The following is a 56,944-nucleotide window of genomic DNA, read 5'->3' on the forward strand; positions in this document are numbered from 1 at the left end:
CTGAACCGGGCAGCTCATGCACCTCGGACCGCCCCTGCCCCGCCCCAGCTCGCTGCCGGGAATCTCGATGACCTCGATGCCCTCCTTGCGCAGATGCGTGTTGGTGGTGAAGTTCCGCTCGTACGCCACGACCACGCCCGGCTCGACCGCGAGGACGTTGCAGCCGTCGTCCCACTGCTCGCGCTCCGCGGAGTGCACGTCCTGCGTCGCGGTCAGCACCCGGATCCCGCTCAGCCCCAGCGCCCCGGCGATGGCCTGGTGCATCTGCTCCGGAGGGTGGTCGCTGACCTTGAGCTCCCGTCCTCCGTCGCCCGGTTCGATGGTGTACGAGCGGAGCATCCCGAGACCCGCGTACTGGGTGAAGGTGTCTCCGTCGACCATCGTCATCACGGTGTCCAGATGCATGAAGGCCCGCCGCTTGGGCATGTCGAGAGCCACGATCGTGCGGGCCGAACCGGCCGCGAAGAGTCCGCGCGCCAGCATCTCCACCGCCTGCGGGGTGGTCCGCTCGCTCATCCCGATGAGGACCGCGCCGTTGCCGATGACGAGGACATCGCCGCCCTCGATCGTGGACGGGTAGTCGACCTGCCCCTGCGACCAGTGGTGGAAGGGGCCGGACCCGGTGAAGAGGGGGTGATGGCGGTAGATCGCCTCGAAGTGGACGGTCTCGCGCTGGCGCGCCGGCCAGCGCATCGCGTTGATCGAGACACCGTCGTAGATCCAGGCGGAGGTGTCCCGGGTGAAGAGGTGGTTCGGCAGCGGGTCGATGAGGAAGTCGTCCAGATCCATCACGTGGAAGCGGACCGAGACCGGCTCCTGGTACCGCTCCAGGAACTCCCGCTTCGTCATCCCCCCGACCAGCACCTCCGCCAGGTCTCCGACGGACAGCTCGTCGAAGACCGTCCGCAGGTGGTGGGTGGCGAGAGGGCCGTACTCCTTCTCGTCGAAAACCCGGTCCAGGATGAGTGTGCGGGCCTCGGGCACCTCCAGTGACTCGCGGAGCAGATCGTCGAAGAGATGCACCTCCACTCCCCGCTCACGGAGCACGTTGGCGAACCCGTCGTGCTCCTGGCGGGCCCTGCGGACCCACAGCACGTCGTCGAAGAGGAGTGCGTCCTTGTTGCTGGGGGTCAGCCGCTTCAGTTCCAGACCCGGGCGGTGGAGGATGACGCGGCGCAGCGGCCCCGCCTCGGAGTCGACATGGAATCCCATGCCCCCCATCCTGTCCCCCGCCCGCGCCGCTCACCCCCAAAAGGGATGAGCGGCGCGTGTCCGGCCGTGCCGCCGGGCGGCGGCTTCAGAGCCTCGGGTCCACCGGCTCCGACTCCAGCGCCAGCACCGCGAAGACCGCCTCGTGGACCCGCCAGAGCGGCTCGCCGTCGGCGAGCCGGTCCAGCGCCTCCAGGCCGAGGGCGTACTCACGCAGCGCGAGGGAGCGCTTGTGGCCGAGGGAGCGCTGCCTGAGCCTGGCCAGGTTGTCGGGGCGCGTGTACTCGGGGCCGTAGATGATCCGCAGGTACTCACGGCCGCGGACCTTGATGCCGGGCTGGACGAGCCGCCCCTTCCCGTCAGTTACGAGCGCGTGGAGCGGCTTGACGACCATGCCCTCGCCGCCGCGCCCGGTCATCTCCAGCCACCAGTCGGTTCCCGAGCCGACGGATTCCCTGTCACCGGTGTCGACCACCAGGCGGCGGGTGGTCTGCAGCAGACCGCTCTGGTCGTGCTCGACCAGCCGGTCCAGCCAGGCCAGCTGCTCGTCGTGCGGCACTGCGGCGAGCGAGCGCCCTTCGGCCGCGAGCAGCTGGAACGGTGCGATCCGTACACCGTCGAGGCCGTCCGTCGTCCAGCAGTACCGCCGGTACGCCTCGGTGAAGGCGACCGCGTCGTCGGCCCTCGCACGCTGTCCGGTCAGCAGCGCGCCGACCCCCACGCCCCGCGCCGCGGCTGCTTCCAGTGCGCCGACGACGCCGGGGAAGACGGCGCGCGAGGCTGCGCCGACAGCCGCGTACTGCTTGCGCAGCAGACCGGTCGCCTTGAGCGACCACGGCATCAGTTCGGCGTCGAGCAGCAGCCAGTCGGTGGCCAGCTCGTCCCACAGCCCTGCGTCGGTGACGGCGGTACGCAGCCGTTCCAGGATCTCCTCGGTGACGGTGGGGTCGTCGAAGAAGGGACGGCCGGTCCGGGTGTGCAGCGACCCGGTCGGCCCGGACACCCCGAAGCGCTCCTGTGCCGCTGAGGCGTCGCGGCAGACGAGGACGACGGCGCGTGAGCCCATGTGCTTCTCCTCGCACACGACCTTCGTGACGCCGTCCGACCGGTACTGCGTGAACGCCTCGGCGGGGTGTTCCAGATAGCCGTCGAGGTGTGAGGTGCCCGTGGGGGACATGGTGGGCGGAAGGTACGCGAGCAGCCGCGGGTCGACCGCGAAGCGGCTCATGACCTCCAGCGCCGCCGCGGCGTTCTCCTCGCGGACCGCGACGCGGCCGGTGTGCCGGGTCTCCACGACCCGGCGGCCGCTGACGTCGGCGAGATCGAGCGGACGGCCGTCGTGTCCGCCGGGTGCCTCGGTGGTGAGCGGCCGGACCGGCTCGTACCAGACCTGTTCGGCGGGGACGTCGACCAGTTCGCGCTCGGGCCAGCGCAGCGCCGTCATCCGCCCGCCGAAGACCGCGCCGGTGTCGAGGCAGAGGGTGTTGTTGATCCAGCTGGTACTCGGCACGGGCGTGTGCCCGTAGACGACGGCGGCGCGGCCGCGGTAGTCCTCGGCCCAGGGGTAGCGCACGGGCAGTCCGAACTCGTCGGTCTCGCCCGTCGTGTCCCCGTACAGCGCGTGCGAGCGGACCCGGCCGGAAGTGCGGCCGTGGTACTTCTCGGGCAGCCCGGCGTGGCAGACGACGAGGCCGCCGCCGTCCAGCACGTAGTGGCTGACGAGCCCGTCGATGAACTCCGCGACCCGCTCACGGAACTCCGGGTCCCTCGCGTCCTCCTTCTCCAGCTGCTCGATGGTCTCGGCGAGGCCGTGGCTGGGCTGGACCTTGCGTCCCTTGAGGTAACGGCCGAGCTTGTTCTCGTGGTTCCCGGGCACACAGAGCGCGTTGCCCTCCGCGACCATCGACATGACGCGGCGCAGCACCCCCGGGCTGTCCGGGCCGCGGTCCACGAGGTCACCCACGAACACGGCGGTGCGGCCCTCGGGATGCGTACCGTCGGCGTAGCCGAGCCGGGTGAGCAGCGTCTCCAGCTCGGAGCTGCAGCCGTGGACGTCACCGATGATGTCGAACGGGCCGGTGAGGTGGGTGAGGTCGTTGTACCGCTTCTCCAGGGTGACTTCGGCCGCCTCCACCTCGGCCGCGCTGCGCAGGACATGCACCTTCCTGAAGCCCTCGCGCTCCAGGCCGCGGAGGGAGCGGCGCAGTTCACGGCGGTGCCGCTGGATGACGTGGCGGGGCATACCGGCCCGGTCGGGGCGGCCCGCGTTGCGATCGGCGCACACCTCCTCGGGCAGGTCGAGCACGATGGCGATGGGCAGCACGTCGTGCTCGCGCGCCAGCCGGACCAGCTGCTTGCGGCTCTCCGGCTGCACATTGGTCGCGTCCACGACGGTCAGACGTCCGGCGGCCAGCCGCTTGCCGGCGATGTAGTGGAGGACGTCGAAGGCGTCGCCGCTGGCGCTCTGGTCGTTCTCGTCGTCGGCCACCAGGCCGCGGCAGAAGTCCGACGAGATGATCTCGGTGGGCTTGAAGTGCCGGTGCGCGAAGGTGGACTTGCCGGACCCGGTGGCCCCGACGAGGACCACGAGGGAGAGGTCGGTCACCGGCAGAGTGCGCGGGCCTGCGGGCGTAGGGGTACCTGTTCCGGTGCTGCTGCTCATGCCGCTTTCGCCTCCTTCGGGGCCGTGCTGGACTTCGGACCGGCGGTGGCTCCCGGGCCGGTGTCGCCGGACTTCGGGGCCATGGTGAACGCGGCCAGCTGGGTCGGCGGACCGACCTCGGGGTCATCGGGCCCCACGGGCGCGAACTCCACCGTGTATCCGTGCCGTTCGGCCACCTCCGCGGCCCAGCCCCTGAACTCCTCGCGAGTCCACTCGAAACGGTGGTCGCCGTGGCGCACCTGTCCGGCGGGAAGCGTCTCCCAGCGGACGTTGTACTCGACGTTCGGTGTGGTCACCAGGACGGTCTGCGGCCTGGCCGCGCCGAAGACCGCGTACTCCAGGGCGGACAGCCGCTCGGGGTCGACATGCTCGATGACCTCGCTCAGCACGGCGGCGTCGTACCGCTTGAGGCGTTTGTCGGTGTACGCGAGAGAACCCTGGATCAGTTTCACCCGGGCGGCACGGTGCTCGCCCAGCTCCTCCAGGCGGAGCCTGCGGGCAGCGATGTTCAGCGCGCGCATCGACACGTCCATGCCGACGATCTCGGTGAAGCGGGTGTCCTTCAGCAGCTCCTGCACCAGCTGCCCCTGGCCGCAGCCGAGGTCGAGCACCCGGCCCGCCCCGGCCCTGCGGAGCGCGTCCAGGATCGCCGCCCGGCGCTGCGCCGCGAGCGGCACCGGCTGCTCCTCGGTGTCCGTGGTCTCGTCGACGGCATTGTCGATGGACTCGACCTCGGTGTCGTCGGCCTCCGCGAGCCGCACCAGCTCCAGGGCCTCCATCGCCTGCCGGGTCAGTCCCCAGCGCCGCGACAGATAGCGGCTGGTGATCAGTTTCTGCTCGGGGTGCTCGGCCAGCCAGCCCTCTCCCGCACGCAGCAGTTTGTCGACCTCGTCCGGTGCCACCCAGTAGTGCTTGGCGTCGTCGAGTACAGGCAGCAGCACATAGAGCTGCCGCAGCGCGTCGGCGAGCCGCAGCTCACCTTCGAGCACGAGTCGCACGTACCGCGATTCGCCCCACTCCGGGAACTTCTCGTCCAGGGCGACGGGTTCGGCCTTCACTTTCTCCCAGCCGAGCGGCGCGAAGAGCTTGTGCACCAGGGCCGGGCCGCCACTGGCGGGCAGCGCGGGCACCTCGATCCGCAGCGGCATCGGGGCCGCCGCCCGCTCGGGGAGAGCGGCGCACACTCCTCGCAGCGCGCTCTTGAAGACAGTGGTCATGGCGACGGACAGCAGCGAGGACGCGGCGTACGGCCGGTCGTTGACGTACTGGGCGAGCGCCGCGTCGGGTGCGCCGCCACGCCCCCTGCCCTTGCCGCGCCGTACCAGCGCCACCGGATCCACCTCCAGCAGCAGCGCAGCCGTGCAGCGCTCGGCGGTGGCCTCCGGGTAGAGGACATGTGCCGTGCCGTGCGAAGTGGAGAACGTCTGCGCCTTGTCGGGATGCTTGTGCAGCAGGAAACCGAGGTCGGTGGCAGGACGCTCCGGGGTGCCGGTGGTGCTGATCGTCAGGAACACGGGTCCGAGTATCGCCCGCTTCTGCGGCCCCGACCAGAGGTTTTCCCCTACTTCGGGCCGCGGTCCCGGAGGTGCACCAGATCCGCGATCCGGTCCGGGCCGACCCGGCAGCAGCCACCGATCAGTCCGGCCCCCGCCTGCTGCCAGCCGCGGACACGTGCGGCGTCGAAGGTGGAAGCGCCGTGCCAGCCGCGTCGCTCCGCGTCCCACTGTTCGCCGCTGTTCGGATAGACCACCACCGGCTTGCCCGTGACCGACGAGGCGAGCTCCACGGCGCCGTCCACGTCCCCGGGGTCGCAGCAGTTCACGCCCACGGCGATGACCTGGTCCTGGTCCGCCGCGAGTGAGAAGGCCTCGGCGAGCGGCTGCCCGGCCCGGGTCCGGTCCCCCGCGACGCTGTACGAGAGCCAGACCGGCGTCCCGCATCCGCCGGTCGCGCGCAGCAGCGCCTGCGCCTCGTCGGTGTCCGGCACCGTCTCCAGCGCGAGCACGTCGGGGCCGGCCGCGGTGAGTACCTCGATCCGTGGCCGGTGGAAGCGCTCCAGCTCCTGGACGGAGAGCCCGTACCGCCCGCGGTACTCACTGCCGTCGGCGAGCATCGCGCCGTAGGGGCCGACGGATGCGGCGACCCAGACCTCGCGGTCCACGGCCTCCGCGGCGTCACGCGCCAGCCGCACGCTGCGGGCCATCAGCTCCGCGGCCTCGGCCCGGCCCGCCCCGCGCCGCGCGAAGCCCTCGAACGTGGCCTGGTAGCCGGAGGTGATGAGTACCTGGGCGCCCGCCCGTACGTACGCCGCATGCGCGGCCCGGATCTGCCGGGGGTCGTCGGCCAGCAGCCGGGCCGACCAGAGCGCGTCGGAGAGATCGCAGCCCTGCGCCTCCAGCTGGTTGGAGAGACCGCCGTCGAGGATGACGGTGGACTCGGCTAGGGCGGCGGCGAGCGTACGGACGGGGCGCACCCTGACTCCTACTTCAGCTGGGAGAGGACCTGCGACGAGATCAGCTCAAGGTGGTCCAGATCGTCCAGGTCGAGCACCTGGAGGTAGATGCGCGAGGACCCGATCGCGCCGTAGCGGCCGATCTTGTCGACGACCTCCGCCGGCGAACCACCGAGCCCGTTCGCCTTCACGTCCGCCGTGTCCCGTCCGATGGCCTCCGCACGGCGCGCCACCTCGGCGTCGTCCTTGCCGACACAGACGACCAGCGCGTTGGAGTACACGAGGTCGTTCTCACGCCCGGCCGCCTTGACCGCCGCCCCGACCCGTCCGAACTGCCGCTCGCTGTCCTCGATGGAGGCGAACGGGATGTTGAACTCGTCGGCGTACTGAGCGGCCAGCCGGGGGGTACGGGTCGCCCCGTGCCCGCCGATCAGCACGGGCACCTTCGCCTGGGCGGGCTTGGGCAGGGCGGGCGAATCGGTGAGCTGGTAGTACGTACCGTCATAGCTGAAGGTCTCGCCGGTCCTGGTCTCCCAGAGCCCGGTGATGATCGCCAGCTGCTCCTCCAGGCGGCCGAACTTCTCCTTGGGGAACGGGATCCCGTACGCCCGGTGCTCCTCCTCGAACCAACCTGCGCCCAGGCCAAGTTCGACACGGCCGCCGGACATCTGGTCGACCTGTGCCACCTGGATGGCGAGGACACCCGGCAACCGGAATGTGCCTGCCGTCATCAGCGTCCCGAGGCGGATCCGCCGGGTCTCGCGGGCCAGTCCCGCAAGCGTGATCCAGGCGTCGGTGGGGCCGGGAAGACCATCACCCGATCCCATCCGCAGATAGTGGTCGGAGCGGTAGAAGGCGTCGAAGCCGAGGTCCTCGGTGGCCTTGGCGACCGTCAGCAGCGTTTCATAGCTCGCCCCTTGCTGGGGCTCGGTGAAGATTCGAAGATCCATGCATCCATCCTGCACCTTCAGCCGCCCCCGGACGCCTCTCGCACACCCGGGGGAAGGGTGTCCGGCGATTCCCCGCGACACCGGCAGGGCATTCCCGGGCCCGCCCTACCCGCGGGATCTCTCCGCGTCCCGCTCCTCCAGCTTCCGCAGCATCCCGTGCACCCGGTCACCCGACTCGTCCGCCGCGTCCATGGCCTCGATGCACTGCCAGTAGACCGATTCCTCGTCGGTCCCGCAGGCAACTCCGACCAGGGCGATTCCGACCTCCCCGAGCAGCACCCCGAGCGCCGTCAACACCTCACGGGCATCGGAGACTTCGGTCAGCTGCGCCGCCCGTATCTGCCCGCCGCGCACCGTCGGCACTTCGAGCGCCCCGCAGCCCCGTCCGCCCGATTCACCGAGCGCCCGCGCGTCGGCCCGCAGCTCCTGCGGGCCGCGCAGCGCCAGATGCCCGCCCACGGCGCGGGAGAGCGCCTGCGCCTGCCAGGCCTCCACCATGGTGTCCAGTTCCGGAAGGCTCCGCGCCAGAGCGTCCCGGCTGATTGCGATGAGCCGCACCCCGTCCATCCCTGTCCCCGTTCGTATGACTTCCCGTCTCCCCTTTCATTACCCAGAGTGAAGGCACCTGGACCATAAAGCCAGAGGAATTCCGAAATCTGGGGACTCATGGCACGTTGTTGATAACTCACTCACTCCGGAGAGTGACGATCCTCGGTGCGCTTCACCGGAAAGCGTGTCTCATTTCGGTCGATCTTGTCCGAAAGTGCCGCAAGGACATCGATCCCCAACACCTCGCAGAACTGCAGCAGATAAGCCAGTACGTCGGCCGTCTCGTCCGCCACCCGGTGCGCCGACCCGGGATCCTCCATCACCCGGGCCGACTCCTCGGGCGTCAGCCACTGGAAGATCTCGACCAGTTCGGACGCCTCCACGCTCAGCGCGGCGGCCAGGTTCTTCGGCGTGTGGTACGGCCGCCACTCCCGCGCCTCGGCGAACTCGGCCAGCCGCCGCTGCAATTGCGCTACATCGAGTTCCGTCACGCGCTCAGGTCTACCACTGAGACACCGTCCGCCTCGCGCGCCCATCGTGCGTCCGACGCCGTGCCCACCACCCTGATGTGGCCCATCGAGCAGATCGCAGCGGCGAGGGCGGCGAGCTCCCGCGCCTGCCGCGGGTCCAGTGAGCGGTCGAACCCGTCGGCCAGCACCGTGAGCGACTGCATCGCCGGCGGCACCTCGCCCGCGGGCTCCACCGCGAGGACACCCGGCCCGGTCAGCAGCACCAGCGCGAGCGCCAGATAGCGCAGCTCACCCTCGCCCAGCTGTTCCACCGGTGTGCCCGCCCCCGCGCCCCGGCCGAGCACCGCCCGTACCCGTCCGTCCGTCAGCTGCTCGGCCGCGAGGCCCGCGACCGGCCCGGCGCACCCGGCACGCGCAGCGGCGACCAGCTGCCGGTGCCGGTTCGCGCACTCGGACTGGGTCCGGAACAGCACCGAGGCGAGGTTGTCGCACCCCCGCCGCAACAGCCCGGCGCCTGCGGCCACCGGACGGCGCATCCGGTGCGGCTGGGGGTCGCAGGCAAAGACCGAGCGCAGTGCCACCACCACCTGTTCGGCAGCGGCCAGCACCCTCAGCTGTCCGGTGGTCTTGCCCGCCACCCTCAGCGGGAGCAGAGCGGTCCCCATCCGGTCGTCGGGCAACGGCGCCCGGGTCACCGGGACCGTGCCCGCCGTGTGCCAGGCCGCCTGTACGGTCCTGCGCGCCGGATCGCGCAGTGCCGTGGAGAGCAGCAACTGCCCGTCCGCGGTCAGTCGTTCACCGACCACGCGAAGTTCGGGCTCGGCCTGCACGGCCAGATCGAGCTGTACGGGACCGGCCGGGCCGTCGACGGTGCAGCCGATCCGGAACCCCCGCCGCCCCTGGGCGTCCGCGCAGGCCCGTTCCGGGACAAAGCTGCCCGGGTCGTCGAAGATCTCGCCCAGTTCGTCGCCGGCCCCGAGTCGCGCCAGCGCCTCGTACGCCTGGAGCGCACTCGTCTTGCCGCTCCCGCTCGCCCCGGCGAACAGGGTCAGCGGGGCGAGCGGGAAGACGGCGCCGCGGTGCGACTTGAAGGCCGAGAGCCGCAGTTCGGTGACGGTGGGGCGTGCGTAGGTTGCGTCCATGATCCGGACCGTACGCACGCGTCACGGTGGCGAACCGTTCCGCCTCCAGGACCTTCCTACGATCGGGGGACTGCGGCGGCCGCGATCCCTTCGACCTCGGTGCCGGCGGGGGCCAGCAGGAAGACGTTCTTGTCGACCCGGTGCATTCCGCTGCCGAGGCCGAAGACCACCCCGCTGCTGAAGTCCAGGATGCGCTTGGCCACTTCGGTCTCCGCGCCCGTCAGGTCGAGCAGCACGGGCACCTGTGCGACCAGGTACTCGGCGACCTCGCGGGCGTCCGCGAAGACCTGGACGCGCAGGACCACGAAGCGGCGCTGCTCGGCCGCGTACTCGTGGGGGATCGTCTCGTGGTCGACTCGCGAGGGCCATTCGTTGCGCCCGCGCAGCGGCACCACCTGGGCGAGACCCTCCCATTGCTCATCGGTGACGTCGTACTCGTCGTACCTGCTCACCGGACCACCTCGGCTGGACTTTCTATCTGCATCAGCCAATTCTGACCCCCTTCACCCGTTCGGCCCAACACCGACACGGATGAGTCCCCCGCTGAGCGCCGGGTGTGAGCGCACTCACTCCGCGGTGACGGCCTCCAGCGCCCCGGCCACCGAGGTGAAGAACCGGCTGTGGGACCGGGCACTCGCCGGGGACTCCGGGTTCCAGGGCAGGACCCTCGCCCCGCCGGCGAGGCGCAGCCACGCCTCGTTGCCGTCGAGTTCGCTGACGGGCGTGGCGTTCGACCTGACATCGACGAGGACGACATCCGGCCGCAGCTCCGCCGCCTCCGCCCAGCTGACGGTGGCCCAGTTCGCACCCGTGCCGTCGGGCGGCCGTACCGTGCTGACGCCGTGTCCGGCCAGTGCGCGCAGTTCGGGCCAGGCGTCGGGGCGCGCCAGATGCACCTGGCCGGGGCCGGCCGGCGAGAGCGCGAGCACCCCCGGCCGGGACGGTGTGCCCGCTGCTGAGCGCAGCCGTTGCCTTGCGGCGTCCAGCAGTTGCTCCTGTTCGCCCTCGCCTCCGGCCCCCAGCGAGCGGGCGAGCGCGTCGAACCGGCTCCTGATCCCGTCCAGGGTGTGGGTCTGGCCCACGTCGATGACCACGACGGGGACCTGCTCCTCCAGGTGTTTGGCCGTGGCCGGGTCCAGCCCGTACACCTGGCCGCCGCCGTAACTGACCGCCACCACGAGATCCGGCGCGCCGCTCAGCAGCGTCTCCGCGTCCAGGGCGCTGCCCGCACCCAGGTAGCGGAGGTCTCCGGACGGCAGCGAGCCCGCCTTCGCCCGGTCCACCACCTCACCGTCGTGCAGTGAGCCGAACACCGCGTGCGGCGCCAGTCCGTGGTCCCACAGAGTGGCTCCGGCCCGGATGTACGCCGTCACTCTCGACGGCGTGCGCCCGGCCGTCGACAGCTGCCCACGGTCGTCGGAAAACTGCCAGCCGGCTTGTTCCATGACGTTTCGCGCCCCCTCAGAATCAGCACCGTCCGGCCGTCCGGGCGCCGCACACCCGTACCTGCCCAGCTCTCACGTTCGGCATTCCGCGCGCGCCGTGCCAGTCCGGGAATCGCACATCGCGTCGTACCCGGGCACGCTTGAGTACCGGTACTCACGTCAGGACCGCCGGGCTCGGGCAGGCTGGAAACAGCGGGAAACAAGGGCGTGCCCCCTGGGCACACGCGGATGCGACGGTGGTGGAGAGACGATGAACGGCAAGAGCCTGGTGCGGTGGATCGGCCGGACAGTGGCGGGCGACTGGGTCTCACGCGGATATCTCATGGTCATCGCGGCCCTGCTCGTCTGGGTGTGGGTGGACACCACGCTGGTCTCCCACCCCGACGCTTCGTTCTCGGGGGTCTATCCGATCCTGCTCACCGCGCCGGCCAGCCTGCTCCTGCTGCTGCCCGGTGTCAGTGGGGCCCTGGCGTACGTCGTGCTGGTGGCGGCCGCCCTGGTCAACTCGACGGTCATCGCTCTGATCGTCCGCCTGGCCTTCGGGCACCGCCACGGCAGCGGCCGCCGCATGGGCCCGGGTGCGGCCACGGTCCGCTGACGTACCCGGCTCCCTGCCGGTCCCGTCCGCGTTGCCCGGCCCGGCGGATGCGGGAGAATGACGTCATGCAGAGACTCTCTCTCGAAGCACTGGCCCGCCAGCAGATCGAACTGGCCGCCACGGCCGGCGGCGGGCACACGGCGGACACCGTCTACGGCGGTCATGAGAAGGTTCTGCGCCAGACGGTCATCGGGATGACTCGCGGCGCGCAGCTCGCCGAGCACGAGAACCCCGGCGAGGCCACGGTCCAGGTGCTGCGCGGCCGGGTGCGCCTCACGGCGGGCGAGCTGTCCTGGGAAGGCCGTCAGGGCGACCTGATCATCGTGCCCGACGACCGCCACCGGCTGGACGCCCTGGAGGACTCCGCCGTGCTGCTGACCGTGGCCAAACTGCTCTGACAGCCCCGGATCCACCGCTTCCGGCACACCGGCTAGCCTCAGCGACCGGAATGTTTTCGGTCGACGGGCAGCGGGGGCACCAGAGTGAGCGATGAACAGGACGGCATACCGCGTGAAACGGAGCGCATCCGGCCGGTCAGGTCGCTGGGCAGGCTGCCCGGCGTCGTGAGAGGCGGGGCGACCCTCGCACTGCTGATCGCGGTGGCGGCGGTGGCCCTGCTGCTCGTGCCGGTGTCCCCGAAGGTTCCCGACCCCTCCGAGTACGCGGAGGACAACGCCACCGTGCAGGTGGCCTGCGGCTCGGTCCTGAACCCGGCGGGCGACGACGCGCTGGCGGACAACAGGGACACGGCACCCGCCTGCGGCTCCGCCCGCATCCAGCGCACGGGTTGGTCCGGCGTGGGACTCGGCGCCGGCTTCATCGTCCTGGTGCTCTCACTCCTCATGGGGGACGGCATGTCCGAGGACCCGAGGCAGGATGCCCGGGGCGGGGAGGGCACCGGCCCGTGACGTCCTGGCCGGACGGCCGGCGGGCACGAACGACCGGGCACAACGGAAGGAAAGCACGTTGACCATCACGACGGCGGCCGCGCCCGTGCACTGCGGGAGGCGCTCATGACCTCCGGGGACTACCTCTCCGAGCTGTTCTCCCTGGAAGGCCGGGTCGCCGTCGTGACCGGCGGGAGTTCCGGTATCGGCCGCAGCATCGCCGGTGCGCTCGGCCGGGCCGGGGCGAGCGTCGTCGTCGTGGCGCGCCGGGAGGCGGAGCTGGCCGCGACCGTCGCGGAGCTGGTGGCCGATGGCTGCCGGGCGGCTTGGGTGAGCGCCGATCTGAGCACCCGCGAGGGTGTGCGCACGGCGGCCGGGAAGGCGGTGGAACCCTTCGGGGAGCCTGACATCGTCGTCAACTCCGCCGGGGTCAATCTCCGGCCGCCGATGGGCGAGTTGGACGACGAGGTGTGGGACACCACGATGGGGGTGAATCTGGAAGCGCCCTACCTCCTGGGCCAGCGGTTCGGTCCCGGCATGGCCGACCGCGGCTTCGGGCGGATCATCCACGTCACCTCGCAGCAGGCGCACCGGGCCTTCGTCCAGAGCGGTGCCTACGGGGTGTCCAAGGGTGCGCTGGAGTCCCTGGCCCGTTCCCAGGCCGAGGCGTGGTCACCGCACGGCGTCACCTGCAACACGCTGGTGCCCGGTTTCGTGATGACACCGCTCAACGCCCGGCTGTCGTCCGACCCCGGGAAGACGGCCGCCCTGGCCGCGCGCACGATGATCGGGCGCAACGGCCTCGCCGAGGACTTCGAGGGCGCCGCGGTCTTCCTGAGCAGCCGGGCCTCCGCCTACATCACGGGTCAGGCGCTCTTCGTGGACGGCGGCTTCTCCGTTCACTGAGCGGGATGCCGTCACCGCGCGTACGAGGTGCCGCCTTCCGGGCCGTGGGGCACGGTCCCGTAATGCCGCCCGCCAGGGATACGGGTCAGCCCGGAGCAGCTCCTGGTGCGCACACGGAGCAGGAGGGACCGGCTCTCCGTGGCCTATCCGGCGCAGAACTCGTTGCCCTCGGGGTCCCGCATGACCCACCAGTGTCCGGCCGGCCCCTGGTCCACCTCGCGGACGCGGGTCGCCCCCAGGTCCACCAGGCGTGCCACCAGTCGGACGAGACCGCCGGGCTCACCGTGGATGTCGATGTGCAGGCGGTTCTTGCCCGCCTTGGCCTCGGGTACGTCCTGGAAGAGCAGCCGCCGCCCGCGGCCGATGCCACTGGCCTGGTCGAACGGGTCCTCGGGGTGGCGGACAGCGGCGTACCCGCGGAAGGTCCTGCGTCCCTGGTGCTCGGCGACCGACTCCGCGCCGATCCGGCCGTCGGCCAGCAGCTGCTCGATGAGCGGGCCGGGGTCCTCCACTTCGTAGCCCAGGGCCGCGGCCCAGAAGTCCGCCAGCACGGGCGCGTTCATGCTGTCGACGACGAGTTTCCAGCTCAGTGTCATGTGACCGGTTGTACGGGGCGCACGTACTCCGTACAACCGGGACGCCCGGGGGCGGTCACCGCTGTCTGCGGCTCGGTCCCGCTCCGGGGCGGGGCCGGAGACCGCCCGGTCAGCTCAGGAGCATCTGGTCGTCCAGTGCCGCCACCCACTCGTACCAGCGGTCCATTCCCTCACCGGTCGTCGCGGACACCGCGAGCACCCGTACATCGGGATTGACCGACCGCGCGTATGCCTCACACCGCTCCACGTCGAAATCGACATACGGCAAGAGGTCGATCTTGTTGATGAGCACCAGGTCGGCCACGGCGAACATATAGGGGTACTTGAGCGGCTTGTCCGTGCCCTCGGTGACCGAGATGATCACGATTCTGCTGCGTTCGCCGAGGTCGAAGAGGGCGGGGCACACCAGGTTTCCCACGTTCTCGACGAGGACCAGCGATCCGCGCCCCGGCGAGAGGGTGGTGAGGGCGCCCTGCATCATCTCCGCGTCGAGGTGGCATCCGGCGCCGGTGTTCACCTGCACCACCGCGGACCCTGCGCGCCTGATGCGGTCGGCGTCGAGCATGGTCTCCTGGTCGCCCTCGACGACAGCCACCTGCCGCCGCCCCGAGAAGTCCCTGATGGTGCGCTCCAGCAGGGTGGTCTTGCCCGCGCCCGGTGAACTCATCAGGTTCACCGCCACGATGTGCCGCTCGGCGAGCCAGGCACGGTTGCGGTCCGCCAGTTGCTCGTTCTTGGCGAGCACCCGCTGCTCGAGGGTGACCGTCTCCCCGGTCCCGTGCGCGCCGTCTCGGGCAGGTCCGTCCGGCTGCTCGGTGTGCGGGTGCTCGGTGTGCGGGTGCTCGTGGTCGCCGTGGTGCGGGTGTCCGGTGGTGGCCGGCGCGTGGCCCCCGTGCGGCAGGGTGATCCGCGTACCGCCGCCCTCTTCGCCACAACCGCAGGTACCGCACATGGGTCAGCCCACTTTCATCGAGATGATCTGCAGTTCACGTCCCGACGTGATCTCCACGTCGGCACTGCCGCACGGGCAGAGCAGTACGGGATCGTCCAGCGTGAAGCTCTCTTCGCACGTGCGGCAGCGTGCCGCTCCCGGCGGCTGGTCGATCTCCAGCCGGGCGCCCTCGGCCACGGTGCCCGCCGTCACCAGGTCGAAGCAGAACCGCATCGAGTCGGCCACGACCGCGGTGAGCATTCCGACCCGCACCCGGACCGCGCGGACCGGTCTGCCGTCGGCGCGCTCGCAGACCATGTCGACGACGCTCTGCGTGATCGACAGTTCATGCATCTCCGCCTCGTTCCCGCGTCGGTGGCACGACCGTAGGACCTGGAACCCGCGCATGCCCCTTGCGGTTGATACCGTCGGCAATTTTCCATAACCGGTTCATTCGACCGGCGCAATCCGGGACCGGCACCGGACAGAAGGCCTTGCCGTTTCCGGCCGGGTGGGGCGCCTGCGTAATTCACACCGCCGAATGGCGAGTCCCACGGACGCCCAAAAGGATTTCTTCTCGCGTTGACAGGGCGCACGTGCCGAGCCTAGATGGTAGCAATGTGAGCGACACCACACTCGTGAGCCGGGCGCCCCGATCCAGCAATACCTGGAATGGTCACGCCGGGCCCGGAAGGCGGCAGAGCTATGCCGACAGAAGCAGCGGTAAAGGCGGAAGAGACGCTGATCCACGTTCTCTGGATCAATGCCGGGCTCAGTTGCGACGGTGATTCCGTGGCCCTGACGGCAGCCACCCAGCCCAGCATCGAGGAGATCGCGCTCGGCGCCCTGCCCGGCCTCCCCCAGGTCGCGGTGCACTGGCCGCTCATCGACTTCGAGTGCGGGCCGAACGGCGGCGCGGACGACTTCCTGGAGTGGTTCTTCAAGGCCGACAGGGGAGAGCTGGAGCCGTTCGTGCTGGTCGTCGAGGGGTCGATCCCCAACGAGCAGCTGCACGACGAGGGCTACTGGAGCGGCTTCGGGAACGACCCCGCCACCGGGCAGCCGATGACCACCAGCGAGTGGATCGACCGGCTCGCGCCCAAGGCCACCGCGATCGTCGCGGTCGGGACCTGCGCGACCTACGGCGGTATCCACGCCATGGCGGGCAATCCGACGGGCGCCATGGGTGTTCCCGACTACCTGGGCTGGGACTGGAAGTCCAAGGCGGGTATTCCGATCGTGTGCGTCCCCGGATGTCCGATCCAGCCGGACAACCTGTCCGAGACGCTGACCTATCTGCTCTACATGGCCACCGACCAGGCCCCGATGATTCCGCTCGACGACGCGCTGCGCCCCACCTGGCTCTTCGGACAGACGGTCCACGAGGGGTGCGACAGGGCCGGTTACTACGAGCAGGGCGATTTCGCGACGGAATACGGATCACCGAAGTGCATTGTCAAGCTCGGCTGCTGGGGACCCACAGTCAAGTGCAATGTGCCGAAGCGCGGCTGGATGAACGGTATCGGCGGCTGCCCCAATGTGGGCGGAATCTGCATCGGCTGCACCATGCCGGGGTTCCCGGACAAGTTCATGCCGTTCATGGACGAGCCCCCCGGCGGCAAGCTCTCGTCGAACGCGGTCGGCCTGTACGGGGCGACCATGCGCCGGCTGCGCCACATGACCACGCACACGCTGGACCAGGAGCCGAAGTGGCGCAGGCCCGGCAGAAGCCTCACGACCGGTGCCACCCGCACCTGGTGACTCACCGCAACGGAAAGAAAGATGAGGCGGCGCAATGACCGCGACGCAACGCAGGGGTGGCAGCGGGAAGCAGGGCAAGGACGACCTTGTCGAGATGGCGTGGGACCCCATCACCCGCATCGTCGGCAGCCTGGGCATCTACACGAAGATCGATTTCAAGCAGAAGGTGGTGGCCGAGTGCCACAGCACCAGCTCCATCTTCCGCGGCTACTCGGTCTTCATGAAGGGCAAGGACCCGCGCGACGCGCACTTCATCACCAGCCGCATCTGCGGTATCTGCGGAGACAACCACGCCACCTGTTCCTGCTACGCGCAGAACATGGCGTACGGGGTGAAGCCGCCGCACCTCGGTGAGTGGATCGTCAACCTCGGCGAAGCCGCGGAGTACATGTTCGACCACAACATCTTCCAGGAGAACCTGGTCGGGGTCGACTACTGCGAGAAGATGGTCGCGGAGACCAACCCGGGAGTGCTGGAACAGGCCAACCGCACCCCCTCACCGCACGCCGGGGACCACGGGTACAAGACCATCGGCGACATCATGCGCTCGCTGAACCCGTTCACCGGCGAGTTCTACCGTGAGGCACTCCAGGTCAGCCGGATGACCCGGGAGATGTTCTGCCTCATGGAGGGCAGGCACGTACACCCCTCCACGCTCTACCCGGGCGGCGTGGGCACCGTGGCGACGGTCCAGCTGATGACGGACTACATCACGCGGCTCCAGCGCTACGTCGAGTTCATGAAGAAGGTCGTGCCCATGCACGACGACCTCTTCGACTTCTTCTACGAGGCCCTTCCCGGCTACGAGCAGGTCGGCAACCGGCGCATCCTGCTCGGCTGCTGGGGCTCCTTCCAGGACCCGGAGCACTGCAACTTCAAGTACCAGGACATGACCGAGTGGGGACGGAAGATGTACGTCACCCCCGGTGTGGTGGTGGACGGGAAGCTGGTCACCACCGACCTGGTGAAGATCAACCTGGGCATCCGGATCCTCCTCGGCTCGTCGTACTACGGCGACTGGGAGGAGCAGGAGATGTTGGTGACCCACGACCCGCTCGGCAACCCGGTCGACCGCAGGCACCCGTGGAACCAGCACACCAACCCGCAGCCGCAGAAGCGGGACCTGGACGACAAGTACAGCTGGGTCATGTCGCCGCGGTGGTTCGACGGCAAGGACTACCTCGCCCTCGACACCGGCGGCGGCCCGCTGGCCCGGCTGTGGACCACGGCCCTGGCCGGGCTCGTCGACATCGGGTACATCCAGGCCACCGGCAAGAGCGTCAAGATCAACCTCCCCAAGACCGCGCTCAAGGGCCCGGTGGAGCTGGAGTGGCACGTCCCGAAGTGGAGCAACACGATCGAACGCAACCGCGCGCGCACCTACTTCCAGGCGTACGCGGCCGCCTGCGCGCTGCACTTCGCGGAGAAGGCACTGGTGGAGATCCGGGCCGGCCGGACGAAGACCTGGGAGAAGTTCGAGGTCCCGGACGAGGGCGTCGGCTGCGGCTTCACCGAGGCGGTGCGCGGAGTGCTCTCGCACCACATGGTGATCCGGGACGGCAAGATCGCCAACTACCACCCGTACCCTCCGACCCCCTGGAACGCGAGCCCCCGCGACAACTTCGGCACACCGGGCCCCTACGAGGACGCGGTGCAGGGCCAGCCGATCTTCGAGGAGAACGACCGGGAGCACTTCAAGGGCATCGACATCATGCGCACGGTGCGCAGCTTCGACCCCTGTCTGCCCTGCGGCGTGCACATGTACCTGGGCGAGGGCAAGAAGCTGGAACTGCTGCACTCCCCCACCCAGTCCGCGGGCAGCGAGTGATGGCGCAGGAGGCCGGATCCGGGCCCGCCGACTGGCGGGCGACCGGCGACCGTATCGACACACTGATCACCGCCAGCGCCGCAGGCGGAGCCGTCGCCCGCGAACGGAGCGAGGAGCTGGTCCGGCTCGTCACGGACTTCTACGGCGCCGGTCTCGAGCGGCTGCTCGGCCTGGTGCACGAACACGGCGGGCTGGACGACGAGGTGCTGGCGGCCCTCGCCGCCGACGATCTCGTGGCGAGTCTGCTGCTGGTGCACGGTCTTCATCCGTACGGCGTGGAGACCCGCGTCGAGGAGGCGCTGGAGAGCGTCCGGCCGTATCTCGGTTCGCACGGCGGCGATGTGGAGCTGCTGGGCGTCGCGGAGGACGGCGTCGTCTCCCTGCGGCTGCTGGGCAGCTGCGACGGATGCCCCTCCTCGTCCGCCACGCTCAAGCTGGCCGTGCAGAGCGCGGTCGAGGCGGCGGCCCCCGAGATCACCGGCATCGAGGTGGAGGCGCAGGGGGAGAGCGGTACCGGGGAGCCCGGACCGCTGGTCACGGTGGACTCGCTGTTCTCGCGGCTCCACGAGGCGGCGGCGGCGCCGGGCGACGGCGGCTCGTCCTGGGAGGCCGTGCCCGGCCTGGAGGCCCTGGAGCCCGGCGGCGTCCGGCACTTCACCGCGGGCTCGGTCCCGGTCCTGGCCTGCCGGATCGGTGCCGACCTCTACGCCTTCCGCGACTGGTGTGCCCGGTGCGAGCGGTCCCTGGAGGGCGCCGCACTGGCCCGCCGGCTGGGCGGCGCGTCGGACGACGGGGTGCTGCGGTGCCCCGGCTGCCGTGCGCACTACGACGTACGCCGGGCCGGCGCCTGTCTCGACGAGGACGGCCTGCACCTCGACCCGCTGCCTCTCCTCGCGGACGGTCCGACGGTCTCCGTCGCGGTGCCCGCCCCGGTCTCCGCGTGAGCGCCCCGGGCCGTACGGCGACCCCGGTGGCCGCACTGCGGCGGATCAGCCGCAACCGCCCCCAGCAGGCCGCCGGGGAGCGCTGCGAGATGTGCGCCGAGCCGGTCGGCCCCGAACACTCGCACGTGGTGAACCTGGAGAGCCGCGGCCTGATGTGCAGTTGCCGCGCCTGCTACCTCCTCTTCACCGAGGAGGACGCACGGCTGCGCTACCGCGCCGTTCCGGAACGCTACCTCCGTTTCGAGGGTGTCCCGCTGGACGCACGGGCCTGGGACGAACTGCAGATCCCGGTGGGGCTGGCGTTCCTGTTCCGCAACTCGGTGCAGGACCGCACCGTCGCGTTCTACCCCGGTCCCGCGGGCGCCACCGAGTCCGAACTGCCGCTGGACGCCTGGGACACCATCGTCGAGTCCGCCCCGGCGCTGGCCGTGCTGCGCGCCGACGTCGAGGCGCTGCTGATCCGCCGCCCCGGTACCGGGGACGGCTCGTGCCATCTGGTACCCGTCGACGCCTGCTACGAGCTGGTCGGCCGGCTGCGGACGCTGTGGCGGGGTTTCGACGGCGGCCGTGAGGCGCACGAGGCGATGGACACCTTCTTCGAGCAGGTGCGGGACCGGAGCAGGGCCGTACCGGCCGAGGGGGTCTCGTGAGCGGCACGGACTTCTCCGTACTGGACTTCTCGGTACTCGACGTGGTGGCCGAACCGTACTCGGCGGCCCCCCGGTTGACCGCGCGGCTGCGCATCGAGGAGAGCAGCGGCGAGCGGATCCACGCGATCGTCCTGCAGTGCCAGGTCCGCATCGAACCGCAGCGCCGCTCCTACGACGCGGCCGAGGAGGAGGAACTGCGCGGGCTGTTCGGGGAGCGCGCCCGGTGGTCGGACACGCTGCGCCCGTTCCTCTGGATGCAGTGCAACACCACGGTCCAGGGGTTCACCGGAGCAACCGAGATCGACCTCGCGCTGCCCTGCACGTACGACTTCGACGTGACCGGCTCGCGGTATCTGCACGCTCTCGGTGACGGCGCGGTCCCGCTCACGCTGCTCTTCTCGGGCACGGTCTTCACCAAGGGCACCGCGGGGTTCGGCGTGCGGCAGGTGCCCTGGGACTGCGAGGCCCGTCATCCGATGCCCGTGGCGGTGTGGCGCGAGATGATCGGCGCCCACTTCCCGAACGCCGGGTGGATCAGGCTCGACCACGACGTCATCAAGGAGTTCGCCGGCTTCCGTGCGCGGCGCGGGCTGATCAGCTGGGAAGAGACGGTCCACACCCTGCTGGCCGGGACCGGAGAGGTGGTCCAGTGACCCCCGTGAATGCCATGACCCTCGACCACGTCCGTACGGTCGCCGACGCCGTGCTCTACGAGGGGTATCTCCTGTACCCCTACCGGGCCAGCTCCCACAAGAACCAGTCCCGCTGGCAGTTCGGGGTTCTGGGTCCGCCGTCCGCCGCACCCGCCTCTTTCGGCGAGCAGCCGGACATGGCGATGGAGTGCCTGCTGGCGCCGGACGGATCACCCGCCGCAGTCACCGTTCATCTGCGTTTCCTCCAGGTGCAGGTACGTGAGGTGCAGCGGCGCGAGGCGGACGGCGGGCACACCCCGGTCGCGGAACTCACCGTGGCCGGCGGGCAGGTCCTGAGCTGGGAGGAGGCGGTGGAGCAGGAGATCGTGCTGCCCGTACTCCCCCTGGCGGAGCCGGCCGACGTACGGCGCACGGTGCCCGGTGGTGAGGACGTCGAGCAGCTGACGGACCCGGACGGCACACCGGCCGGCCGCATCGTGCGGCGCCGGCTGCCACTGGACGTCCGGATCCGGGTGAGCGCCACCGCCGACGACGGCCTCCTGCGGCTGTCGCTCACCGTGGCCAACGAGCACCCGGAGACGGCCGGTTCCAAGGACGCCGCGATCCGCAGCTCGCTGATCGGGGCCCATCTGATCCTGCGGGCGCACGGCGGCGGGTTCGTCTCGCTGCTGGAGCCGCCGGAGCACGCGGTGGCTGCCGCCGCCCGCTGCCGGCAGCGCAGATGCTGGCCGGTGCTGGCCGGTGCCAGGGGATCGGCCGACACGGTCCTGGGCGCACCGATCATCCTCTACGACTACCCCGAGGTCGCCGAGCAGAGTCCGGGCGCCCTCTTCGACTCGACGGAGATCGACGAGATCCTGACCCTCCGCGTCATGACCATGACCGAGCAGGAGAAGGCCGAGGCACGGGCCACCGACCCGCGGGCGAGGGAGATCATCGAACGCTGCGACTCCATGTCCGCTGCGGATCTCCAGCAGCTGCACGGGCTGCTGCGCGACCCGCACGCGGCCGCGCGGCCCGGCCCCACGCCCCCGCCCGACGCCGCTCTGCGGGACGGTGGGCCGGCGGAGTTCGACACCGGCGGTGCGCCCTGGTGGGACCCGGCCTCGGACGCGAGCGTGTGCCCGGCGTCCGACTCGGTGCTCATCGACGGCGTCAGCGTCGCCAAGGGGAGCCTGGTGCGGGTCCACCCCTCGCGCCGCGCGGACGCCCAGGACCTCTTCTTCGACGGTCAGGTGGCGCGGGTGACCGCGGTGCTCTCGGACGTCGACGGCGGGACGCACGTCGCCCTGGTGCTCGTCGACGACCCGGCGGCGGACATGCACGACTGGTACGGCCGCTACTTCTATTTCGCCCCCGACGAGCTGGAGCCCCTGCCCGCCGGGACCACCCTCGAAAACCGAGAGGAGAGCCCCTCGTGAAGACCCTTGGCGTGATCACCGCAGTGGCGGGCGCCGTTCTGATGGCGGCCGCCGTGGCTGTCGGAGTGCAGTCGATCCCGGACATCCGCCGGTATCTGCGAATGCGCTCGATGTGAGCGCGGCGCCGGCTCCGGGGTCCGGCCGCGCGGAAGCCCGGACGTGGTACCGGTGACGGAGCGGGTACTGGTCGCCGGGGTCGGCAACCTCTTCCTGGGTGACGACGGTTTCGGTCCTGAGGTGGTCCGCGCGCTGGCCGGTGCGGACCCGCTTCCCGCCGGGGTCCGGGTCGTCGACTACGGCATCCGGGGCATGCACCTGGCCTACGACCTGCTGGACGGGTACGACGCGCTGGTCCTGGTCGACGCCTGCCCCGGTGACGGGCCGCCGGGCGATGTGACCGTCCTCGAAGTGGGGCCGGACGACCTCGGTTCGGGTGAATTCGACGCACACGGCATGAATCCGGTATCAGTACTGGCGAATCTGGAGCAACTGGGCGGTACCCTTCCGTCCACCTACGTCGTGGGCTGCACACCCGCCGACGTGGGTGAGGGCATCGGGCTCAGCCGCGCCGTCCTCGCGGCCGTGCCGGCGGCGATGGACGCCGTACGGATCCTGGTGGGACGGCTGCTGCCGTCCGAACCCGCCCCGACCAGGAGGTCCTGATCATGTGCCTTGGCATTCCCGGCCGGGTCGTGGAGCTCGTCGACGGGTATGCCGGCCAGCTCGCGCTCGTCGATGTCGAGGGCGCGCAGCGGCGCATCAACGTCGGGATGCTCGACGCCCCTCCGGTCAGCGGTGACTGGGTGCTGCTCCACATGGGCTTCGCCATGGAGATCATCGACGAGACGAAGGCCGGCGAGGCCATCTCGGGCCTCGAGATGATGGGCCGGGCCCGTACGGCGGAACCCGATCACACCTCGGCCCCCTCCCCCGCCGGCCGGCCGGCCCCGGTGGCGCGGTTGCGGCGGAGGTTCGAGGTGCACGGCGTGGTCCAGGGTGTCGGCTTCCGGCCGTTCGTCTACGTCAGCGCCCGCGAACTCGCCCTCAGCGGTTCGGTGGTGAACACCGGGGCCGGGGTCGTGGCCGAAGTCGAGGGCGACGCGGGGGCGGTGGCGGAATTCGGCCGGAGGCTGCGCACGGGCCCCCCGGTGCTCGCCGTGGTCGAGGCCGTCCACGAGTCGGACCTGGCGCCGTTGGGCGGTACGCAGTTCACCATCGGGGAGTCCAGCGGTGGCGGCCGGGCCCGCACGCTGGTGTCACCCGATGTCGCGACGTGCCGGGAGTGTCTCGACGAGATGGGCGATCCGGCGAACCGCCGCTACCGCCACCCGTTCATCACCTGCACCCACTGCGGTCCGCGGTTCACGATCGTCACCGGTATGCCGTACGACCGGGCGGCCACCACGATGGCCGCCTTCGCCATGTGCGGCGCCTGCCGGGCGGAGTACGGCGATCCGGGCGACCGCCGCTTCCACGCCCAGCCGATCGCCTGTCACGACTGCGGTCCGGCACTCGAACTGGTCCGTAAGGACGGGGCGCCCCCGCTGGGCGGCGAGGACGCGCTGCGGGCCGCACGGGAGTTGCTGGCCGACGGCCGGATCCTCGCGGTGAAAGGACTCGGCGGCTATCACCTGGCGTGCGACGCCCGCAACGAAACCGCGGTGGCCGAGCTGCGGCGGCGCAAGCGGCGCGGCGGCAAACCGTTCGCCGTGATGGTCGCGGACGCGGGCGTGGCGGCGGGGCTGGTGACGGTGACCGGGGACGAGGAACGGCTGCTCAGCGGTGTCCGCAGGCCCATCGTGCTGCTGCCGCGCCGCGGGGAGCCGGAGGGCACCGGGGTCTGCGCGTCGGTGGCGCCCGGCAGCCCGGACCTCGGGGTGATGCTCCCCTACACACCGCTGCACGTCCTGCTGTTCGGCATCGGTGACGACCGGCCGGGCCCCGATGTGCTGGTGATGACCTCCGCCAACCTGGCCGGTGAGCCGATCGTCACCGACGACGCGGCGGCACTCTCGGGGCTGGCGCCGCTGGCCGATGCCTGGCTGCGGCACGACCGGCGGATCGAGGTGCCCTGCGACGACTCGGTGAGCCGCTTCGTGGCGGGCGCGGAGCTCCCGCTGCGCAGATCCCGCGGTTACGCCCCGCTGCCGCTCGCGCTGCCCTTCGACGTACCGCCGACTCTCGCGGTCGGCGCCGACCTCAAGAACACCTGTGCACTGGGCGACGGCCGGTACGCCTGGGTGAGTCAGCACATCGGCGACATGGACGATCTCGCCACGGTCGACGCGCTGACCCGGACCGAGCGGCAGCTGGAGCGGCTCACCGGGGTCCGCCCGGGGATGCTGGCCGCCGATCTGCACCCCGGATACCGGTCGGGGGCCTGGGCCGTGGCGCACGCGGGCTCCCGGACGGTGCACCGGGTGCAGCACCACCACGCCCACATCGCGTCCGTCATGGGCGAACACGGCATCGGCGCGGGCGAGAGCGTGATCGGTGTCGCTTTCGACGGTACGGGCGCCGGTACGGACGGGGCGGCGTGGGGCGGCGAGGTGCTGATCGCCGGTTACAAGTCGTTCGAGCGGGCGGCACACCTGGCGTACGTGCCACTGGCGGGCGGCGACGCGAGCGTGCTGCGGCCGTACCGGATGGCACTGGCCCACCTCCGGGCCGCAGGGATCCCCTGGGACGACGGGCTGCCGTCCGTCCGCGCCTGTCCGCCGAGGGAACGGGACGTGCTGGAGCATCAGTTGGGCACCGGGTTCGGATGTGTGCCGACGTCGAGCATGGGCCGGCTCTTCGACGCGGTGGCATCGCTGGCCGGGGTGCGGCACGAGGCCGGCTACGAGGCCGAGGCCGCGATGGCCCTTGAGGGGCTGGCCAGGGCCGCCGGGCCCGATACCGCCGGTGCGGACGGGCGCTACACGTTCAAGATCACGCCCGCCGGGGACGGGGGGACCGCCGTCGCGGACCCGGCACCGGTCGTCCGCGCGGTGGTGTCGGACGTACGGGCGGGGGTCCCCGCGGAACTCGTCGCCGCCCGGTTCCACGGAGCGGTAGCCGCCCTGACCGTCGCCCTCGCGGACCTCGTACGCGTCCGGACGGGTCTGGGGGTCGTGGCTCTGGGCGGGGGCGTATTCCAGAACGCCGTACTGCTGGAGTCGGTCCAACGAAGCCTGGAGGCAAGTGACTTCACCGTATTGCGGCCGAGGCTGCTACCTCCCAACGACGGCGGCATCGCCTTGGGGCAGCTCCTGATCGCGGCGTCGGGCTGACCCGTACGCCGGTACACCGGGACATCCACAGAGATCCACGGATCCACCGGGATCCACAGAGAAGAGGGACCATGTGTCTGGCAGTTCCGGGGCGCGTCCTCAGTACCGCCGAGGTCGACGGCACCCTGATGGCCGACGTCGATTTCGGGGGCGTACGCAAGGAGGTGTGCCTCCAGTACATCCCGGATGTGACGGCCGGTGAGTACGTGATCGTGCATGTCGGGTTCGCCATCCAGCGCCTCGACGAGGACTCGGCCCTGCGGACGCTGGCCGACTTCGACAAGCTCGGAATCCTCGAGGAGGAGTTCGGCGACGGATTCGAACTCGCCGCACGGGCCGGACAGCAGGAGTTCCCCGAAGGAGTCGGCCGGTGAAGTATCTCGACGAGTTCAGCAACCCCGAGCAGGCGAAGAAGCTGCTCGACCAGATCCACGCGGCGACCACCCGGCCGTGGGCCATGATGGAGGTCTGCGGCGGCCAGACCCACTCGATCATCCGGCACGGAATCGATCAACTGCTTCCGGATCAGGTCGAGTTGATCCATGGGCCGGGCTGCCCGGTCTGCGTCACACCCCTGGAGATCATCGACCGGGCGCTCGCCATCGCGGCGAGGCCCGGGGTCATCTTCTGTTCCTTCGGTGACATGCTCCGGGTCCCCGGCAGCAGCCAGGACCTGTTCTCCGTGAAGAGCGCGGGGGGTGACGTACGGGTGGTGTACTCACCGCTCGACGCACTGAAGCTGGCCCGCGAGAACCCGGACCGGGAGGTCGTCTTCTTCGGGATCGGCTTCGAGACCACGGCACCCGCCAACGCCATGACGGTGTATCAGGCGAAGCGCCTCGGGGTGCGGAACTTCTCGCTGCTCGTCTCCCATGTCCTGGTGCCCCCGGCGATCGCGGCGATCATGGAGTCCGCCACCTGCCGGGTGCAGGCCTTCCTCGCCGCCGGACATGTGTGCAGTGTGATGGGAACTGCCGAGTACCCGCCGCTGGCGGAGAAGTACCGGGTGCCCATCGTCGTCACCGGCTTCGAGCCGCTGGACCTGCTCGAAGGCATCCGCCGCACCGTCGTGCAGCTCGAGGAGGGCCGGCACGAAGTGGAGAACGCCTATCCCCGCGCCGTACGCGACGAGGGCAACCTTCCCGCCATGGAGATGCTGCGGGACGTCTTCGAGGTGACCGACCGGACGTGGCGCGGCATCGGGATGATCCCGCGCAGCGGCTGGCGCCTGGCTCCCCAGTACGCGGAGTTCGACGCGGAGCAGCGGTTCGACGTCACCGGGATCCATACGGCCGAGTCGGCCCTGTGCCGGTCGGGCGAGGTCCTCCAGGGGCTGATCAAACCGCACGAGTGCGCGGCGTTCGGCAAGGAGTGCACCCCGCGCAAGCCACTGGGCGCCACGATGGTCTCCTCCGAGGGCGCCTGCGCCGCGTATCACACCTACCGCCGACTCGAACTGGTCGAAGCCAAGTGACTGAAGCGATGCAGTACCCCGCCGGCCTCGACTTCGAGAGCTGGGTGTGTCCCGTACCGCTGCGTGAGACACCGTCCGTGGTCATGGGCCACGGGGGCGGCGGGGCGATGTCGGGCGAGCTGATCGAGCACCTGTTCCTCCCGGCGTACGGCGCCGCCGCCGCGGCCGAACTGGGGGACTCCGCCGTGCTGTCCGTCGGCGGCGGCACCCGTCTCGCCTTCTCCACCGACTCGTTCGTGGTGAAGCCGATGTTCTTCCCCGGCGGGTCCATCGGCGACCTGGCCGTGAACGGGACGGTGAACGATCTCGCGATGTCGGGCGCGACCCCGCTCTTCCTCTCGACGGCGTTCATCCTGCAGGAGGGCACAGGGCTCGGCGAACTCGGCCGCATCGCCGAGGCGTTGGGTGCGGCGGCGCGGGCGGCGGGGGTCCAGCTGGTCACCGGGGACACCAAGGTCGTCGACAGCGCCAGCGGTGACGGGGTTTTCATCAACACCTCGGGGATCGGCGTGGTCCCCGACGGAGTCGACATCGGCCCGCGCCGTGCGCGGCCGGGGGACGCCGTCCTCGTCAGCGGCGACATCGGGGTGCACGGCGTGGCGGTGATGAGCTGTCGCGAGGGCCTGGAGTTCGGCACCACGGTCGAGAGCGACACGGCGGCACTGCACGGCCTCGTCGCCGCCATGATCGCCACCGGTACGGATCTGCATGTGCTGCGGGATCCCACCCGCGGCGGTGTGGCTGCCTCGCTGAACGAGATCGCCCGCGCCGCGGACGTCGGCATCGAGCTGGTCGAGCGGGAACTGCCCGTACCGGATACCGTGCGCGACGCGTGCAGTCTGCTGGGACTCGATCCGCTGCAGGTGGCCAACGAGGGAAAGCTGCTCGCGGTGGTGCCCGCGGACGCGGCCGATCAGGTCCTCGCGGCGCTGCGGGCCCACCCCCTCGGCCGCTCGGCCCGCCGGATCGGTACCTGCGTACCGGACCACGCCGGGATGGTCGTGGCCAGGACCGGGCTGGGCGGCAGCCGGGTGGTCGGGCTCCCGATCGGCGAGCAGCTGCCGCGGATCTGCTGAATGAGCGCCGCCGGGGCGATGCTGTTCGCCCGATACGCCTATCCGCCCAACGAGCTCGGATACTGCGGGCCGCAGGACGCAGAGGCCCTGCTGCGCCCCGGCGCGGTGGCCGGCATGGAGGAACGGGCGCGGCAGTTCGAGGGGGCCTGGAGCTATCTCGAATTCCTCGCGGAGTCCGCCGGCGTCCCCGATCCGCTCGACGTCCGTGTCGTGGAGGCCTACTGGATCGGCAACGAACTGCTGGAATCGGCCGACCCCGGGGCGCTGGTGGAGCGCCTGCTGGACCGGTTCCGGGGGCAGACCGGCGGCACCTGGCGGGAGGCCGCGCACCGGGCCGTCGCCCACCACAGCTTCCAGGTGTTCGACGTGTATCCGTGGGCGGGTCTCCTGCGCACCACCGGCAACCCGACCGCGCTGTCCGTGCTCGACCAGTGCCGTATCCGTACGGGTGTTGTCATCGGTGTCGACGGCGAGTCGGCCACCGTGGAGTCCCGTCCGCTGAGCTGGACCGGGAAGGCGCTCGCACCGGGGCGGCCGCGGCGGGAGCCGGTCCGCTGGTCCACGGGCGGCAGATCACTGATCGCGGGGGTGTGTCCCGGGGACCTGGTCGCTCTGCACTGGGACTGGATCTGCGACGTGCTCACCGAGGAGCAGGCCACACGTATCGAGTCGCTGGAGGGCCACCGGCACAGCGAGGTCAACGCCCTCGTGGCGTGAGGCCAGGGGCCCTGCGGCGTACCGCCGGGCCCCTGGCCCCGCTTCAGCAGTCAAACATGGGATGTTAGGTTGATTGGAGGTATTGATCCTGGAGGTACACATGCCGCTGCGCGCGACGGAGCGCTCCAGCCTGGTCGGACGCGTGATCGACCAGCTGCAGACCCTCATCGAGTCCCGGGAGTGGCCGGTCGGTACGAAGATTCCGGCGGAGCCGGTCCTGGTGGAACTGCTCGGCGTGGGCCGCAACACGGTGCGTGAGGCGGTGCGTGCGCTGGTCCACAGCGGCATGCTGGAGCCACGGCAGGGAGACGGGACCTACGTACGCGCCGCCGACGACCTCGGCGCCGCCCTGCTGCGGCGGCTGCGCCGGGCCAGTCACCTCGAAGCGCTCGAAGTCCGGTCAGGGCTGGAGCGCGACGCGGCACGGCTGGCGGCAGAACGCCGGACCCCGCAGGACATGGCCGCGCTGCGGGCAGCCCTGCGACGCCGCGAAGAAACCAGGCGGGAGCCCGATCCCACGGCGTTCGTGGACGCGGACGTCTCCTTCCACCACACGGTGGTCGCCGCCGCGCACAACAGCATGCTGACCGATCTCTACAGCCATCTCACCGACGGACTGCGCGCCGCGGTCACCTCCGTGGCCCACGCCCCGCTGCCGGACGGACCGCGCTTCCAGCTGGATTCGCACGCCGCTCTGGTGGACGCGATCGAAGCGGCCGACGCCGACGGGGCGACCCGCTGTGTCGAGCACTACATCAACGAGACCATCGCCTCCGTACGGAGCCTGCAGGACGCGGATCCGCTGCCCGGCCGGCCCGACGGAGCGGGCCCGGGAGCGGGCCCCGACGGACATCCCGAACAGAACACAGGAGCCGGCTCATGAAGGCCACCCGCGCCGGACAGGACATGGCACACCGGCAGCACGAGCGCATACCGGACTCCCCGGCCTCCGGGGTACGGCCCGGCGGCCTGCTCGCCTTCGGTGTGATCGTCCTGGCGCTGAACCTGCGCCCCGCCGTGGTCGCGGCCTCGCCCCTGCTCGACACCATCCGCGACGGTACGGGGATGTCCGCCACCGCGGTCGGGCTGCTGACCACCCTGCCGCTCCTCTGCTTCGGCCTGCTGGCGCCGTTCGCGCCGCGTCTGGGCCGCAGATTCGGCATGGAACCCGCGCTGCTCGCCACCATGGTGGCGATCTGCGCCGGAACAGCACTGCGGCTGGTGCCGTCGATGGCCGCGCTGCTCGGCGGCACCGTCATCGTCGGCGCGGGCATCGCCGTCGCGAATGTCCTGCTGCCCGGAGTCATCAAGCGCGACTTCCCGCACCGGGTCGGCCTCATGACGGGCCTGTACTCGATGTCGCTGTTCGGCGGAGCCGCGCTGGCGGCGGGCATCACCGTCCCCGTGGAGCACGCCGCGCACCTGGACTGGCGCACCACGCTGGCGATGTGGGGGCTGCTCGGCGTGTTCGCGGTGGTCATCTGGGTTCCGCAGTTCCGGCGCCACACCAGGGCCACGGCCGCCGAGGCGCGCGGCGCGGCGCATCCGGTCCGGGGGCTCTGGCGGCACCCGGTCGCCTGGCTGGTCACCGGCTACATGGGTCTGCAGTCCCTCTCGTACTACGCCGCGGCCGCCTGGCTGCCGACCATTCTGGGCAACGCGGGCATGGCCGAGGGCACCGCGGGATGGATGCTGTCCTTCTCCAGCCTGCTGGGGATCGCGGGAGCCTTCCTCTCCCCGGTGCTCGCCTCGCGGGGGGTGCGGCCGGGGCTGCTGGCGACGCTCGGCGCCATGCTGACGGTGGCCGGTTTCGCGGGGCTGGTCGCCGCCCCCGTGAGTGGGGCCTACCTCTGGATGGCTCTGCTCGGGCTCGGCCAGGGCGCGGCGATCTCGCTGGCGATGCTCTTCATCGTGGAGCGGGCGCCGGACGGCCGGCACGCCGCTCAACTGTCCAGCATGGCCCAGTGTTTCGGCTATCTGCTGGCCTCGGTCGGGCCGCTGGCGCTGGGCGCCCTGCACCAGCTGACCGACAGCTGGACGGTGCCACTGGTGATGCTGATCGTGCTGCTGGTACCGCAGGCGTTCATCGGCCTCGGCGCCGCTCGCGAGCGTCACGCGGCCCCGGCCGGGGCCCAGGACCGGGAGACTCAGGGCTGACGGACCGGCGCCGGGAACGGCTGTGCGGGCCGGCCAGGGGTCAATGACCCGCAGCCGGCCCGCACAGCCGTTCTCTGCGCAGCGGTCGCGTTCCGGCTACCGCTGCGCCGGATGCAGCCGCATGTCGTGGTGCATCTCGCCCTCGGTGAGGGACACCGTCAGGAACTCCGCGCGCGGAGCGTGCGACGAACCGGCGGCGATCAGCGTGTACGTGCCGGGTTCCAGACCGCTGATCCGGTAGCGGCCGCCGACCGCGCGGCAACCGGCCTGGCGCTTGCCCCGCGCACTGACCACAGTGATCCACGCGTCGCAGCCGGCCGGATGGTCCGGACACTGCAGGGAACCACTGACCACGACCGACCCAGCGGTGTTCGCCGCCCGCCCCCGCGCGGTCTCGTCCGTGCGGGCGACGGGTACGGCGACGGGCGCGGGAGCCGCAGCCCCGGCGCCGGCCGCCTGTGAGGCGTGCGCCGGGACCGGTCCGCGCGGTGCGGGAAGCCCGCCCGGCTTCCGCTCGTCGGCCTGCCGGGTGTGTGCGGCCCAGGCCGCCAGGACCTCCTGGGTACGGCGTTCGCGCGGGGTGGCGGGCGCCGGCGCCGCACGGTCATGGCCGTGCGGTCCCGCGGGCTCGGGGCGCGGTTCCGTGGACGCGGCAACGGTCCGCAGGCCGCGGCCCTCGGCGTATCCGGCCAGCACCTCGTCCAGTGCGGCCAGCTCTCTGAGCGCGGTGTGCAGCCGGTCGGCCCGGGGGCCGGCCGGAGCCCGCAGCTGGGATTCCAGCTCACGGACGAGCGGACTCACCCGGACCCAGGTCCCGCCGGGCTCCCCGGTCGAGAAGTGCCGGTCGAGTGCGCGCAGCGACTCCAGGAAAGTCTGCGTGATCCGCTCGACGTGCCCGGTGAGCCGGGGCCCGAGATCGATGTCGACGTCGGCCGAAGCCGCCAGCGCCCGTGCGTGCGCCGTGGCCGTGGCAAGGAGCGCGAGCCGGTTCTCGGTGCCGCGCCCCCGTACGCCCAGCGGCATCCGGACGAGCGGCCGGGCCACACTGCGGATCTGGAACAGTGCGGCGTCGACCCCGCGGGCGGCGCCGCGCAGCCGGACGGGGGCCTCCGGGTCCTCCCACCGCTCGTGGACCTGGGTCACCAGGTGTTCGAGCGCGGCGACATAACCGCGGTCCGCCTCCTGGGCGACCTTCCGGGTGGAGAGCGGGAAGATCAGTGCGGCACAGGCGGTGGCGACGAGGATCCCGATCCCGTTGTCCAGCAGACGCTCGCCGAGGAGGTGGTCCATCCCGCTGTACGGCGTCGACATTCCGTAGAGCTGGACGAGGGCCATGACGAGTCCCACGACCCAGTAGGCGTACTGGCGTTGCATACCCCAGGCACCCAGGGTCAGTCCCGCCACGATGACCAGGAGCGTCGGATAGATGTGGCCGGGGCCGATCACATGCAGCAGCCAGATGCCGACCACCGCGCCGACGACCGTGCCGGCCATCCGGTGGGCGAGCTTGCGCAGCCGTTCGTGCGTGGTGTTGGTGCCGAAGAGAGTGATCATCACGCCGACCAGGCCCCAGTAGAAGCGCCGGGGGTCGATGGCGTCGGTGATGGGGCAGACGATGGCGCAGGCCACCGCCGCGTGCAGCGGTACGCGTACGTACGGGACGACTCGCCGCCAGCCCTTGAGCTCCTGGGCCGCCGCGATCCGCCGGGCGACCGCGCCGGTTCCGGCCGGGCGGTTCTGCTCCAGGGCAACCGTGGGCTGGAAGGGGACCTTCGCACGTGCCCGCGGCGCGTTCCAGCCGAGTTCGAGCCAGTGCGCGAGGGAGTCGGCGAGCGAGTCGAGCAGGTGGCCGACGCGACGGGCCAGCACCGCGGCCTCGGCCTCGTCCGGACTCGCGTTCCGGTCGCCGAGGACGTCGGTGGCCTGCTGCTGGATCAGCCGGGCCGCGGGGTGCAGGGCGTCGGCCCGGCCCAGCGGGGTGTCGCGGGCGACGACCAGCGCCACGACCATCGCCTCCCGCAGGTGCTGGGGCACGGGCAGCCGGGCGAGCCGCTGCACCGCCTGGCCGATGCCCTGCAGCGCGAGCTCGGCGTCGAAGAGGTACTGGTGGAGCAGTTCGGCGGTGTGCGGGTCGGCGGCGACCTCGGGCTGGGCGAGCCGGCCGTCGATGGTGACGGTGGTGATGTTGAGACGGCGCAGACTCCGCCGCATGCGCTTGATCGCCACGTCGTGGTCGGCGTCGGGGTCCAGCGCGGCCGTGGCGGCGTCGCCGACCCGGCGGGCCTCGACGACGAACGCGCGCTGGGTACGGAGCAGATCCTCACGGGGCATCGGGCAGCAGAGCAGCAGCCGTGCGGCGAGGATGGCGGCCGAGGACACCACGGCCACGACGAACAGCTTCCCGCACAGGTTCAGCGGGATGTTGGCCATCATGCCGACCATGAAGGAGTTGAAGAGCATCATGCCGGTGAGCAGTGCCAGTGACCCGAACCGCGCGAGGAAGAAGGTCACCGCGAGGGCCGTCACCATCAAGGTGAGTTCCAGCGCACGGTCCTGGTGCAGCCACGCGGCGAGCGGCAGGACGGCCGAGTAGGGGAACGGCATCCACAGAATGGAGCGGGTCAGCCGGAGCGGGGTGTTCTCGGCGATGGCGAACGCGCTCATCAGGCCCATCATGCCGCCGACCATCATGCCGAGCATGGCCGGCAGGGTCAGGGCCACGGACATCCCGTATCCGACCGCCAGCCCGGTGCTGACGGCGACCAGTGAGCGCCATCCGGACTGCAGCTGACCGAGTCCGGGGTCGGCGGCGAGCACCCAGTCCCACCAGCGTCTCGGCCCGCCGACCCGGCGGGGTGCGACAGCGCCTCCCGTACGCGGTGGCCGGCCCTCGTCCCGGTCGGGGGCGGGGGCCGTGTTTTCGGTGGCTTCGGTGGCTGAGGTGGTCAACTGACCTCCGGTTCGACGGCGTGCAGAAGGGTGGATACCGCATCTCGGGCGAGGCCCACGGCGCGCTCCGGGTCGTCGACGTTCGTCCGCAGCCCTTCGAGGAGAGCCGAGGCCATTCGCTGCCGGGCGTGCTCCAGGAGCTCAGCGCCCGCGGGGGTGAGCGACGCCTCCACGACGCGCCGGTCCCGTGAGCAGCGTTCCCGCTCGATGAGGCCGCGTTCCTCCAGCTCCTGGAGCACGACGGTCACCCGGGGCTGGGCGAGGCCGGTGTACGCGGCTATCTCGGTGACCCGGCGCGGCCTGGGTTCCAGTGCGTCGAGTACCGCGGTGTGACTGCGCGGCAGCCCGAATTCACCGGCCCTGAAGAGCGCCTGGGAGAGCCGTCCGATGCCTCGCAGAAGCCCTCGGGCGGCGTCCTCGATCCGCTGCTCGTCGCGGGCCGGAGGTAGATGCATATGGCAATTATATATTACCGATATGGGTACAGGCGCACCGTCTTCCGGGTGCGGCACGTGCCACTGCTCACACGGCGCCGCGGGACTCCGCGACACCGTGTGTCCCACCTCTCCTGCGCGTCGTACCTCAGTCCTTCTTGTCGTTGTGCGCGTCATGCGCGCCGTGCCGGGCCCACGGGTGACGGAGATGGATCCAGACGTCCCGCGCCCGTCGCCCGGCCTCGGTGCGACTCTCGGCGACGAGCGAGCGCGCCTGGTCGGGGGTCTCCACCATGGGACCCGAACCGCGCAGGGGGCGGCCCGCCGTCTCGTGCAGGAAGTAGGTCGCGACGAGTCCGACGACCCCGGCGACCATCAGGTAGTACGCGGGAACCATGTCGTTCCCGGTCGCCTCCACCAGACCGGATGCGATCAGGGGCGTCGTACCGCCGAAGAGCGAGACCGAGACGTTGAACGAGATCGACAGGGCCCCGTACCGCAGCCGCGTCGGGAAGAGCGCGGGCAGCGTGGAGGCCGATGTTCCGGCGAAGCAGACCAGCAGCAGCCCCAGGATCAGACAGCCGAAGGCGGGCAGCAGGATGCCGCCCTCCCGGATCAGCAGGAACGCCGGAATCGCGAGGACGATGAGGGCGATACTGCCCGCCATGAAGACGGGCCTGCGGCCCCAGCGGTCGGACGAGCGGCCCACCGTGGTGATGGTGAGCACCACCACGATCATGGTGCCGAGTACCAGCAGCTGGGCGGTGAGCGCGTCCTGGCCGAGGGTCTCGGTCATGAAGGTCGGCAGGTACGAGGTCACCATGTAGTTGGTGACGTTGTAGAGCAGGACAAGGCCCATGCAGATGAGCACCGCCTGCCAGTGCTCGGTGAAGATCTCCTTCAGCCGTCCGTGACCGGACTGCCTGGCCACTTCCACCGGGTCCTCGTCGCCTTCGGCGTGACCCTCAGCCGCGTACTGGGCCGCGTTCTCCTCCGCCTGCCGCTTGAAGGCAGGGGTCTCCTCCAGCCGCAGCCGCATGTACAGACCGATCAGGCCGAGGGGCCCTGCCACCAGGAACGGGATCCTCCAGCCCCAGTTCACCATCCCGTCGTCCCCGACGACGGCGGTCAGGACGGTGACGATGCCGGAACCGAGCGAATAGCCGACGAACGTACCGAAATCCAGCCAACTACCCAGGAATCCGCGCCTCTTGTCGGGCGAGTACTCGGCAATATAGGTGGTCGCCCCCGCATATTCGCCGCCGGTTGAGAAACCCTGCACGAGACGGCAGATCAGCAGCAGGATCGGCGCGGCGAATCCGATCGACTTGTAACTCGGCAGGAAGGCGACGGCGAATGTACTGATCGCCATCATGATCATGGTCGCGGCGAGTACGCGTTTACGGCCGATACGGTCGCCGAGCGGACCGAACACCAGTCCACCGAGGGGCCGCACCAGGAATGCCGCGGCGAAGGTGGCAAAGGTGGAAACCACCTGCGCCCCGGGCGAACTCGACGGGAAGAAGACCTTGCCCAAGGTGCCCGCCAAATAGGCGTACACCCCGAAATCGAACCACTCCATCATGTTGCCGAGCGCGGATGCGGACACCGCCCGGCGCACCTCGGGTTTGTCGGTGACCGTCACGTCATCCTCGCTCAGCGCCTTCTTGCGGCGCCGTAGCAGGATGCGGAGGAGCCGGTCATTGGCGGAGTTGGCTCCGCCGGACGGCCGTGTTTCCCTTCGGGGGCGTCCCTTGCTCATGTCATCCCGTCTGCAGAGCGGCATTACCGCGTTCATCATTGCTTCGGTTTCCCCTGTCCAGTTTCGTCGGAGAAACACGGGAGACCGCGTGTCGGCGCGCCTTCGCGGAGAACCGTCCGTAATACGGAGTGCCGGACCGCTCCGATCCGTGCATTGCCGGGACAATGCACCGCACAGCACACGGACGGTCACACCGAAGCCACAGCCACCGCGAACCCGCACACCGCGAAACACGAACAGATCCGGAGAAAGGCATGATCCCCCAGGAGACAGGCGATTTCGGTACGGCAGCTGGGGAGCCTGCCGAGGGGGACGACGGGAAAGTCACGCCCGAGCAGTGGAAATGGTCGGTGCTGGCCGGCATGGCCTCCTACATGGACGCCGGATCCATCGTCGCGCTGGGCGCCGGCCTGGTGATGTTCCAGTCCTATCTGCACCTGAGTTCGAATGCCGTGGGACTTCTCGCGGCGCTGGGCCCCAACGCGGTCGGCTGCGCGATCGGCGCGTTCATCGGCGGGCGGCTCGGCGACACCCTGGGCCGCAAGCGGATCTACAAGTACGACCTGCTGGTGTATGCGGCGGGCATCCTGTGCATCGCCCTCGCGGTCAACCCCCTGATGCTCTTCCTCGGCACCTTCGTCGTCGGACTCGCCGTGGGCGCCGACGTCCCCACCTCGCTCGCCCTGGTGGGTGAATTCGCACCTGCGGCAGCGCGCGGAAAGCTTCTCGGGTTCACCCAGATCGCCTGGAGCCTGGGGCCGGTCATTGTGCTGCTGCTCGCTCTCTTCCTCGCCCCGTTCGGCCTGTTCGGCATCCGGCTCGTGTTCCTTCAGCTGTTCGTCGTGGCTCTGGTCACCTGGGCACTGCGCCGCGGTCTGGCGGAGTCGGCACGCTGGAAGACGGCCTTCGCTTCAGCCGTGTCGGCCAGGCCCACCGCGAGCGACCTCTTCCGGGGGCCCAACCGGAACGCGCTGATCTGGACCGGGACGATCTACCTCTTCTGGGGACTGGCCGCCGCGACCAACGGCATCTTCACGCCGTACATGATCAGGACCCTGCACGCCGGAAGCCAGTCGGCCGGGGTGGGGCTCGCCTGTGCGGGCTTCGTGGTGAGCATCGGCGCGGCGCTGCTGTTCATGAAACACGTCGACCGGAGTCACCGGACACGCAAGTGGATGTGGGGTGCGGGCGGCGCCATGCAGGTCATCGCCTACGTCAGCTATCTGGTCCTGCCGTTCACCATCCCGGTGATCATCCTGAACATCGTGCTCTTCGCCGTGGGCGGGACCTTCGCCGGCGAACCGCTCTACAAGATCTTCAGCCAGGAGCTGTTCCCGACCATGCTCCGCGGTACGGCCCAGGGCTTCACCTTCGGCCTCTCGCGTACCTTCGTCGGGGTCTGGAGCCTCTTCGTACCGGCCCTCGCGAGCACCGGCATCCGGCCCGTGGCGGGAATGCTGGCCGTGTTCCTGATCATCAGCGGCTCTGTCGGCTTCTTCTTCATGCCCGACACGGCGGGAAAGTCGCTGGAGCAGATCGAAGCGGAGCGCGCCTTCGCCTGAACGGACGGAATCCGGAAAGCGGACGCCAACCCGCCATATCTCGCCCGATGTGCCATGAACTTTCTCGCGGTCGGCCGCATCTCACTGCGTGGAGAACGTGAACAGCACGCGAAACCGCACCATTGAGAGTGGAGATCGATCGACATGGCTGAGCAGCACCGGAACAGCACCGTCCCGCGCACTGGCGCCACCCGCACCCGCGTGGCCCGCCGTATAGGCGGCGCGGGGCTCGCCGTCGTCGCCGTCGCCGGACTCGGACTCGCCGGGGCCGGCGCCGCCCAGGCGGCAGGGGCCCGGACCACGCCCACCTGCGCCACCTCGGGGCTCACACCCTCCTTCGGGCAGGATCTGGCCGGCGGGATGAACCACCAGGGCGTCGTCCTCAAGCTCAAGAACACCAGTGGCCACACCTGCGACCTGCGCGGATACCCGGGTCTCGGGCTCCAGGACTCGGGCCACCACACCCTCGCATCCTCCGCGCACTGGGGCAGCACCTGGTACGCCAAGGGCCCGGCCAAGCAGACGCTGACCCTCAAGAACGGCCAGAGCGCCGAGTCGGTCATCGCCTGGACGCACGCCAACACCGGAACTTCCGGCGCCCGGCACGCCGCCTACCTGGTGGTCACCCCGCCTGCCGCCACCACCCACAAGACCTTGAAGTTCCCCCAGTGGGTCGACAACGGTGACCTCGACGTCACCGCACTCGCCTCGCACATCAGCGTCACCGGCTGAAACCGAACAAGGATGAACGAGAGGGGCGGGCCGTGAGGCCCGCCCCTCTCCCACGTCCGGCCGCGGGTTTCCCGCAGCCTGCTCACGCCCCGCGGCTCAGTCGCCCGATCCGGCAGAGAACGACCCGACGCGCGGCCCCGAAGTCTTCGCGTCCGCCGGAACCGGGCCACCGTCCCACGGCACGATCAGCGCGACCTTCTCGTCCGGCGGAGTGACCCGTACGGTCGGCGGAGTCACCTTGCCCGCCCCGGACACCTCCGGGTTGGTGAACGACAGCGGCGCCCATGCGGTCGCCCCGGGTGCCACCTTCACCTGGCCGCCGGACGAGCCGGTGCGCTCGGGGTTCACCGAGACCTGGCTCCCCCTGTTGTCGACGAAGGCGAGGCCCGGGAAACCACTGACGGTGCAGGTGTGGCCGGACTTGTTGGTGAGGACCAGCGCGAAGTTCTCCTGGCCCGCACCGGGGTGGTTCTCACCGACCGACAGGCTGAGCTCGGAGGTGTGGCAGCGGGTCACGGCCGCCGGTGCGGGCGTGTTCCCGCCTCCGCCGCCTCCGCCCCCACCACTGGTGCTACTGCTGCTGCTCGGTGCTCCGCCGCTCGGGGAACTCTTCGCGCCGCCCGACGGGGCAGCAGTGCCCGTCCCGTTTCCCGGCTTCGACGGGGCCGGGCTCGCGCCCTCGCTGCTGCCGGGCTTGGCGGCCGACGCTCCGCTGGTCACCGGTCCCCCGGCGCTGACCACCTTCTGCGGGCCCGAGTCGCTGTTGCCGCAGCCTGTGAGCAGCAGCGCACCTGCGACGGCCGCCGTGGCGGTGACGGCGACCAGACCCCGGCGGGCGGTGGGGCCTGTCCCGGCCACGCGGTCCGCCCTGCCCCGTTGTGCTGGATTCGGCATTGTCCCGACCGTCCCTTCCTCGACGTCCCTATGACTACCTGAGATGCCCGGAAGGGCCGAAAAGTTCACGCGGCCGTCCGTACGCTCCGCAGAATGCGGTCCGTGTCATCGGTGCCGAAACTCTCCGGGCATCTGATCTGCACGTACACCGGCGGGCCGCCCTTGGCGGCGGGGATCAGCGCGATCTCCTTGAGGCTCCGGCCGCCGGTCCCGCAGGAGTCCCAGGTGCGGACGGTGCCGTGCCACCGGCTGTCCGTGTAGTTCCTCGTGCCGGCGTCCTCGCAGCCGGGGTGCGTGCTCCGCTTGACCGTGCCGGCCAGCGCCGCCGGAATGCCGCTGCCGGAGCCGGCCGTACCGACGAACACACCGTCGTCCCCGGTCGACAGGTCGGACCAGCCGTCCACGGAGTGCGCCACCGTCAGTCCGGGCTGGTGTGCTGAGTCGATGCCGAGGGCACGGGGCGACCAGCCGGAGTCGGCGAGCTGTACGGCCCACGCGTGCGGGACTTCCAGAGTGAGCTTCCCGGACGCGTCACTGACCCGTTCCGTGCTCGGCGGCTTGCGCTCCCACAGAGTCAGCGCTGTCCCCGCGCCGGCGGCGACCGCTACGGCCGTCAGCACGGTCAGCACGGTCCGCAGGGTCCTCCTGCCCCGCACACGAGGACGCGGCGCACCGTCCAGGACGTCCTCGGGCGATGCGGGCACCGGCGGGACGGCGGACGCCGAAAGCGTGTGCGGCGCAGGAGACGCGCCGGGTCCCGAAGAGATCAACGACGGTTCGGAGATGAACGGGGCGGCAGGCACCGGAGAGGCAGCGGGTGCGGTGGGTACGGGCGAGATCCCCGGTACCGGAAAGGCAGCTGAGGCGGGAGGTACGGGCGAGACATCCGGTACCGCAAAGGCAGCCGGGGCGGGAGGTACGGGCGAGACATCCGGTACCGCAAAGGCAGCCGGGGCAGGAGGTACGGGCGAGGCATCCGGTACCGCAAAGGCAGCCGGGGCAGGAGGTATGGGCGAGGCGACGGGGGCGGACGGGGCAGCATGAACGGGCGGACCGGCCACAGCGGATGCCGCCGGTCCGGACGCCGGATTCTCCCGCAGCCGCTCCAGCTCCTCGGTGAACGCCCGCGCGCTCTCCCAGCGGTCCTCCCGGTCCGGCTCCATGGCCCGCCGGACCGCGGCCACGACCGGCGCCGGGAGACCGGGACGCAGCTCGTCGGCCGGGAGCACCTTGCCGGGAGGGCCGGGGACCGTGCCGGTGAGCAGGTGGTGGAGGACTGCGCCGAGGCTGTAGACGTCGGCGCGCGCGTCGATCCCGTCGTACGGCTGGGCCTGCTCGGGCGCCATATAGCCGCTGCTGCCCGCGATCACCGTGAGACCGGACGCCTGCGCCAGGTTCTTCGCCAGCCCCAGGTCGGCGATGAGGACGCGCTCCTGGCCGCCCGGCCGCCCCTTGAGCAGGATGTTCGACGGTTTGATGTCCCGGTGCACGATGTCCGCGTCGTGCAGCGCGGCAGCCCCGCGCGCCGCCTCAGCGGTCAGCTTCAGCGCCTCGTCCACCCCGAGCTCACCCGCGGTCAGCAGGTCGTCGAGGGTGCCGTGGTCCGCGTACTCCATGACGAAGTAGGGACGCCCGTCCGGGAGGTCACCGATGTCGAAGACCTGGACCACACCGCCCGAGTTGGCTCTGCGCAGCAGTCGCGCCTCCGCCACGAAGCGCTCGCGGATGTCCAGGCGGTACGACCAGTTGTCGGCCATCACCTTCACCGCGACATCGGCGTGCAGCCGTTCGTCGTGGGCCAGCCACACCACGGCGAACGCCCCCGTGCCCAGGCGCCGCTGCACGCGGTACCGGCCAATCTCTTCTGGTACGGACATGTGGCTATCATGCATGGGTGATCCCCCAGCGAGTCCAGCCGGCCCGACCGGCGGAAACCCTCCCGTGACCCGGCCCGGCGATGTGACAGAGGCCCTGGCCGTCCAGGCCTCGGGCGGTGACCAGGGGGCTCTGGACGCGCTCCTGCGGGACATCGGCCCCGATGTTCTGCGCCGCTGCGCCCGGTTCCTCCTGTACCGCGAGGACGCCGAGGAGGCCGCCCAGGACGTACTCGTCCAGGTCGCACGCAACATCCACCGTTTCGAGGGCCGCAGCAAGTTCAGCACCTGGCTCTACACCGTGGTCGCCAACTGCTCCAGGCAGAAGTACCGCGAGCTCAAGCGCCGCGCGGCCGAGACGCCCCTCACCACGGCGGAAGCGACCCACCCCGACCCGCGTACCACCAGCGTGATCGCAGGTTCGCGCGTCGATCTGCTCGAAGCTCTCGAAAGGCTGGAGCGCGAGGCTCCGCAGCTGGTGACACCTCTGGTCTACCGCGACATCTGCGGCCTCGACTACGCGGAGATCGCCGACCGGATGAACCTGCCCGTCGGCACGGTCAAATCCCGCCTGCACCGCGCCCGCCAACAGGTCAGGCCCTGGCTGGTGGACGGTCCTGGCACCCCCGCAGCACCTGACGGTCCCTGAGCCCGGCGCCGGGAGGGCGCGGGTTGGCGCCCCGCACACCGGACGGGCACGCCATGGCTGCATTTCCGGCATAAGAGGAAATACCCTCAGAAGTCCCGTCAGGAACCGGCCGATGTGTACCGATGCCTGGCCAGGGCCGCGATCAGGGTGACGCCCTGGGCTGACTCCGCCGCTGCCGGGGAGGCAGGCGCCCCGTCAGCCCAGCAGGAGGGGCAGCCGTCCGGCGCTCGCCGGGTCGGCCGGGAGCCGGGTGACCGGACGGATACGGGGCTCATCGGCGGTGATCAGTTTCGACTGGCGCAGTGACAGCGGGCCCGCCACCGGGTGTTGGAACTGCTTGAGGACGGGCCGGTACCCAGCTACCTCATGGCGCTCCCAGTGGCGGGCGAAATCCGGTGCGGCAGAACGCAGTTCACCAGTGATCTCACGGAATCCGGGGTCCGCCGGGTGCTCGTCGGCCGCCATGCGGAACTGAGCCAGTACGAGGGCAGCCTGTTGCTCCCAGTCCGTCAGCAGTTCCCGGGCAGGGCCCATCCGAACATCATCCACAGCATGTTCCGCCGGGTTCGCGGGAGTTCGGAGAAATCGGTGAGCAGACCGGCCTCCGCCCGGTTCCAGCCCAGGATGTCGCAGTGCTGGTAGAGCAGGAAGGCCCACCACGTGCCGTGCGCGCGTCTACCAGGGCGAGATCGGCTGCACGCCCGTACGGCGCCCCTCCTCGTCCAGCAGATGGCCCATGCGTTTGACCGTGTGCAGACCGACGATGCGGTCGGTCACCGTGAGGGTGGGCAGCCGCGCGCACAGTGCCGTCTCGCGCCGCTGGACATCACCGAGGTCGTGCACCCACAGCGTGGCGAAGATGTTCGCCGGACCGGTCACGGCCGCGACCAGCCGGCACTCGGGCAGGGCGGCGAGTGTGCGGTGGACGGTGCCGATGTCACGCGCCGGCGCGTGACCCAGCAGGGACACCGGGACCGGATGCCCGGCGAGCGCCGCTGCTATGTCGCAGCGGAAGGTGAGTACCGACGAGTCCGTGAGCCGGCGCAGCCTGCGGCGGACCGTGGCCGGGCTGGTGTCCGTGCGCTCGGCGAGTTCGGCGAGGCCGAGGCGGCCGTCACGGACCAGTTCGCCGAGCAGGGCCCGGTCGACCGCGTCGAGGGCGAGTGTGCCGACGGGTTCGCCGGCGGCCCGCGAACTCCCGAGTGCCGTCAGCTGGGCGGGCGCCAGGGAGCGCAGCCGCCACCGGCTCCCCTCGACGTACATCGAGGTCGTGAACAGACAGCTCACCGAGACGACACCCGGCACACGGTGCAGCTTCTCGGTGAGGAACCGGCTGAGCGAGCCCAGGTCCGGGGTGAGCACGTCGAGGAGCAGATCGGCGCTGCCGGGGCCGGTCAGCTCGATCGTCACAGCTTCCGTGAGCGCGCACAGTTGCCTCGCCAGCCGGGAGCGGTCCTCGGGGCGGCAGCGCAGCAGCACGAAAGCCGAGCACCGGTTGCGGGCGAACTCGCGCCCCGGCGACGCGTACACCCAGGCGAGCCCCGCCCCGGTCAGGCGTTCCCAGCGCCGCGCCAGGGTGCCCGCGGTCACGCCGAGCAGGGGTGCCAGTTGCGACCACGAGGCCCGGGGCCGCAACTGGAGGGCGTTCACCAGGGCGAGATCGAGCTCGCTGGCCGTGACCGTTTCTCGCATCGCAGGCCCTCCGTACGTACGAATCCATGAATATTCGAGGCCGCTCGCGCCGCCGCCCGCACAGTAGCCACCACATTCGGTTCCGGCCACCAATGATCCAGAGGTGAAGCTGTGCCCATACGCACATCGGGAACGGGACGCGGGGCCGGAACGCTGAGCTCCGGCCCCGGCATGGTCGCGACGATGGCGGTCGTCATCCTCTTCAGCGGCATCGTCCAGGGCTATCTGACGCCGCTTCTGCCCGAGGTCGGCCTGCGCCTGCATATCGGCACCGTGGGGCAGAACAACATCTACCTGCTGTCCCAGGTGGCCTTCGCGGTGATGACGCCGCTGCTCTCGCGGCTCGGCGACCTGTACGGGCACCGCAAGCTCCTGCGGGTGGCGCTCGCGATGGTGGCGAGCGGTTCGCTCCTGATCGCCGTGCACCCCTCCGCCGTAACGCTGGCCGTCGGTGTGGTGCTCCAGGGCGCGCTCGTCGGATTCTTCCCGCTCCTGGTGGGCATTCTCCGCTCCCGCGCACCCGAGCGGAACCGCAGCGGGATCTCCCTGCTCGTGGGTGTCCTGCTCATCGCGATCGGCGTGGGCGGCCTCGTGGCGGGCGCGCTCAGCGATCGGCACGCGGAGTCCGGGCTGTGGACAGCCGTCCCGGTCGCCGTCCTGGCGGTGGTCGCGGGAATGGCCCTGCCCGACAGCGACGCACCGCGCGGCGGCCGTTTCCACTACGGGGCGGCTGTGCTGCTCACGGCCGGCCTGGTGGCGCTCGTCCTGGTCCTCGCGCAGGGCAGCGCATGGGGCTGGGCGGCACCTCGCACGATCGCCCTCGCCATCACGGCGGTCGCCGTCCTCACGGTCTGGGTAACGGTCGAGCGGCGGTCCGCGCACCCGTTGGTCAGCGTGCGGATGCTGAGCAACCCGCGTCTCGCGGTGGTCAGCGCGTACACCTTCTGCGCCGCGTTCGGCACGATCGGCTTCCTCGGGGCCAACGCCCTCTTCCTCGGTGCCTCCCGGTCCGCGACCGGTTACGGCATGGATCTCGGTCCACAGGCCATCGCCACCATCTCGCTCGCCATGGTGACCGCCGGATTCGCCGGCTCGACATCGACCCCTCGCCTCACCCGGTGGCTCGGCGACCGCGCTGTGCTCGCGTCCGGCGGTGGCCTCGTCGCACTGGGTTTCCTGGGTATGGCGCTCTTTCACGACACCCTGCCCCAGTACGTGGCCTGCGCCCTCGTCGTGGGGCTCGCCACCGGACTCTTCGAATCGATCACCCGGACCCTGTCGGCCGAGGCGGTCGCGGAACAGGAGACCGCCATCGCCGTCGGCCTCAACGAACTGGCCCTGTCCCTGGGCGCTGCCATAGGCGCCGCAGTGATCGGCGCGTTCTTCGCGGCACACAGCGTTCCCGGCACGGCGCTCATCTCCGAGTCGGGTTACCTGTGGGGCTGGGGCGCGTGTGCCGTCACGGCCGTCACCGGAACTGCCCTGGCTCTGCGCTACCGCAGTCCCCGCGCGCCACGCCCGGCCTGTCGACTTCCCCTGGAACAGAGCGGAGAGCTCGCGTGACGGACATGGACACCTCGAAAGTACGCAAGGCGGTGACCGGTGCTGTCCGCTCCTGGAGCGGACAGCTCGTGGCCCTCAGCCACGGGCTGCACGAAGAGCCCGAGACCGCTCTGCACGAACACCGCTCGGCGGCCCGGGTCGCCGACCTGCTGGAGGCGGGGGGATTCACCGTCACCCGGGGTGTCGCGGATCTCCCCACGGCACTCGTGGCCACCAGCGGAACCGGCGGACTCGTCATCGGGTTCTGCGCCGAGTACGACGCCCTGCCTGACATCGGTCACGCCTGCGGGCACAACGTCAACGGGGCCTCTGCTGTCGGCGCCGCCCTCGGGCTCGCGGCCGTCGCGGACGAACTCGATCTGACGGTCAAGCTGATCGGCACACCGGCCGAGGAGGACATCGGGGGGAAGGTCCTCCTCCTCGATGCGGGAGCCTTCGACGACGTGGCCGCCGCGATGATGGTGCACGCCGCCCCGGACGACAGTGTCGGCGCCTCTTCGCTGGCCATCGGATCCTGGGACATCACGTACCGGGGCAGGCCGTCGCACGCCGCACTCGCACCCTGGGAAGGGGTCAACGCCCTCGACGCGTTGACCGTCGCACACACCGCCGTCGGGCTGCTCCGCCAGCAGCTGCGGCCCGGTGTGGCCGTCCACGGGATCGTCACCGAAGGCGGTCAGGCCGTGAACGTCATACCGGCCCGCAGCCGCGCCCGCTGCGAGGTCAGGGCCCGGACAGTGGAGCAGCTCGACGAGGCGTGGCAGCGGGTACGGGCCTGCTTCGAGGCCGGGGCCCTCGCCACCGGCGCCGAGCTCGAACTGAGCTCTCACGGAAGGGACTTCGCCGATCTTCGGCAGGACCCCGACATGACGCGGGCGTACGTCGAGGCACTCGGTGAACTGGGGCGCACGGCGACATCACGGCACGGCGAGTCGATGGCGTCGACCGACATGGGCAACGTCTCGCAGCACGTCCCCACGATCCACCCCACGATCGGCTACGAAACGGGGGGCGCCAAGCAGCACACCCCGGAGTTCACCACGTACGGCAAGAGCCCCGGCGCCGACCGGGCGGTGCTCGACGGGGCCGCCGCACTCGCCCTGACCGGTGCCGCTCTGGCGATGTCGCCGTCGCAGCGCAGCCGCCTGCTGGAGGGGGTGAGCCGGCGGCAGCGGAGCCACTCCTGAACCGCCGGTCACTCATGTGGACGGGGTGCGCCCGCCGCGGTGCCCCAGTCCGTGCCGACGCCGCCCTCCAGCGAGTCGAAGAGCCGTCCGGCCAGGAGGCGGAGGCCGGGGTGGATCGCCTCCACCGCTTCGCCCGCGGCCGTGCGCCGGGCCGCTTCACGGGTGAGGGTGTCGCGAATGGTCTGTACCGACGCTGCCGCGTAGCGCACCTCCGGGTCGTCCGGAGTGCGCCCCGCCGCCAGGGCAAGGACATCGGCCAGTGCCGCCGTCCCCTCCTCGGCCATCTCCCGCCACCGGGAGCTCAGCGCCGGGCTGTCCAGGACCACTTGCAGGAAGCGGCCCATGCCCTCGACAAGGCCGCTCAGCGGATGCCGCTCGTCGATGAGCCGCAGCACCATCCGGCGCAGGGCGGCCAGCGGCGGCTCCTGCGGGCCGCGGTCGCGGACCGTCGTGGTGAGCAGTTCGGTGATCTGCGGGCCGCGGTCCAGATACAGGTTCTCCTTGCGCGGGAAGTAGTTGAAGACCGTCATCGCGGACACGTCGGCCGCCTCGGCGATCTCGGCCACCGTGACGGCCTCGAAGCCCCGCTCCAGGAACATCAGCGTGGCGACGCCCGAGATGTGATTCCGCAGCTCCTGCTTCTTGCGCTCACGCCGCCCGAGCGGAGGCGCCCCGCCCTGTCTGTCTGTCATGCGCCCACCGTACGAGAAAGATGGATTCAACTCAAAAGTTGTAGTCGATAAAAGTTTTGCCGCATACTCGGTCCCATGACAACTCACCACACGCACAAGGAGTTCGACGCCGACGTACTGATCGCGGGAGCGGGGCCCACCGGCCTGATGCTCGCCCTTGAGCTGAGCATCGCCGGAGTGACCTGCGTCGTCGTCGAGCGCAACACCGAGATCGACCCGACGGTCAAGGCCGGGTCGATCGGCCCGCTGGCCGTGGAGGCGCTGCGCCGCAGGGCACTCGGCCCCGCCCTGGAGGCGGCCTCACTGCGGACGCTGTCCCAGATACTCGGCAACTTCCGCGCCAAGGACCCCGGCCTCGACAACAGGATGCGCGCCCTGGAGGAGTCCGGAGCCTCACCGGACGAGGTCACTGCGGCGGCGACCCGGAAGACCTTCGGGGGCAAGGGGCACTTCGCCGGCCTGTGGAACATCGACGCGGCCAAAAGAGGCGAGAGCGAGCGGATCACGGCGGTCGTCGGCCAACAGGCACTGGAGGCCATCCTCGGAGAAGCGGTGGGCGCGGCACCGGAGGTCCGGGTCGTCCGCGGACGCACCGTCACCGGGCTCGCCCAGGATGCCGGGGGCGTCGATGTGACGACCGGCGGAGACGGCGGGCCACGGACGCTGCGCTGCCGCTGGCTGGTGGGCTGCGACGGAGGCCGGAGCCTCGTACGCAAACTGAGCGGCTTCGCGTTCCCCGGCACGGGGCCGACGATGACGGGGCATCAGGTCGTTGCCGAGTACGCCGATCCAGATGTTCTGCTCCCGCACGGCTGGCGCCGGACCGAGACCGGCATGATGGCTTACGGGCCGACGCCCGGCCGGCTCTTCCTCGCGCGCTTCGACGGGCCGCCGGCCGACCGCGACGCGCCGGTCACCGCCGCCGAGGTGCAGGCGGCGGCGCGCCATGTCTCGGGTACGGACGTCGTCATCACCGCGGTGACGTCGGCCACGCGTTTCACCGACAACACCCGCCAGGCGAGCAGTTACCGCAGGGGCCGGGTCCTGCTGGCCGGCGACGCGGCGCATGTGCACTCGCCGTTCGGCGGACAGGGCCTCAACCTCGGACTGCTCGACGCGGTCAACCTCGGCTGGAAGCTGGCGGCCGTCGTCGGCGACCGGGCACCCACCGGCCTCCTCGACACGTACACGTCCGAACGCCACCCCGTCGGCGCGCGCGTTCTGGCCAACACCCGCGCCCAGGTGGCCCTGATGGCGCCGGGTCCGCATGTGGGCGCCCTGCGCGACCTCATGACCGAGCTGCTGGACGAGGTCGACGAGGCCAACGCGTTCTTCGGGCGCATGCTGGGCGGCCTCGACAGCCGGCACGAGATGCCGTACGCGGACGGTGTACCGGAGGAAGCGATGCCGCTGCTGGGGCGCCCGGTCCCCGGCCTCCGCCTCGCCGACGGCTCACTGATATCGGATCACACCGCCGCCGGCCGAGGGGTGCTCGTGGCGCCGGAGGCGGGACCGGCGGACGCCTGGAGGCACCGGGTCGACGTGGTGGCGGCAGGCCTGGCGCCGGAGGAGGCACACCGTGGGATCGCGGGCCTTCTGATCCGCCCCGACGGCATCGTCGCCTGGTCCGCGGGAACAGGCAACGACCCGGACCACGCACTCCTGGAGAAGGCGCTGACGACATGGTTCGGGGCGCACGTCTGACCCACTCGGCCCGGCGCCCCCGGCCCGCCCCGCGGGATCGGACGGACGCGGGCGTCAGGCCGCGCGCCGCTGCCGTACGGCGTTGAGCCGCCGGGCCCCCGCGAACAGGGGCAGGACAGCCGCCACCAGCACCTGCAGGGTGCAGCCGGTGACCATCAGCGTCTCGCCGCCCGCAACACCGGTGGCCCAGACCACCAGGCAGCCGATATTGGCCGTTCCCCACACGATGGTGGCCACCGCCAGCTTGCCGGTGGGCTTCGGGTACTCGACCCGGCTCACCATGAGCCAGGCGACGCCCAGGACGGCGAGCAGCGTTGCCACGAAGGGAAGTTGGAGCAGGACAACCGAGACGACGGTGAGAGCCGCGAAGGGAATCGGCATGCCCTGGAACATGCCGTCCTGCATCGTGGTGCAGGAGAACCGTGCCAGGCGCAGCAGACCGGCAAGGAGCACCGCGAGGCCGGCCAGGACGACCAGCCCCGGGTAGTCGGTACCGCTGACCAGCCCCCACACGACGACGAAGTAGGCCGGCGCGAGGCCGAAGCTGATCAGGTCGGAGAGGTTGTCGAGTTCGGCCCCCATGCCGGAGCTGCGGAACTTGCGTGCCACCAGCCCGTCGCACAGGTCGAACAGGGACGCCAGCAGCATGAGCATGACCGCGGTGGCACCCGCCTGGCGCACCTCTCCCGCACCCTGCCCCGGACCGTCACTGAGGTAGGGGACCAGAACTCTGGTCGTGATGAAGTACACCGAGGCGAAGCCACAGACCGCGTTGCCGAGGGTCAGTACATCGGCGACCGAAAGCCGCGAAGGGGACACCGCGCTCTCAGCGGATTCCTCTGCCGATGACACCGGAAGCTCGGAATCGGTAACGGTCAACAGTCTCTCTCCTTCTGGGTTCTCCGGCCACGGACGGCGTCGACCGCCGAATACTCACGGCCGGACGGCGGCCCCGGCGGCCAGTACGGTCGAAGTCCCGACCGTACCGCCGAGCACCGCCGTCGGCCCAATGCGCCGACCGGAACCGCTCCCGGTCAACCTGCCCGCGTACCGAGCCGGTTCGCTCGGGGCGGCCGAGCCGTGCGCCGCGTCGAGCGCGCGTGCCACCGCACCGGCCGCCCCCGATTCCGCCCGGAGCCCGTCCACTCGGGCCACCGACGGGAGCTCCCCGTCCGCACCGTGAAGGACCCCGCCGCCGGCCGGCAGGACGAGTCGCCGCCGTCGGCTGCGCCCCGCCCACGGACCCCGGGCCCGGCCCGGCCCGCCCCTTCGGCTTTCCCGCAGGTCCCACCCGGCCTCTCGCCGATATCCGTCACGGCAACACCGCGCGGCACCTCGCTCACGTACCTCCCTGGCCCACCATGCGAGTATCCGATACGCTGCTGCGTATGTCATACGCAGCAGCGTGCGCCATACACATCGAACGGGGAGAGCCATGAACACCCATGCCAAAGCAGGGACCAAGGAGTGGGTGGGCCTCGCCGTCCTCACGCTCGGGTCGCTGCTGATCATGCTGGACATCGGCGTGCTGAACTTCGCCACGCCCGCCATGAGCGCCGATCTCCGCCCCAGCGCCCCCCAACTGCTGTGGATCATGGATGTCTACCCGTTCACCCTTGCCGGGTTACTCATTCCCATGGGGTGGGTGGGCGACAGGATCGGCCGTCGCAAGCTCCTGATCACCGGTTCGCTGCTGTTCGGCGCCGCCTCGGCCTGCGCGGCCATGGCCACCACCCCCGGGGCTCTCATCGCCTCCCGGGCCCTGCTCGGTGTGGCGGCCGCACCGGTGACGCCCACTGTGCTCGCCATGATCCGCGTCATGTTCAACGACGCCGATCAGCGCAGGGCAGCCATCGCGGCCTGGACCGGCGTGCTCACCAGCAGCACCGCGTTCGGCCCCGTCATCGGCGGCCTGCTGCTCGACCACTTCTGGTGGGGCTCGGTCTTCCTCATCAATATCCCGATCATGATCCTGCTGGTGGTGCTCGCGCCGTTCCTGCTCCCCGAGCACCGCGACCCGTCACGCGGCAAGCTGGACGCGCCCGGTGCCGTGCTCTCCTTCGCGGCGATCCTCGCGGTGGTGTACGGCGTCAAGGAACTCGCCGTGAACGGCTACAGCCCCACCGCGCTGACCAGCATCGCCGCCGGCCTGTTTCTCGGCTTCAGCTTTGTGCGGCGTCAGCGCACGGCGGCCGCCCCGCTGCTGGATCTGGCGCTCTTCCGCTCTCGGGCGTTCAGCGGTTCCGTGACCATCACTCTGGTCGTCCACGGCACACTCATCGGCATCAACCTGCTGGTGAACCAGTACCTGATGTCCGTTCTGGGGATGCGCCCCTTCACGGCAGCACTCTGGTCGCTCGCCGCGTTCCCGGTGGTCGCCCTGGCGGCGCCGGTCACGGCCACGTACTCGCGCCGCGTTCGCCCCGGCAATTTCCTCGCTGCCGGCATGGTGGTCATGGCGGTGGGCTGCGGGCTGCTCTTCTTCGTCAGGACGAACTCGCACGTGCTGTTCGTGATGGCGGGTGTCGCGCTCATCGCAGCCGGCCTGCTGATGGTGAAGGCGCTGGTGGCGGACATCGTCCTGACTGCCGCTCCCCCGGAGCGGGCCGGCTCGGCCGCTGCCGTGTCGGAGACGGCCAACGAGCTGGGCAACGCGCTCGGTTTCGCCACCTTCGGCACCATCGGCCTGGCCGCGTTCCACCACAGGATGGCCGGCGTAGCCCCCCGTAGCGTGTCCGCCCCGGACCTCGAAGCGGCCCGGGGCAGCATCGGCGGCACCACAGCGGTGGCCGGCCGGCTGACGGGCGGAACAGCCGAACATCTGCTGCACGCCGGCCGTCAGGCCTTCACCCACGGGCTCGACCTGGCGGCGCTGACAGCTGTGGGCGTCCTCGGGGTGACCGCGGTCACCATGGCGTTCCTGCTGCGCGGAGAGCCGATCGCCACACCCGCACCGGCCGATCCGGCCAGGAGTCTGCCGCCCGTGGCGGCGGATCCAGCGCTGTGAGGATCAGCTCGGGACCGTGGGTGTCCCGCCCCTGACCGGGCGGGACACCCGCACGGCTACACCTCAGCCATGAACGAGGGAGAATGTGGACCGGCCAGGACCGGGGAAGGGCCGGCCGGCCACGTAGGCGGCTTCGCCGTAGTGCGGTCGGCCGCACCGCCCCCTTCCATTCCCTCCCTTGAAGGCGAGCACCAAGTGAGCACCGCAGACAAAGGGAGCGCCCTCCCCCCGAGCGTGGCACGTCTCTGGGAGTCCCGGCGCCGTCCGCCTCGGAGCTCGCAGCCCGAACTGAGCCAGGAGCGCATCGTGGCGGAAGCTGTCGGATTCGCCGACTCAGGTGGCCTGGCGAAGCTGTCCATGGCCCGCCTCGCCGAACGGCTGGGCTGCGCGACCATGTCGCTGTACCGCCACGTGGCGACCAAGGACGACCTGCTGGTCCTCATGCTCGACACCGCGTACGGGGAGCCGCCCTTCCCCGAAGCCCCGGTGGACAACTGGCGCGCGGGACTGGAGCTCTGGACGACCCAACTGCTCGCCGTGTACCAGCGCCACCCCTGGATGCTGCAGATCCCGACGGCCGGTCCGCCTCTGGAGCCCGGTCAGCTGTCCTGGATGGAGTGCGGTCTGCAGATGCTGCACGCGACGGGGCTCAGCGCCACCGAGAAGTTCTCCGTCGTACTCCTCATGAACGGCTATGTGCACGCCGGGACGAAGCTGTCGCCGAAAGCCCTGGAGATGCCGGACGACAACGGGGTCTCGATGCCGCAGTACGGTCGCATCCTGGCGGAGCTGGTGGACGCGGAACACTTCCCGGTGCTGAGCGAGCTCATCACGGCCGGCGTCATCGACGCCCCTACCGATGAGTTCGTCTTCGGACTCCAGCGGGTACTCGACGGTGTCGAGGTACTGGTGAACGCGCGCCAGGGCGGGCGGACCGCCTCCTGACGGGCCCGTCAGGCGCTGCTCACCGGCTGGGTCATCCGTTGCCGGGCACAACTGACGGGCCTTCAACAGTGCTTGCCGGGTGCCACGTTGCCGGCCGTGACGGGCACGACCGAGCCGAGCCCGCCCTCGGTCGCGACGGCGCAGGCGCCGGGCCAGTTCACCGACAACCGTATGCGGGCCGAACACCCGGGTGTACTTTCAGGAAATGGGGCTTTCGAAGTCGGCACACGGAAAACTCCTGGCCATCAGCGACCTCCATGTCCGTTACGAGGAGAACGAGGAGATCGTCCAAGGGATCAGGCCGGGCTCGGACGACGACTGGCTACTCGTCGCGGGGGACGTCGGAGAGACCAGTACCGACATCCTGCGCACTCTGGAACTGCTCGCCGACCGGTTCAGCAAGGTGATCTGGGTGCCGGGCAATCACGAACTGTGGACCACTCCGGGCGACCCCCTGCAGCTCAATGGAGTGCGGAGATACGAGTATCTGGTCGCGAAGTGCCGCGAGTTGGGGGTCGTGACGCCCGAAGACCCCTTCCCCATCCGGGAGGGGGCGGACGGGCCCACGGCGATCGTCCCGCTGTTCATCCTGTACGACTACTCGTTCCTCCCCGCAGGCGCCGTGGACAAGGAGTCCGGGCTCGCCATCGCGGAACGGGCGGGGATCGTCTGCAGCGACGAGTTCATGCTGCATCCGGACCCGTACCCCTCCCGGGACGCATGGTGCCGGGCGCGCCTGGAGAGCACTGAAGCGCGCCTGGCCGCACTGCCCGCCGACCTGCCCACCGTGCTCGTCAACCACTTTCCACTGGTCCGCGAACCGACGTTCATCCTGACCCATCCGGAGTTCGCCATGTGGTGCGGGACCACCGCGACCGCCGACTGGCCGACCCGCTTCCGCGCATCGGCAGTGGTGTACGGGCATCTGCACATCCCCCGGCTCATCCATCACGACGGGGTGCCGCACCATGAGGTGTCGCTCGGCTACCCACGGGAGTGGCGGCGGCACCGCACGGCGCCTGGCCGGCTCGTGGAAATCCTCCCGGCAGCCGGGGAGGGTGTCCGAGGAGCGGTGCGCCCATGACCGAGGAACCGCCACCACCACCGGCCGAGGCGGACGAGCCGTCCGGTGACGCTCATCCACCGCACGCGACGGCAGCCCACGCCGCCCGAAGCTCCCTGGATGATCGGTTCCCAACCGTTAGACGGCACCACCCGCCACCGCCGGCAGCCTGACCGGTTCCGCCTCGCTCAGCCGGGGAGCGAGGCCGGCCTCCGCCCGTAGAGACCGGATATGGCGATGTCGTTGGCCGTTCGTCCGTCTTCACGTGGATAGAGTGCCGTCCTGCCGAGTACCCCGGCAGCCGGACGTTCGCTCACGTGACCCGGCGGACAGCGCGACGGCGTCGAGGCACCGTGTTCGCTACCGAGGGGATCGCTCACGATGGCTGCGTATGTGTTGATTCCCGGTGCCGCGTCCGGCCCGTGGTACTGGCACCTGCTGGGCGCCGAGCTGCGCGGGCGGGGCCATGAGGTGGTGGCGGTGGACCTGCCGTGCGACGACGACTCGGCGGGGCTCGCCGAATACGCCGACGCCGTGGTCGACGCCATCGGTGATCGGACCGGCCTGATCCTGGTGGCCCACTCCTTCGGCGGCTTCACCGCCCCACTGGTGTGCGACCGCGTGCCGGTGGAACTGCTGGTAATGCTGCAGGCGCAGATCCCGGCACCGGGCGAGACTCCGGGACAGTGGTGGGCCAACACAGGCTACGAGCAGGCCAGGCGCGATCAGGACGAACGCGACGGCAGGGACTCCGACGACGACACCGCTCTGTTCCACCACGACACCCCGTCGGCACTGGCCGCCGAGGCCAAGAAGCACACACGCACCCAATCGGCCACCCCGTTCATGAAGCCATGGCCACTGGCCGCGTGGCCGGATGTGCCCACGAAGTTCCTCCTGTCCCGCGACGACCGCTTCTTCCCTGCCGAGTACATGCGCAGGGTCGTACGGGAGCGCCTGGGCATCGCGCCCGACGAACTGCCCGGTGACCACTGCCCCATGCTCGGCCACCCCACGGAACTGGCCGACCGGCTGGAGGCATACCGAACCGGGCCCTGAACAGCCGCCGGGCCGTACCCGGGACTCCACATCAGCGCCGAGGCATCCGCACGCCACCCCTCGGAACAGTTCCGCCAGGTGTCCTGGCCGGTGGAGCCGATGGCGCGTGGGGCCGATTGACCGGGACCGCTCGCGGGAGCGACGGGTGTGCAGCATGTGGGAGCAGGGCCGCTGCGACCGGACCCCTACACCGCCCCAGCATCGCCGCCGCTGTTCGGGCCGGGCAGTCCAGCCCTCTCCAACTCCACTGCGCAGGCGGTGCCTTGAACCGATCGGGGTCTCAGCCATTGCAGAGATCGGCACGTTCCGTCTCTCGCAGCTCGTCAATCCCTGTCCGGGGATTGCTGCGCCCATCTTCACTGCGTAGGCATGCGGGGTATTTCTGTGTCGATCTCCGGCGGATTCGCCCTCCTTCGCGATCAATCCACACGGAAAGGCAGTGCATGGGCAAGAAACATGAGGAACATGACGGGACCCGGGAAGCGCAGAGCGAGAACTGGGCAGGCTTCGACGTCAACGAGTTCCAGCGTCAGGTCATCTCGGACTTCCGGGCGAACAGCGGCAGGATGAGCGGCATGTTCGAGGGATGGACGCTGACCGTACTGACGACTGTCGGCGCCAGGAGCGGACTGCACCGTGAGAGCGTCCTCGGGTATCTCGAACTCGACGGGAAAGGGACCGTCGTCGCATCGTCGAACGGCGCCGACAAGCACCCCGGTTGGTATCACAACATCCGCAAGAACCCGATCGTGACGGTCGAGACGGGTACCGACACCTATCGAGCGATCGCCGCGATCCCACAGGCCCAGGAACGTGACAGACTCTTCGACCGCGTGATCGCCGAGGCGCCGGGGTACGCGGACCACCAGGCCAGGACCGTGCGGGAGATCCCGGTCGTCGTACTGCACCGGATCGGTCCCCGGCCCGGCGAGGACCGGGTCAAAGGGATGGGCGACTGGATCGTCGAGGTGCACGACTGGCTGCACGAGGAGCTGCGGACGCTCCGCGACCGGGCGGACCAGGTGGTGGTCAAGGGTGGCACGGCCGCGATCGCACGGACGCCCCCGGACCTCGCCCGGCAGATGCGCACCCACTGCCTCAATTTCTGCGGAGCGCTGACGAAGCATCACAGCGGCGAGGACATGGCCGTGTTCCCGATGCTGGCCGAGCAGTTTCCCGCACTCGCTCCGGCACTGGCTCAGCTCGGCGAGCAGCACAAGGTGGTGGCCCGGCTGCAGGAAGACATCCAGCAGACCGTCGACAGCTTCGTACCTGGTGAAACCGACCCCGTGCGAATGCGCGCCGACCTGGAGCGGCTGGCCGACGAGCTGGAGTCCCATTTCAGATATGAGGAGGAGGCAGTCGTAACAGCGCTCAACGCCACGGCTGCGGCCCCCGGCTTCGGCTGATCAGCCACCGGTGACATCCCCCGGAGCCGGTGGGACCCTGCCTGGCTCCGGGGTGCCGATGCGGCACGGCACAGGGCTCATGGTGCGGGACACCTGGCCCTGTGATGCGAGTTGATACGGGCGGCACCGGAGTGAGGTCCGGCACGGTGGCCCGGTTCAGGCTGCGGATACCACGCCGGGTCTGCTGTCCTCGTCAGTGTTCACTGCGAGTCGGGTACGGAGTGCGGCGAGCCCTCTGGCCAGTGCGCGCCGATCGGTCCGGGGCAGGGCGTTGATGGCCTGGTGAAGCATGTTCTCGCGCTCCTCACGGATGCGTCGCAGGTGCGCCTTCCCCTCAGTGGTCAGTCGCAGGACCACCTCGCGTCCGCTGTCGGGGCACGGGAGCCGCTGCAGGAAGCCGATTGCTTGCAGGCGGTCGCACAGGCGGCTGACGGAGGGGGGAGCGGCCGCCAGCCGTTTGCACAGGGTGCGCATCCGTATCCCCTCATCGAGGTCGACGAGGTACATCAGACGCAGTTGTGAGGTGGAGGCGGGAGCGGTGGTGGTGGATTCTCTGGCTTGTTCCCACATCACGTCGAGGAGTTCGACGATGCCACTGGCGGACTGGGTGGCCTCGCGGGAGAACTCGCCCGAGGAGACGTTCGATGTCGGCATGTGCTCCCCGTCGTGTGTCCGGCTTCCTTGCCCCGCGTCTGGTCGGGGAAGTGGCGTCAGGCGGCGCCGTCCGATGCGGCAGGACGGACCGTCAGCGCTTCTCCGCTCGCCGCGGGAGGATCTCCCGCGCCGAAGGGAGAATTCGCAGCGCCGATAGGAGACGCCGCGAGGTGGTCCAGGGTACCGGTGCTGCTCGGAAGGCGGCCCGGCTTCATGGAGCGGCCGTCCGGATGGAGCGGCGTCGGGCTCCGCCGGTCCCGAGTGAGAACATCGGCGGGGAGCTGCCCCGCCCGCCCTGCGGAAGTCACGCGCGCCAAGCCCTGAGGTGCCACGGGCAGCGCCGCGCCACGGAGAGCCTCCTTC

At 70.5% G+C, this 56,944-nt stretch carries 54 protein-coding genes (1 of these 54 running past the window's edge); 30 read left to right on the forward strand and 24 right to left on the reverse strand.

Annotation, left to right across the window (positions count from 1 at the left end; genetic code table 11):
• The 10 genes from OG584_RS07070 to OG584_RS07115 form a co-directional block, all read right to left on the reverse strand.
• Positions 1-1,212 carry the 5' portion of an arginine deiminase gene (locus OG584_RS07070; protein WP_405776151.1) on the reverse strand. It extends 15 nt beyond the left edge of the window, so 1,212 of the gene's 1,227 nt are visible here — the first part of the coding sequence; its start codon is at positions 1,210-1,212; its stop codon lies beyond the left edge, outside the window.
• 85 nt (positions 1,213-1,297) lie between these two features.
• Entirely contained in the window at positions 1,298-3,871 is a 2,574-nt protein-coding gene (locus tag OG584_RS07075) for a polynucleotide kinase-phosphatase (protein ID WP_405776153.1), read from the reverse strand.
• On the reverse strand, positions 3,868-5,385 hold the full coding sequence (locus OG584_RS07080; RefSeq protein WP_405776155.1) for a 3' terminal RNA ribose 2'-O-methyltransferase Hen1: 1,518 nt from the start codon (positions 5,383-5,385) through the stop codon (positions 3,868-3,870). The genes OG584_RS07075 and OG584_RS07080 overlap by 4 nt, the downstream gene beginning before the upstream one ends.
• Before the next feature lie 47 nt (positions 5,386-5,432).
• The gene (gene mmuM / locus OG584_RS07085; RefSeq protein WP_405776157.1) at positions 5,433-6,344 is read right to left on the reverse strand and encodes a homocysteine S-methyltransferase; all 912 of its coding nucleotides are present in this window, start codon (positions 6,342-6,344) and stop codon (positions 5,433-5,435) included.
• Between the two features lie 8 nt (positions 6,345-6,352).
• On the reverse strand, positions 6,353-7,273 hold the full coding sequence (locus tag OG584_RS07090; RefSeq protein WP_405776159.1) for an LLM class F420-dependent oxidoreductase: 921 nt from the start codon (positions 7,271-7,273) through the stop codon (positions 6,353-6,355).
• Between the two features lie 105 nt (positions 7,274-7,378).
• Positions 7,379-7,840, reverse strand: a complete 462-nt coding sequence (locus OG584_RS07095) for a DUF6099 family protein (RefSeq protein WP_405776161.1) — start codon at positions 7,838-7,840, stop codon at positions 7,379-7,381.
• A gap of 122 nt (positions 7,841-7,962) precedes the next feature.
• The gene (locus OG584_RS07100) at positions 7,963-8,313 is read right to left on the reverse strand and encodes a nucleotide pyrophosphohydrolase (protein ID WP_405776163.1); all 351 of its coding nucleotides are present in this window, start codon (positions 8,311-8,313) and stop codon (positions 7,963-7,965) included.
• Complete coding sequence (locus tag OG584_RS07105) at positions 8,310-9,434, reverse strand: AAA family ATPase (RefSeq protein WP_405776165.1); 1,125 nt, start codon at positions 9,432-9,434, stop codon at positions 8,310-8,312. The genes OG584_RS07100 and OG584_RS07105 overlap by 4 nt, the downstream gene beginning before the upstream one ends.
• A 56-nt stretch (positions 9,435-9,490) precedes the next feature.
• Entirely contained in the window at positions 9,491-9,886 is a 396-nt protein-coding gene (locus OG584_RS07110; RefSeq protein WP_405776167.1) for a cell division protein SepF, read from the reverse strand.
• A 114-nt stretch (positions 9,887-10,000) separates the two neighbouring features.
• Positions 10,001-10,879 carry an ABC transporter substrate-binding protein gene (locus OG584_RS07115; RefSeq protein ID WP_405776169.1) on the reverse strand — a complete coding sequence of 293 codons (879 nt, stop codon included), beginning with the start codon at positions 10,877-10,879 and terminating at the stop codon, positions 10,001-10,003.
• Between the two features lie 250 nt (positions 10,880-11,129).
• On the opposite strand from OG584_RS07115, the gene OG584_RS07120 reads away from it, so the two are divergent.
• The 4 genes from OG584_RS07120 to OG584_RS07135 all read left to right on the forward strand — a co-directional run bounded on the left by OG584_RS07120 (position 11,130) and on the right by OG584_RS07135 (position 13,270).
• Positions 11,130-11,477, forward strand: a complete 348-nt coding sequence (locus OG584_RS07120; RefSeq protein WP_405776171.1) for an SCO4225 family membrane protein — start codon at positions 11,130-11,132, stop codon at positions 11,475-11,477.
• Positions 11,478-11,542: 65 nt separating this feature from the next.
• Complete coding sequence (locus OG584_RS07125; protein ID WP_405776173.1) at positions 11,543-11,875, forward strand: cupin domain-containing protein; 333 nt, start codon at positions 11,543-11,545, stop codon at positions 11,873-11,875.
• Positions 11,876-11,959: 84 nt separating this feature from the next.
• Positions 11,960-12,385, forward strand: a complete 426-nt coding sequence (locus OG584_RS07130; protein ID WP_405776175.1) for a hypothetical protein — start codon at positions 11,960-11,962, stop codon at positions 12,383-12,385.
• A 105-nt stretch (positions 12,386-12,490) separates the two neighbouring features.
• Positions 12,491-13,270 carry an SDR family NAD(P)-dependent oxidoreductase gene (locus OG584_RS07135; protein ID WP_405776177.1) on the forward strand — a complete coding sequence of 260 codons (780 nt, stop codon included), beginning with the start codon at positions 12,491-12,493 and terminating at the stop codon, positions 13,268-13,270.
• A 143-nt stretch (positions 13,271-13,413) separates the two neighbouring features.
• Here OG584_RS07135 and OG584_RS07140 read toward each other — a convergent pair whose 3' ends face one another.
• The 3 genes from OG584_RS07140 to OG584_RS07150 all read right to left on the reverse strand — a co-directional run bounded on the left by OG584_RS07140 (position 13,414) and on the right by OG584_RS07150 (position 15,151).
• The gene (locus OG584_RS07140; RefSeq protein ID WP_405776179.1) at positions 13,414-13,866 is read right to left on the reverse strand and encodes a VOC family protein; all 453 of its coding nucleotides are present in this window, start codon (positions 13,864-13,866) and stop codon (positions 13,414-13,416) included.
• 109 nt (positions 13,867-13,975) lie between these two features.
• Complete coding sequence (gene hypB, locus OG584_RS07145) at positions 13,976-14,818, reverse strand: hydrogenase nickel incorporation protein HypB (protein WP_405776181.1); 843 nt, start codon at positions 14,816-14,818, stop codon at positions 13,976-13,978.
• 3 nt (positions 14,819-14,821) lie between these two features.
• Complete coding sequence (locus OG584_RS07150) at positions 14,822-15,151, reverse strand: hydrogenase maturation nickel metallochaperone HypA (protein ID WP_405776183.1); 330 nt, start codon at positions 15,149-15,151, stop codon at positions 14,822-14,824.
• Between the two features lie 351 nt (positions 15,152-15,502).
• Between OG584_RS07150 and OG584_RS07155 the strand changes: the two genes are divergently transcribed.
• The 15 genes from OG584_RS07155 to OG584_RS07225 all read left to right on the forward strand — a co-directional run bounded on the left by OG584_RS07155 (position 15,503) and on the right by OG584_RS07225 (position 30,750).
• Positions 15,503-16,558, forward strand: a complete 1,056-nt coding sequence (locus OG584_RS07155; protein WP_405776185.1) for a hydrogenase expression protein HypE — start codon at positions 15,503-15,505, stop codon at positions 16,556-16,558.
• A gap of 34 nt (positions 16,559-16,592) precedes the next feature.
• Positions 16,593-18,386: a nickel-dependent hydrogenase large subunit gene (locus OG584_RS07160; protein WP_405776187.1), complete on the forward strand. Its 1,794-nt coding sequence runs from the start codon at positions 16,593-16,595 to the stop codon at positions 18,384-18,386.
• Positions 18,386-19,330 (forward strand): NifU family protein, encoded by a 945-nt coding sequence (locus OG584_RS07165; protein WP_405776189.1) that lies wholly within the window; start codon positions 18,386-18,388, stop codon positions 19,328-19,330. Before OG584_RS07160 ends, OG584_RS07165 begins: the two co-directional genes overlap by 1 nt.
• Positions 19,327-19,980: a DUF5947 family protein gene (locus OG584_RS07170; RefSeq protein WP_405776191.1), complete on the forward strand. Its 654-nt coding sequence runs from the start codon at positions 19,327-19,329 to the stop codon at positions 19,978-19,980. Before OG584_RS07165 ends, OG584_RS07170 begins: the two co-directional genes overlap by 4 nt.
• The gene (locus OG584_RS07175; protein ID WP_405776193.1) at positions 19,977-20,633 is read left to right on the forward strand and encodes a DUF6084 family protein; all 657 of its coding nucleotides are present in this window, start codon (positions 19,977-19,979) and stop codon (positions 20,631-20,633) included. Before OG584_RS07170 ends, OG584_RS07175 begins: the two co-directional genes overlap by 4 nt.
• Positions 20,630-22,054 (forward strand): hypothetical protein, encoded by a 1,425-nt coding sequence (locus tag OG584_RS07180; protein ID WP_405776195.1) that lies wholly within the window; start codon positions 20,630-20,632, stop codon positions 22,052-22,054. Before OG584_RS07175 ends, OG584_RS07180 begins: the two co-directional genes overlap by 4 nt.
• Positions 22,051-22,170 carry a DUF6893 family small protein gene (locus OG584_RS07185; RefSeq protein WP_405776197.1) on the forward strand — a complete coding sequence of 40 codons (120 nt, stop codon included), beginning with the start codon at positions 22,051-22,053 and terminating at the stop codon, positions 22,168-22,170. The genes OG584_RS07180 and OG584_RS07185 overlap by 4 nt, the downstream gene beginning before the upstream one ends.
• A 43-nt stretch (positions 22,171-22,213) precedes the next feature.
• Complete coding sequence (locus OG584_RS07190) at positions 22,214-22,717, forward strand: hydrogenase maturation protease (protein ID WP_405776199.1); 504 nt, start codon at positions 22,214-22,216, stop codon at positions 22,715-22,717.
• Between the two features lie 2 nt (positions 22,718-22,719).
• Positions 22,720-25,326, forward strand: coding sequence for a carbamoyltransferase HypF (gene hypF / locus OG584_RS07195; RefSeq protein ID WP_405776201.1), 2,607 nt, complete (start codon positions 22,720-22,722; stop codon positions 25,324-25,326).
• 71 nt (positions 25,327-25,397) lie between these two features.
• On the forward strand, positions 25,398-25,700 hold the full coding sequence (locus tag OG584_RS07200) for a HypC/HybG/HupF family hydrogenase formation chaperone (RefSeq protein ID WP_405776203.1): 303 nt from the start codon (positions 25,398-25,400) through the stop codon (positions 25,698-25,700).
• Positions 25,697-26,800 (forward strand): hydrogenase formation protein HypD, encoded by a 1,104-nt coding sequence (gene hypD / locus OG584_RS07205; RefSeq protein ID WP_405776205.1) that lies wholly within the window; start codon positions 25,697-25,699, stop codon positions 26,798-26,800. The genes OG584_RS07200 and hypD overlap by 4 nt, the downstream gene beginning before the upstream one ends.
• Before the next feature lie 8 nt (positions 26,801-26,808).
• On the forward strand, positions 26,809-27,876 hold the full coding sequence (gene hypE, locus OG584_RS07210; protein WP_405776207.1) for a hydrogenase expression/formation protein HypE: 1,068 nt from the start codon (positions 26,809-26,811) through the stop codon (positions 27,874-27,876).
• A complete protein-coding gene (locus OG584_RS07215) occupies positions 27,877-28,593 on the forward strand; it encodes a DUF6390 family protein (RefSeq protein WP_405776209.1) in 717 nt (238 codons plus the stop codon).
• Positions 28,594-28,693: 100 nt separating this feature from the next.
• On the forward strand, positions 28,694-29,476 hold the full coding sequence (locus OG584_RS07220; protein ID WP_405776211.1) for a FadR/GntR family transcriptional regulator: 783 nt from the start codon (positions 28,694-28,696) through the stop codon (positions 29,474-29,476).
• The gene (locus OG584_RS07225) at positions 29,473-30,750 is read left to right on the forward strand and encodes a CynX/NimT family MFS transporter (RefSeq protein WP_405776213.1); all 1,278 of its coding nucleotides are present in this window, start codon (positions 29,473-29,475) and stop codon (positions 30,748-30,750) included. The genes OG584_RS07220 and OG584_RS07225 overlap by 4 nt, the downstream gene beginning before the upstream one ends.
• Before the next feature lie 96 nt (positions 30,751-30,846).
• On the opposite strand, the gene OG584_RS07230 is transcribed toward OG584_RS07225, so the two are convergent.
• The 3 genes from OG584_RS07230 to proP all read right to left on the reverse strand — a co-directional run bounded on the left by OG584_RS07230 (position 30,847) and on the right by proP (position 35,895).
• Positions 30,847-33,699: an FUSC family protein gene (locus OG584_RS07230; protein ID WP_405776214.1), complete on the reverse strand. Its 2,853-nt coding sequence runs from the start codon at positions 33,697-33,699 to the stop codon at positions 30,847-30,849.
• On the reverse strand, positions 33,696-34,154 hold the full coding sequence (locus tag OG584_RS07235; protein ID WP_405776216.1) for a MarR family winged helix-turn-helix transcriptional regulator: 459 nt from the start codon (positions 34,152-34,154) through the stop codon (positions 33,696-33,698). The genes OG584_RS07230 and OG584_RS07235 overlap by 4 nt, the downstream gene beginning before the upstream one ends.
• 127 nt (positions 34,155-34,281) lie before the next feature.
• Complete coding sequence (gene proP, locus OG584_RS07240; RefSeq protein ID WP_405776218.1) at positions 34,282-35,895, reverse strand: glycine betaine/L-proline transporter ProP; 1,614 nt, start codon at positions 35,893-35,895, stop codon at positions 34,282-34,284.
• Between the two features lie 254 nt (positions 35,896-36,149).
• On the opposite strand from proP, the gene OG584_RS07245 reads away from it, so the two are divergent.
• Both OG584_RS07245 and OG584_RS07250 read left to right on the forward strand, forming a co-directional pair.
• Positions 36,150-37,457 (forward strand): MFS transporter, encoded by a 1,308-nt coding sequence (locus OG584_RS07245; protein WP_405776220.1) that lies wholly within the window; start codon positions 36,150-36,152, stop codon positions 37,455-37,457.
• A 144-nt stretch (positions 37,458-37,601) separates the two neighbouring features.
• On the forward strand, positions 37,602-38,189 hold the full coding sequence (locus tag OG584_RS07250) for a DUF4232 domain-containing protein (RefSeq protein WP_405776222.1): 588 nt from the start codon (positions 37,602-37,604) through the stop codon (positions 38,187-38,189).
• 96 nt (positions 38,190-38,285) lie between these two features.
• On the opposite strand, the gene OG584_RS07255 is transcribed toward OG584_RS07250, so the two are convergent.
• Together OG584_RS07255 and OG584_RS07260 are read right to left on the reverse strand one after the other, a co-directional pair.
• The gene (locus OG584_RS07255; protein WP_405776224.1) at positions 38,286-39,083 is read right to left on the reverse strand and encodes a DUF4232 domain-containing protein; all 798 of its coding nucleotides are present in this window, start codon (positions 39,081-39,083) and stop codon (positions 38,286-38,288) included.
• A gap of 65 nt (positions 39,084-39,148) precedes the next feature.
• Positions 39,149-40,960 (reverse strand): serine/threonine-protein kinase, encoded by a 1,812-nt coding sequence (locus OG584_RS07260; protein ID WP_405776226.1) that lies wholly within the window; start codon positions 40,958-40,960, stop codon positions 39,149-39,151.
• Between the two features lie 64 nt (positions 40,961-41,024).
• On the opposite strand from OG584_RS07260, the gene OG584_RS07265 reads away from it, so the two are divergent.
• Complete coding sequence (locus tag OG584_RS07265) at positions 41,025-41,606, forward strand: RNA polymerase sigma factor (RefSeq protein ID WP_405776228.1); 582 nt, start codon at positions 41,025-41,027, stop codon at positions 41,604-41,606.
• Between the two features lie 195 nt (positions 41,607-41,801).
• Here OG584_RS07265 and OG584_RS07270 read toward each other — a convergent pair whose 3' ends face one another.
• From OG584_RS07270 to OG584_RS07280, 3 genes are read right to left on the reverse strand one after another with little or no spacing between them, the layout of a single operon-like run.
• Positions 41,802-42,140 carry a hypothetical protein gene (locus tag OG584_RS07270; RefSeq protein ID WP_405776230.1) on the reverse strand — a complete coding sequence of 113 codons (339 nt, stop codon included), beginning with the start codon at positions 42,138-42,140 and terminating at the stop codon, positions 41,802-41,804.
• Positions 42,116-42,337: a hypothetical protein gene (locus OG584_RS07275; protein WP_405783911.1), complete on the reverse strand. Its 222-nt coding sequence runs from the start codon at positions 42,335-42,337 to the stop codon at positions 42,116-42,118. The genes OG584_RS07270 and OG584_RS07275 overlap by 25 nt, the downstream gene beginning before the upstream one ends.
• Positions 42,282-43,298, reverse strand: a complete 1,017-nt coding sequence (locus OG584_RS07280) for an Lrp/AsnC family transcriptional regulator (RefSeq protein ID WP_405776232.1) — start codon at positions 43,296-43,298, stop codon at positions 42,282-42,284. Before OG584_RS07280 ends, OG584_RS07275 begins: the two co-directional genes overlap by 56 nt.
• A gap of 111 nt (positions 43,299-43,409) precedes the next feature.
• Here OG584_RS07280 and OG584_RS07285 point away from each other — a divergent pair, with 111 nt between their 5' ends.
• Both OG584_RS07285 and OG584_RS07290 read left to right on the forward strand, forming a co-directional pair.
• Positions 43,410-44,861 carry an MFS transporter gene (locus OG584_RS07285; protein ID WP_405776234.1) on the forward strand — a complete coding sequence of 484 codons (1,452 nt, stop codon included), beginning with the start codon at positions 43,410-43,412 and terminating at the stop codon, positions 44,859-44,861.
• A 5-nt stretch (positions 44,862-44,866) separates the two neighbouring features.
• On the forward strand, positions 44,867-46,048 hold the full coding sequence (locus tag OG584_RS07290; protein WP_405783913.1) for a M20 family metallopeptidase: 1,182 nt from the start codon (positions 44,867-44,869) through the stop codon (positions 46,046-46,048).
• Positions 46,049-46,056: 8 nt separating this feature from the next.
• On the opposite strand, the gene OG584_RS07295 is transcribed toward OG584_RS07290, so the two are convergent.
• Positions 46,057-46,740, reverse strand: coding sequence for a TetR/AcrR family transcriptional regulator (locus OG584_RS07295; protein WP_405776236.1), 684 nt, complete (start codon positions 46,738-46,740; stop codon positions 46,057-46,059).
• A 75-nt stretch (positions 46,741-46,815) separates the two neighbouring features.
• Here OG584_RS07295 and OG584_RS07300 point away from each other — a divergent pair, with 75 nt between their 5' ends.
• Entirely contained in the window at positions 46,816-48,444 is a 1,629-nt protein-coding gene (locus tag OG584_RS07300; RefSeq protein ID WP_405776238.1) for an FAD-dependent monooxygenase, read from the forward strand.
• Between the two features lie 54 nt (positions 48,445-48,498).
• Here the strand turns inward: OG584_RS07300 and pssA are convergent, their stop codons facing one another.
• Positions 48,499-49,323 (reverse strand): CDP-diacylglycerol--serine O-phosphatidyltransferase, encoded by an 825-nt coding sequence (pssA, locus tag OG584_RS07305; RefSeq protein ID WP_405776240.1) that lies wholly within the window; start codon positions 49,321-49,323, stop codon positions 48,499-48,501.
• Between the two features lie 556 nt (positions 49,324-49,879).
• On the opposite strand from pssA, the gene OG584_RS07310 reads away from it, so the two are divergent.
• From OG584_RS07310 to OG584_RS07330, 5 genes are all read left to right on the forward strand, one after another.
• Complete coding sequence (locus OG584_RS07310) at positions 49,880-51,451, forward strand: MFS transporter (protein WP_405776242.1); 1,572 nt, start codon at positions 49,880-49,882, stop codon at positions 51,449-51,451.
• A 306-nt stretch (positions 51,452-51,757) separates the two neighbouring features.
• On the forward strand, positions 51,758-52,396 hold the full coding sequence (locus OG584_RS07315; RefSeq protein WP_405776244.1) for a TetR/AcrR family transcriptional regulator: 639 nt from the start codon (positions 51,758-51,760) through the stop codon (positions 52,394-52,396).
• 205 nt (positions 52,397-52,601) lie between these two features.
• Positions 52,602-53,480: a metallophosphoesterase family protein gene (locus OG584_RS07320; RefSeq protein WP_405776246.1), complete on the forward strand. Its 879-nt coding sequence runs from the start codon at positions 52,602-52,604 to the stop codon at positions 53,478-53,480.
• A gap of 360 nt (positions 53,481-53,840) precedes the next feature.
• Positions 53,841-54,518, forward strand: coding sequence for an alpha/beta hydrolase (locus tag OG584_RS07325; RefSeq protein ID WP_405776248.1), 678 nt, complete (start codon positions 53,841-53,843; stop codon positions 54,516-54,518).
• 443 nt (positions 54,519-54,961) lie between these two features.
• Positions 54,962-55,927, forward strand: coding sequence for a nitroreductase/quinone reductase family protein (locus tag OG584_RS07330; RefSeq protein ID WP_405776250.1), 966 nt, complete (start codon positions 54,962-54,964; stop codon positions 55,925-55,927).
• Positions 55,928-56,083: 156 nt separating this feature from the next.
• Here the strand turns inward: OG584_RS07330 and OG584_RS07335 are convergent, their stop codons facing one another.
• Positions 56,084-56,581, reverse strand: coding sequence for a MarR family winged helix-turn-helix transcriptional regulator (locus OG584_RS07335; RefSeq protein WP_405776252.1), 498 nt, complete (start codon positions 56,579-56,581; stop codon positions 56,084-56,086).
• Between the last annotated feature and the right edge of the window lie 363 nt (positions 56,582-56,944).

It is taken from the genome of Streptomyces sp. NBC_00859, assembly GCF_045161865.1.
Taxonomy (GTDB): domain Bacteria; phylum Actinomycetota; class Actinomycetes; order Streptomycetales; family Streptomycetaceae; genus Streptomyces.

Bases quoted from the DNA above. Each gene is read 5' to 3' on its own strand.
- OG584_RS07075 (WP_405776153.1), bottom strand. From the start codon at position 3,871: ATGAGCAGCAGCACCGGAACAGGTACCCCTACGCCCGCAGGCCCGCGC.
- OG584_RS07090 (WP_405776159.1), bottom strand. From the start codon at position 7,273: ATGGATCTTCGAATCTTCACCGAGCCCCAGCAAGGGGCGAGCTATGAA.
- OG584_RS07095 (WP_405776161.1), bottom strand. From the start codon at position 7,840: ATGGACGGGGTGCGGCTCATCGCAATCAGCCGGGACGCTCTGGCGCGG.
- OG584_RS07105 (WP_405776165.1), bottom strand. From the start codon at position 9,434: ATGGACGCAACCTACGCACGCCCCACCGTCACCGAACTGCGGCTCTCG.
- OG584_RS07115 (WP_405776169.1), bottom strand. From the start codon at position 10,879: ATGGAACAAGCCGGCTGGCAGTTTTCCGACGACCGTGGGCAGCTGTCG.
- OG584_RS07120 (WP_405776171.1), top strand. From the start codon at position 11,130: ATGAACGGCAAGAGCCTGGTGCGGTGGATCGGCCGGACAGTGGCGGGC.
- OG584_RS07125 (WP_405776173.1), top strand. From the start codon at position 11,543: ATGCAGAGACTCTCTCTCGAAGCACTGGCCCGCCAGCAGATCGAACTG.
- OG584_RS07135 (WP_405776177.1), top strand. From the start codon at position 12,491: ATGACCTCCGGGGACTACCTCTCCGAGCTGTTCTCCCTGGAAGGCCGG.
- OG584_RS07140 (WP_405776179.1), bottom strand. From the start codon at position 13,866: ATGACACTGAGCTGGAAACTCGTCGTCGACAGCATGAACGCGCCCGTG.
- hypB (WP_405776181.1), bottom strand. From the start codon at position 14,818: ATGTGCGGTACCTGCGGTTGTGGCGAAGAGGGCGGCGGTACGCGGATC.
- OG584_RS07150 (WP_405776183.1), bottom strand. From the start codon at position 15,151: ATGCATGAACTGTCGATCACGCAGAGCGTCGTCGACATGGTCTGCGAG.
- OG584_RS07155 (WP_405776185.1), top strand. From the start codon at position 15,503: ATGCCGACAGAAGCAGCGGTAAAGGCGGAAGAGACGCTGATCCACGTT.
- OG584_RS07160 (WP_405776187.1), top strand. From the start codon at position 16,593: ATGACCGCGACGCAACGCAGGGGTGGCAGCGGGAAGCAGGGCAAGGAC.
- OG584_RS07165 (WP_405776189.1), top strand. From the start codon at position 18,386: ATGGCGCAGGAGGCCGGATCCGGGCCCGCCGACTGGCGGGCGACCGGC.
- hypF (WP_405776201.1), top strand. From the start codon at position 22,720: ATGTGCCTTGGCATTCCCGGCCGGGTCGTGGAGCTCGTCGACGGGTAT.
- OG584_RS07200 (WP_405776203.1), top strand. From the start codon at position 25,398: ATGTGTCTGGCAGTTCCGGGGCGCGTCCTCAGTACCGCCGAGGTCGAC.
- hypE (WP_405776207.1), top strand. From the start codon at position 26,809: ATGCAGTACCCCGCCGGCCTCGACTTCGAGAGCTGGGTGTGTCCCGTA.
- OG584_RS07215 (WP_405776209.1), top strand. From the start codon at position 27,877: ATGAGCGCCGCCGGGGCGATGCTGTTCGCCCGATACGCCTATCCGCCC.
- OG584_RS07220 (WP_405776211.1), top strand. From the start codon at position 28,694: ATGCCGCTGCGCGCGACGGAGCGCTCCAGCCTGGTCGGACGCGTGATC.
- OG584_RS07225 (WP_405776213.1), top strand. From the start codon at position 29,473: ATGAAGGCCACCCGCGCCGGACAGGACATGGCACACCGGCAGCACGAG.
- OG584_RS07235 (WP_405776216.1), bottom strand. From the start codon at position 34,154: ATGCATCTACCTCCGGCCCGCGACGAGCAGCGGATCGAGGACGCCGCC.
- proP (WP_405776218.1), bottom strand. From the start codon at position 35,895: ATGAGCAAGGGACGCCCCCGAAGGGAAACACGGCCGTCCGGCGGAGCC.
- OG584_RS07245 (WP_405776220.1), top strand. From the start codon at position 36,150: ATGATCCCCCAGGAGACAGGCGATTTCGGTACGGCAGCTGGGGAGCCT.
- OG584_RS07250 (WP_405776222.1), top strand. From the start codon at position 37,602: ATGGCTGAGCAGCACCGGAACAGCACCGTCCCGCGCACTGGCGCCACC.
- OG584_RS07255 (WP_405776224.1), bottom strand. From the start codon at position 39,083: ATGCCGAATCCAGCACAACGGGGCAGGGCGGACCGCGTGGCCGGGACA.
- OG584_RS07260 (WP_405776226.1), bottom strand. From the start codon at position 40,960: ATGTCCGTACCAGAAGAGATTGGCCGGTACCGCGTGCAGCGGCGCCTG.
- OG584_RS07270 (WP_405776230.1), bottom strand. From the start codon at position 42,140: ATGGGCCCTGCCCGGGAACTGCTGACGGACTGGGAGCAACAGGCTGCC.
- OG584_RS07280 (WP_405776232.1), bottom strand. From the start codon at position 43,298: ATGCGAGAAACGGTCACGGCCAGCGAGCTCGATCTCGCCCTGGTGAAC.
- OG584_RS07290 (WP_405783913.1), top strand. From the start codon at position 44,867: ATGGACACCTCGAAAGTACGCAAGGCGGTGACCGGTGCTGTCCGCTCC.
- OG584_RS07295 (WP_405776236.1), bottom strand. From the start codon at position 46,740: ATGACAGACAGACAGGGCGGGGCGCCTCCGCTCGGGCGGCGTGAGCGC.
- OG584_RS07300 (WP_405776238.1), top strand. From the start codon at position 46,816: ATGACAACTCACCACACGCACAAGGAGTTCGACGCCGACGTACTGATC.
- OG584_RS07310 (WP_405776242.1), top strand. From the start codon at position 49,880: ATGAACACCCATGCCAAAGCAGGGACCAAGGAGTGGGTGGGCCTCGCC.
- OG584_RS07320 (WP_405776246.1), top strand. From the start codon at position 52,602: ATGGGGCTTTCGAAGTCGGCACACGGAAAACTCCTGGCCATCAGCGAC.
- OG584_RS07325 (WP_405776248.1), top strand. From the start codon at position 53,841: ATGGCTGCGTATGTGTTGATTCCCGGTGCCGCGTCCGGCCCGTGGTAC.
- OG584_RS07330 (WP_405776250.1), top strand. From the start codon at position 54,962: ATGGGCAAGAAACATGAGGAACATGACGGGACCCGGGAAGCGCAGAGC.
- OG584_RS07335 (WP_405776252.1), bottom strand. From the start codon at position 56,581: ATGCCGACATCGAACGTCTCCTCGGGCGAGTTCTCCCGCGAGGCCACC.